We start from the raw sequence: 55,140 nt of genomic DNA, 5'->3' as shown, positions 1-55,140 counted from the left end.
GGCGACTCCCGAACTTCCGGCTCTCGGAGCTGGGCCACCGGATGGCCCGCGCGGCGGCCGACGACCTGCTCGAGCGGCGCCGCCACGTGACGACGCTCGTCGCCTCCCCGCTCCAGCGCACGCAGGAGTCGGCGCAGCCGATCTCGCAGGCGTTCGAGCTCGAGATCACGAGCGATCCGCGCGTGATCGAGCCGAGCAACCGCTTCGAGGGCAAGTCCCTCGCCGCCCGCAGCTCCGCGCTGAAGAACCCGAAGCACTGGCCGTGGCTGCGCAATCCGTTCGAGCCCAGCTGGGGCGAGCCCTACCTCTCCATCTCGGCGCGGATGTACGCGGCGATCGAGGCGGCGTGGGAGGGCACCGTCGAGGGCGACGCGGTCATCGTCAGCCACCAGCTCCCGATCTGGACCGTGCACCGCGCCCTCGCGGGGGAGCGGCTCTTCCACGACCCGCGCAAGCGCCGCTGCGCGCTCTCGAGCATCACCACGATCGAGCGCCGGGGCGACGGCTTCGCGGAGGTCGGCTACACCGATCCGGCGGCGGGGCTCCAAGGCCTCGCGACCGACGTGGGCGCCGTCTGATGCGCCGTCGAGCCGTCACCGCCACGGCCCTCGCGCTCGTGGCCGGAGCGGTCCTCGCGGGCTGCACCGAGGATCCGCTCGCCGACCAGTACCGCAGCGGCAGCAACAAGGGCTACATCTCGGGCGACGGCACGATCACCGAGATCGCCGCGGCCGACCGGACCGACCCGATCGTGTTCGAGGGCACCGACGAGAACGGCGAGGAGATCGACTCCGCCGACCTCGCCGGCCGGGTCGTCGTCGTCAACTTCTGGTACGCCAGCTGCGCCCCGTGCCGCGCCGAGGCCGCCGATCTGGAGTCGGTCAACGCCGAGTACGCCGATCAGGACGTCTCGTTCGTCGGCGTGAACGTCCGCGATCAGGCGCCCCAGGCGGCCGCCTTCGCGAAGACCTACGGCATCACCTACCCCTCGATCGTCGACGTCGACGGATCCGCGCAGCTCGCGTTCAGCGGCAAGGTCCCGCCGAACGCGGTGCCCACCACGCTCGTGCTCGACCGCGAGGGCCGCGTGGCCTCGCGGATCCTCGGGCAGCTGCAGGAGGCGTCGATCCTGTCGACCCTCGTCGGCGACACGCTCGCGGAAGAGGAGTAGCGCGGTGGGCGAGATCGTCGTCAGCGGCCAGCTGCTCCTCGCGGTCCCGATCGCACTGCTCGCCGGACTGGTGTCGTTCGCGTCCCCCTGCGTGCTGCCGCTCGTGCCGGGCTACATCGCCTACGTCGGCGGATTCACCGACGCCGACGAGCGCCGCGCTCGCGGCCGCAGCCGGGTGCTGCTGGGCGTGCTGCTGTTCGTGCTCGGCTTCTCGCTCGTCTTCGTGCTGTACGGGGCGGCGGCCGGGTCGATCGGGTTCTGGATGAGCCGATACAGCGACGTGATCACCCGCGTCCTCGGAGTGGTCGTGATCGCGATGGGCCTCGTCTTCGTCGGGCAGTTCACGTTCCTGCAGCGCACGCTGCGCCCGAGCGTGCGCCCCGCGACGGGGCTCATCGGCGCGCCGCTGCTGGGCATCGTGTTCGGCATCGGCTGGACGCCGTGCCTGGGCCCCACGCTCAGCTCGATCCTCGCGCTGGGCCTCGGCGCGGGCTCGCCCTGGCGCGGCGCCCTGCTCGCCCTGATGTACTGCCTGGGCCTCGGCCTCCCCTTCCTCCTCGTCGCCTTCGGCTTCAGCTGGGTGAGACGACCCTCGCGTTCGTGAAGCGCCACATCCGCACCGTCAACATCGTCGGCGGCGTCGCCCTGATCGTCATCGGCCTCCTGATGGTGACCGGCGTCTGGAACACCCTCGTCTACGGAGCCCTCGGCGAGGTGATCTATGACTTCCGGCCCGCGATCTGATCGCAGCGACGTCGACGAGCAGAAGCGCGCCGACGCGAACTTCCGCCCGTCCGACCACTACGACTCGGACGCCGAGACGATCACGCAGCCCAGGCTCGGCCTCGTCGGCTGGCTGCGCTGGATGTGGCGCCAGCTCACGAGCATGCGCACCGCGCTCTTCCTCCTCCTGCTGCTGGCGATCGCGGCGGTGCCGGGCTCGCTCGTGCCGCAGCGCTCCTCCGACCCCAACGGCGTCACCCAGTACTTCATCGACAACCCCGATCTGGCACCGCTGCTCGACAACGTGCAGGCCTTCGACACGTACACGTCGGCGTGGTTCTCGAGCATCTACCTGCTGCTGTTCGTCTCCCTCATCGGCTGCATCATCCCGCGCACGAAGCACCACTTCGAGGCCATGCGGTCGCGTCCGCCGAAGACCCCGGTGCGCCTGCAGCGCCTGGCGGGCTACACGGTGCGCGACGTCGAGGGAGCGAGCACGGAGGAGGCGATCGCCTCCGGGCACGCCGTGCTGCGCCGCGCGGGCTACCGCGTCGAGCGCTACGACGACCCCCGCGGTCGCTGGAGCAGCGTGTCGGCCGAGCGCGGGTACCTCCGCGAGACCGGCAACCTGGTCTTCCACTCCGCGCTCGTCGGGATCCTGGTCGCCGTGGGCATCGGCGGCGGCTTCGGCTACAGCGGCCAGCGCGTGCTCGTCGAGGGCGGTCAGGGCTTCGCGAACAACCTGGCGGCCTACGACTCGTTCAACCCGGGGCGCTTCTTCGACAGCTCGCAGCTCGACCCGTACCAGCTGACGCTCGACGGGCTCGACGTGGAGTACGTGACCGAGCGGGGCGACGCCTTCGGGCAGCCGATCGACTTCACCGCGAACGTCACGACGACGCAGCGCGGCGGCGGCACCGAGGAGCGGACCGTGAAGGTCAACGAGCCGCTCGCGGTCGGCGGCACCAACGTCTACCTGCTCGGCAACGGCTACGCGCCGACGATCACGGTTCGGGATCCCTCCGGCACCCCGATCTTCACCGACTCGGTGCCGTTCCTGCCGCAGGACGCGAACCTCACCTCGGTCGGCGTGGTCAAGGTCCCCGACGGCCTCGCCGAGCAGATCGGCATGACCGGCTTCTTCTATCCCACGCAGGACGAGCTGCAGACCGGCGCCTCGACGTCGATCTTCCCCGACCTGCAGTACCCGGTGCTCTCGCTCAACGTCTTCTCGGGCGACCTGGGTCTGGACGCCGGCGTGCCCACCTCGGTCTACGTGCTGAACACCGACTCGCTCACCCGGCTCACCGGCGGCGACACCGGGGTCGCTCCGCTGACGCTCCAGCCGGGTGAGACCGCCGAGCTGCCGAACGGCCTCGGCTCCGTGTCCTTCGACAACGTCGGGGCCGACCCGGAGGTCGTCGGCACGGACAGCGTGCGCCGGTTCGCCTCGTTCGACATCCACCACGACGCGACGCAGGGCTGGGTCCTCCTGTTCGCGATCCTCGTGCTCGCCGGGCTGCTGACCTCCCTGTTCGTGCCCCGACGACGGGTCTGGATCAAGGCGACGCCGGCCGAGGACGGGTCGCTGCGCCTCGAGTACGCGGGGCTCGCCCGCGGTGAGGACCCGCAGCTCGTGCGGGCGGTCCGCACCGTCGCCGACCGGCACGCGCCGCTCGACTGAACCCCGCGGATCCGCCGAACCTGTGCATCCGTGCAGGGGTGGTTCCGAGCAGCGTCGCCTATCCTTGACCGGTGATCGAGACCCTCTCCCAGTACTCGGTGCTGACCCTGTCCTCCGCGATGGGCGTCTACGCCCTCGCCTTCATCTTCTTCGCGATCGACCTGGCTCGCCGGTCCTCGCTGGCCGACGGTGAGGCGCTCGGAGTCGTGCAGGAGGCCGAGCGGGTCGCCTCCGCCGCCGCCGCCGACAAGGCGCCAGCGGCAGGGCCACCGTCGCCGCCGGCACGGGTCGCCCGACCGCGACGCTCTCGCGGCTCGGCAGCCGCGTCGAGGACGAGGTCTACAACGCCCCCGCGCGCTCGAAGACGATGCGCATCGGGTTCTCGCTCACGCTCCTGGCCTTCGTTCTGCACGCCGCCGCCGCGGTCCTGCGCGGAGTGGCCGCGGGCCGTGTGCCGTGGGCCAACATGTACGAGTTCTCGCTCACGGGCACGCTCATCATCATCGGCGTGTTCCTCGTCGTGCAGCTGCGCTGGGACCTCCGCTTCCTCGGCGCCTTCATCACCGGTCTCGTGCTGGTGCTCCTGGGCATCGCGACGGTCAACTACTACGTCGCCGTCGTGCCGCTCCCGCCGGCGCTGCAGTCGTACTGGCTCGTGATCCACGTGCTCGTGGCGATCCTCGGCACCGCGTTCTTCGCGCTCGGCTTCGCGCTGTCGGTCACGCAGCTGCTGCAGGCCCGCCGCGAGGGGGCGGAGGAGAACCCGCGCTCCGTCCTGCGGTTCCTGAAGACCCTGCCCAGTGCACTCACGCTCGAGAACCTGGCCTACCGCGTCACGATCATCGGCTTCATCCTCTGGACCTTCACCCTGATCGCCGGTGCCGTCTGGGCCGAGAAGGCGTGGGGCCGCTACTGGGGCTGGGACACCAAGGAGGTCTGGACCTTCATCATCTGGACCATCTACGCCGGCTACATCCACGCCCGTGCGACCCGCGGCTGGCGGGGCACCCCGTCGGCCTGGCTCGCGATCATCGGCTTCGCCGCCGTGATGTTCAACTTCGGCGTCGTGAACGTGTTCTTCAAGGGGCTCCACGCGTACTCGGGACTCGACACCGGCATGTAGTCGGCGGGCACCGGCGGGGCCGCTCGCGGCGTTGTCGTCGGGGCTCGCAGCGCCGTTGCGCGCCCCTCCTCCGCCTTGCGATCGACCCCACCGGCGCCCGCGACGGCTGTGCGGCAGAACGAAGGCCGAGAGCCCCGGATCCGCAGAAGTGCGGCTGTCCGGGGCTCTCGGCCTTCGTCGTGCGGGCGTCAGGCGTTCGAGACGATCACGTCGACGAGGTGCGGGGCGAACGGCTCGTCGAGGGCGAGCACGAAGCGGGTGCGGGAGCCCTCGGGGTGCACGTCGCGGTAGATGCCGCGGAGGTCCGGCAGAGTCTGCCCGCGACCCGGGCCCCAGGTGGCGTCGACCTCGACCGGGACGGTCGGAGCGGAGGCGACTCCGACCGCGTCCAGCGCGACGGCGGCGGCCATCGGGTCGTGCATGGCGGCGGTGCGCTCGCCGAAGTGGCCCACGTAGAAGTCGAAGTAGTAGTCCAGCGCCTGCCCGATCGCCTCCGAGAGCGGATCGCCCGACTCGAGCAGGATCGCGCGGTGCTCCTGGGTCATCAGATGCCGCATGGTGACGTCGAGCGGCACGAGGGTCAGGTCCCAGTCGGCGGCGACCACCTCGGCGGCCGCGGCGGGGTCGTGCCAGATGTTCGCCTCGGCCACGGCGGTCACGTTGCCGGGGACGAGGGCGGCGCCGCCCATCACGGTCACGGAGTGCAGCAGCGCGGGGAGCTCCGGGTGCTTGCGCAGCGCGAGGGCGATGTTGGTGAGCGGGCCGACGGCGATCAGGCGCAGCTCGCCCTCGTGCTCGCGGGCGAGGCGGAGGAGGAGGTCGGCCGGGTCCTCGTCGACGGGACGGCCGCCGTCGGGCAGCTGCACTCCTCCGATGCCGTTGTCGCCGTGCACGTGGGGGGAGCCGCCGGCGTAGGGCTCCTCGAGGAAGTCGTGCGCGCCGACGGCGACGGGGACGTCGGTGCGCCCGGCGAGCGCGAGCAGGCCGAGGCTGTTGACGGCCGCCTGACGGGCGTCGGTGTTGCCGCTGACGGTGCTGATGCCGACGAGGTCGGCGCGGGGGGAGCGCAGCAGGTAGGCGAGGGCGAGGGAGTCGTCGATGCCGGTGTCGCAGTCGAAGAAGACGGGAACGGTCACGGGGCTCCGATGCTCGAGGGGGAGGGATGCGCCGCGGGCATCGGCGACCGGGCGGGGTCCATCATGCCGCAGTGCACCACTCGGTTCACGCCGGAGGCGCCGCGGCCCGCTCGCGCGCGAGGTCCAGAGCGCGGACGGCGTGCGGAGACCAGCGCCGGAGCGAGGCGGCGTCCTCGGCGAGCGGAGGCACGGAGACCCACTCCTTCAGCGTCCGCCGCCCCATCACGACGGGCTCGGCGGCGCCCTCCTCGATCCGCTCGAGCGTCTCCTGCCGGGTCAGCTTGACGATCAGGTGCTCGTCGTGGCCGAGGAAGCAGACGATCGTGCCCTGGAAGCGGATCGCCGGGGCGCCGAACATCGTCGCGATGTCGACGCCGTCGATCCCGCTCGCCTCGATCAGGTCCTCGAGGAGCGCGCGTCGGCGCGCGATGCCGCTGTCCGTGCCCATGCGGTGAGGGTAGCGCCGGGCTTGCGCCCGGCCCAGGCCTCAGAGCAGGGCGTGCGCCGAGCGGAGGCGATCGCGCCACCAGGCGAGGCGCTCGGGGGAGACGGCATGGCGCTCGAGGAGGGCCTCCGACACCTCGACGCGCTCGACCGGGATCGAGCCGTCGATCGGCCGCAGCGGCCGCTCGGTGACGTCGGCGGCGAGGAGGGAGGCGGTGCCGAGGCCGCAGTCGTACGGCAGCTCGGGCAGCGCGGCGGCCAGAGCGGCGCCCATCGCGAGGCCGACGGAGCTGTCGAGAGCGCTCGAGACGACGGCCGGCAGCCCCGCCTCGGCGGTGATCGCCAGGGCCCGGTGCACCCCGCCCAGCGGCTGCGCCTTCACGACCAGCAGGTCCGCGGCGCCGGCCCGCGCGACGGCGAGCGGATCCGCGGCCTTGCGCACGCTCTCGTCGGCCGCGACCGGGATGCCCATGTACTTCACGCGCTTCCGCAGCTGCGCCAGCTCGTCGACGCTCGCGCACGGCTGCTCCACGTACTCGAGGTCGTACTCGGCGAGGGCGTGCACCGCGTGCTCGGCCTCGTCCACGTTCCAGCCGCCGTTCGCGTCCACGCGGATCCGCCCCTCCGGCCCGAGGACCCGGCGCACCTCGCGACGCGCGCGACGTCGTCGGCGAGCGTCTGCCCGCGCTCGGCGACCTTCACCTTGGCCGTGCGGCAGCCGTGGTAGCTCGCGAGGATCGCCGCGACCTCGTCGACGCGGACGGCCGGCACGGTCGCGTTCACCGGGATGCGGTCGCGCAGCGGCGCGGGCAGCGCGTTCCAGCCGTAGTCGAGCGCGGCGCGGAGCCACGAGGCCGACTCCTCCGGTCCGTACTCGAGGAACGGCGAGAACTCGGTCCAGCCCTCCGGACCGCGCACCAGCGCGATCTCGCGGTGGTCGACCCCCCGGAACCGTGTCAGCAGCGGGAGCGCGACGACGCGCAGGCCCGCGTCGACCTCGTCGAGGGAGGGGTGAGCGGAGGTGGGCACGACGTCGTCCATCCCGCCATCATCCTCCGGAGCGGCTGCGCGGACGCCCGGACCGGGCGGCTCCCGCGTGATCTGCAGTGCGTGCAAAACTGGCGGGGTCTGCCGCTCGACACCCGGAGGAACGCGATGAGCCAGGTCCCGATGAGCCCGCCGCCGCCGGCTCCCGCCGCACCTCCGCAGCGCCGGCCGCTGGGCGCCGGCGCCTGGACCGCGCTCGCGGTCAGCGCGGTGGTCGGCCTGGTCTACACGGGCGTGCTCGGCACGCTGCTCGCGGTCGGCATCGGCACGGCCTTCGAGGCCGCGGAGTCGGCGTCCACGAGCGCTCCGGCCCCGGACGGCGCCGAGGATCCGTTCGGCGAGGACCCGTTCGGCGGGGACCCGTTCGGCGAGGACCCGGGCGACGCCGCCGATCCGCTCCGCGACTACCCCGGCTACGAGGACGGCGACGCCGCCGACGTGCTCGCCCGGCCGTCCGCGGAGGAGGCCGTCGCACTCTCGGAGGGAGCCGTCGCCGCGGTCGAGGCCGCGGTGATCGGCGAGTGGGAGTCGGCCGACGACGAGTACTACGAGCGCGCCGAGAACGTGTACGGCGGTCCCTCCCTCCTCTACGACTACCTCTCGGCCACCGGCTACGCCGCCGCCGACCTCTCGACCGACGCCGACAAGCAGGCCGTCGTCGACCGCTTCACCGCGGCGCTCGCGCCGCTCGGCTTCGACACGGTCGAGATCGCCGACTCCCCGTCGGAGTGGTCGCGGGCCGGCTACGAGCTCGACGGCGCCCTCGGCGACGCGGAGGCGAGGGCGAGCCTCTGGGTCGTCACGGCCTCCTCGACGCAGCGCGACGCGCCGGCCGTCGAGCTCGGCCTCGTGGACCTCGACGCCGACCCCTCCGGCGCCGTGGAGCGGATGCTCGACGACGTCGGGCTCGTGCCGCCGGCGCAGGGAGCGTTCCTCGCCGGCTACGCGAACAGCCTCCTCGAGGCGGGCGACCGCGACGAGTTCACCGCCCGCATGGAGGAGTTCGGCGGCATCGCGACGGCCTGACCGGCCGCGCCGGTATCCGCATCCGCCCGCCCCCGCAAGCCCAGGTCCGCCGCAGGCGTGCCGCCTAGCGTGAGGGCATGGCGGAACCCCGAGCGACCAGGCCCCTGCGCGACTACGCGGCGATCGGCGACGGGAGGACGGTCGCCCTGATCGCGCGGGACGGCAGCGTCGACTGGATGCCGGTGCCCGATCTCGGCTCGACCCCCGCGTTCGCCGCGCTGATCGACCCGGAGTCCGGCGGCTGCGTCGAGCTGCGGCCGGAGGATCCCGCGGAGGTCACCCGCCGCTACCTGCAGGACACGAACGTCCTCGAGACCACCTTCACGACCGAGAACGGCTCGGTCACCGTCACCGACGCCTCGTGACCGGCATAGCGGGCCGCCTCCCGTGGGCCGAGCTCGCCCGCCGGGTCGACGGGGTGACGGGCGAGGTGCGGATGCGCTGGGCCGTCCGTCCCGGGACCGGCCTCGGCACGGTCTCGCCGTGGATCCAGAACGCCGACGGCCGCTCGCTGATCCGCGCGGGCGACATCACGATCGGCGTCACCGGCCAGGAGCACGGGCCCGAGGGCGACAACGCCCCCTCCGGCGCAGGCGACGAGCTCACCGGGGTCTTCACCGTCTCGGGCGGCAAGAAGCCCAGCCGCCACGTCGTCGTGGTCTCGGCCACGCACGACGAGCCGCTGCACTTCCCGGACGCGCACAACGTCGACCGGGGCATCGACCGCACGATCCGCAGCTGGCGCGCCTGGTCGGAGGAGTTCTCCTACGACGGTCCGTGGGCCGACGCCGTGCAGCGCAGCGCACTCGCGCTGAAGCTCCTGATCTACTCGCCCACCGGCGCCATCGCCGCGGCGGCGACGACCTCGCTCCCGGAGTCGCCCAACGGCGGCAAGAACTGGGACTACCGCTTCGCCTGGGTGCGCGACGCGGCCTACACGGCGCACGCGCTCGTCCGCTTCGGACTGCGGGAGGAGACGCACGCGGCGCTGTCGTGGCTCCTGCGCACCATCAAGGAGCACGGCCCCGACCTGCACATCTTCTACGGCCTCGACGGTTCCCTGCCGTCCGGGGTGACGGAGTACGACGTGCCCGGCTGGGCCGGCATCGGGCCGGTCGTGTCGGGCAACGGCGCGCAGAACCAGCTGCAGCTCGGCGTCTTCGGCGACCTCTTCGACATCTGCCGCATCTACGTCGACTCGGGCAACGTGCTCGACATCCAGACCGGGCGGCTGCTCTCGCGCGTCGCCGACACCACCTGCGACCTCTGGCGCAACCGCGACGCGGGCATGTGGGAGCTCAAGGAGGAGCAGCACTACACGTCCTCCAAGATGGGCTGCTGGCAGGCGCTCGACGCCGCCGTGCACCTCGCCGAGCTCGGCCAGATCCCGGGCAGCCCCGACCGCTGGCGGTTCGAGCGCGACCGCCTGCGCGAGTGGATCGAGGAGCACTGCTGGTCCGACGAGCTCGGCTCGTACGTGATGTACCCGGGCTCCTCGGAGCTCGACGCCTCGGTGCTGCTGCACGCTCCGAGCGGGTACGAGCGCGGCGAGCGGATGATCTCGTCGATCGACGCCCTGGTGGGCGAGCTCGGCCGCGGCGCGCTGATGTTCCGCTACTCCGGGATGGAGGGCGAGGAGCATCCGTTCGTCGCCTGCTCGTTCTGGCTGGCCTCGGCGCTCGCCTGCGTCGGGCGCCACGACGAGGCGATCGCGTTGATGGACGAGCTGGTCGCGACGATGCCCAACGACGTCGGCATCATGTCCGAGATGGTCGCGACCGACGATCTGGCCTTCTGGGGCAACCTGCCGCAGGGCCTCAGCCACCTCGCGCTGGTCAACGCGGCGATCACCATCGAAGAGCTCGCGCCCGAGAAGGTCGGGTCGAGGAAGCCCGGGTCGAGGAAGCCCGGCAGCGGCAAGAGGAGGAGTTCATGAGCGAGCCGAGTGCACGTCTGTTCCGCGACACGAAGGCGATCCTGGTCGAGAGCCCGTTCTGGCTCGACGGCCGGCTGCTGTGGTGCGACATCTCGACCGGCACGATCCACGCGAGCGCGCCCGACGGAGCGGTCGACGGCTCCGACGACCTGGTCGTGCCCGTCGAGGCGCCGCTGGGATCCTTCCAGCCGGCGCGCGGGGGCGGCTTCGTCGCGGCCCTGGGCGACCGGATCGTGCTGCTCGACGACGCCTTCGCGATCGAGCGCGAGCTCGCGCCGATCGAGCACGTGCACGCCGGTCTCCGGATGAACGAGGGCAAGTGCGACCCCTCCGGCCGGTTCGTCGCGGGATCGATGAACCTCACCACCGAGGAGCAGGACGGCGCGCTCTACCGCGTCGACGCCTCCGGGCGCCTGGAGACGCTGCTCGGCGGCTTCGGGGTGGCGAACGGATTCGAGTGGTCCGACGACGGCGCGACCTTCTACTTCACCGACACGAGCGTCTCGACCGTCTTCCGCTGCTCCTACGGCGACGAGCTCGGCGAGCCCGAGCCCTTCCTCGTCGGCCGCTCGTTCGACGGACTCGCCCTCGACGTCGACGGCTGCTTCTGGACCGGCGCGAACGGCGAGAGCGCCGTGCTGCGCTGGAGCCCCGAGGGGGAGCTGCTCGACGAGATCGCGATCCCGGCGCCGAACGTGACCGGACTGGGCTTCGGCGGCGCGGACCTCTCGACGCTGTTCGTCGGCACCGCGCGCGAGAAGCTCGAGGAGCAGCAGCTCGTCGACTCCCCGCTCTCGGGCGGCGTCTTCGCGATCGACACCCCCACGCGCGGTAGACCCGTTCAGGTGTTCGGCGCAAGTCGTTGAGCGGCTCGGGCGGGGGAGCGTAGACCGGAGTCATGGACCTAGGAATCACCGGACGCACCGCCCTCGTCACCGGAGCCGACTCGGGCATCGGGCTCGCGACCGCGAGGCTGCTCCTCGCCGAGGGCGCGACCGTCGTCGTGTCGGACCGCGATCAGGAGAAGCTCGATGCGGCGGCCGCGGAGCTCGACGCGCCGGAGGGACGCCTGCACGCCTTCGCCGCCGACGTCACGAGCGTCGAGGAGCTCGCCGCCCTGCACGCGCAGGTAGCCGAGGCCGTCGGGGAGATCGACATCCTCGTGCAGAGCGCGGGCATCACCGGCGCCCAGGGCCTCTTCCACGAGATCGACGACGAGGGCTGGACCAGCACGCTCGAGACCGACCTGCTCGGCCCGGTCCGGCTCGTGCGCGAGTTCCTCCCCGACCTGCGGAGCGGCGGATGGGGGCGGCTCGTGCTCGTCGCCTCCGAGGACGCGGTGCAGCCCTACGACGACGAGCTTCCGTACTGCGCCGCGAAGGCCGGGGTCCTCGCTCTGGCCAAGGGCCTCTCGCGCTCGTACGCGCTCGAGGGCCTCCTCGTGAACGCGGTCTCGCCCGCGTTCATCCGGAGCCCCATGACCGACGCATGATGCAGAAGCGCGCCGACCAGAGGGGAACGTCGACGGACGAGGCGATCGCGTCGTTCCTCGACGAGGAGCGGCCCTACATGGAGCTCAAGCGCCGCGGTGAGACCGACGAGGTCGCGGCCGTGATCGCGTTCCTCTGCTCCGACCGCGCCTCGTTCGTGAACGGGTCGAACTACCGCGTCGACTCTGGATCCGTCGCCACGATCTGAGCCGGGCGTCCCGCGCCCGGAGTCAACCCCCCTTCGCTCACGGCCCCCGTCCGGGCGCCGTCCAGGCGGAGCGGCCACACTCGATGGAGGGGATCACCCCGACACCGTCAAGAGAAAGGATCGGTCCATGACCACCACCCTCGAACGCCACGTCGAAGCCCCCGCCGGCTCCGGAGCCAAGACCAGCCGTCGTCAGAACGCCGAGAAGGGCTTCAAGGCCTCGAAGGAGCTGCTCGACAGCCTCCAGATCGTCCTCGTCGACCTGATCGAGCTCCACGTGCAGGGCAAGCAGGCGCACTGGAACGTCGTCGGCAAGAACTTCCGCGACCTGCACCTGCAGCTCGACGAGATCATCGAGGCCGCGCGCGAGTTCAGCGACGACATCGCCGAGCGCATGCGCGCGCTGCACGGGATCCCGGACGGCCGCAGCGACACCGTCGCGGCGACCACCACGCTGCCCGAGTACCCGCACGGCGAGATCGACACCGCCGAGACGGTCGACCTCGTCACCATCCGCCTCGAGAACACCGCCGCCACCATGCGCGAGGTGCACGACCAGGTGGACGAGGAGGACCCGACCAGCGCGGACCTCCTGCACGCGATCATCCAGAGCCTGGAGCAGTTCGCCTGGATGGTGTCGGCCGAGAACCGCCGCACCTCCACCGCGAAGTAGCACTCCGCAGCACCGACGACAGAGGGACCCCGCATGACGCGGGGTCCCTCTTCGCGTGCACGGGCGTAGGCGGGTCTCGATACGCCCCTGCGGGGCTGCTCGACCAGCGGGAGGCGGCGATCCCTCTGCTGATCGAGCAGCGCGCGCAGCGCGGGTCTCGAGATCCACGTCCTCCGGGCCCCGGGGCGTCCGCTCGGCCCGCGACAGTAGGGTCGAGGGCATGAGCACGCAGGTTTCCGAGCTGTTCGACGCGAGCCGGTGGGAGCCGGTGCGCGGCTTCGACGCTCTCGAGGACATCACCTACCACCACGACCGCACCGGGCGCATCGCCCGCGTCGCCTTCGACCGGCCGGAGGTGCGCAACGCGTTCCGCCCGCGCACCGTCGACGAGCTCTACAACGCCCTCGAGGACGCCCGGACGAATCCGCGCATCGGAGTCGTGATCCTCACCGGCAACGGCCCGAGCCCGAAGGACGGCGGCTGGGCCTTCTGCTCCGGCGGCGATCAGCGCATCCGCGGTCGCGACGGCTACCGCTACTCCGACGGCGAGACGGCCGAGGGGATCGACGCCGCGCGCTCGGGCCGGCTGCACATCCTCGAGGTGCAGCGCCTCATCCGCTTCATGCCCAAGGTCGTGCTCGCCGCGGTGCCCGGCTGGGCGGCCGGCGGCGGCCACTCGCTGCACGTGGTCTGCGACCTCACGATCGCCTCGGCCGAGCACGGCCGCTTCAAGCAGACCGACGCCGACGTCGGCTCGTTCGACGCGGGCTACGGGTCGGCGTACTTCGCCCGTCAGATCGGGCAGAAGGCGGCCCGCGAGGTCTTCTTCCTCGCCCGCGAGTACTCCGCCCAGCGCGCCTACGAGATGGGCGCGGTGAACGCGGTGGTGCCGCACGCCGAGCTCGAGACGACGGCGCTGGAGTGGGCCGAGACGATCCTGACCAAGTCGCCGACCGCGATCCGCATGCTCAAGTACGCGTTCAACGCGGTCGACGACGGACTCGTCGGCCAGCAGCTGTTCGCCGGCGAGACGACGCGCCTCGCCTACGGCACCGACGAGGCCGTCGAGGGCCGCGACTCCTTCCTCGAGAAGCGCGACCCCGACTGGTCGCCGTTCCCGTGGCAGTACTGAGCGCATGACCCGGGAGCTGATCGCGGTCGACCCCGCTCCGGAGCAGGTGCTGATCGCCCTGCGCGCGGCGCTCGACGGCAGCGGCCCGGCGATCCGCGTCGCCGCACCCGGAGCGCCCGGGTCCGCCGCCGCGGTGGTGCCGCAGCGCGTGGCCGTCGTGGTCGAGACCTCGGGCTCCTCCGGTCCGCCCAAGCGGGTCGCTCTCGCGACCGGGGCGCTGCTGACCAGCGCCGCCGCCACCCTCACCGAGCTCGGCGGACCGGGCCGCTGGCTGCTGTGCCTCCCGACCCACTACATCGCGGGGGTGCAGGTGCTCGTGCGCTCGATCACCGCCGACGCCGATCCGGTCGTCCTGCCCGAGGGGCACTTCGATCCGCTCGCGTTCCTGGAGCTCGCCCGGACGATGCCCGCGGGCGAGCGCCGCTACTCCTCCCTCGTGCCGGTGCAGCTCGCGCGCCTGCTCGACGCGGCGGAGGCGGACCCGGCCCGGGCCGCGACGCTCCGCTCGTTCGACGCGCTGCTGATCGGCGGCCAGGCGGCGCCGCGACCGCTGCGCGAGCGCGCCGCCGCGCTGGGCGTGCCGGTGCGCCTGACCTACGGGTCGAGCGAGACCGCGGGCGGCTGCGTCTACGACGGGTCGCCGCTGCGCGACGTGCGCGTCCGGATCGACGACGGCCAGGTGCTGCTCGGCGGGCCGACCCTCGCCGAGGGCTACCTCGACGCGGACGGCGGGATCGACGTGGATCGCACGGCCGCCGCCTTCACGAGCATCGCGGGGGAGCGCTGGTACCGCACGGGCGACGCGGGCGAGCTCGTCGACGGCCGACTCCGGGTGACCGGCCGCCTCGACCGGGTGATCGTCTCGGGCGGCGAGAAGGTCTCGCTCGACGCGGTCGAGAAGGTGCTGCGCGACGGCCCCGTCCCCGATGCGGTCGTCGTGCGCCGGGCCGACGCCGAGTGGGGCGAGGTGCCGGTCGTGGTGACGGCGGCGGCCGCCGCACCCGCACTCGCCGACGTGAGGACGGCTGTGCAGGACGCTCTCGGCCGGGTCGCCCGGCCCGTCGCGGTCGTGCGCGTGGACGCCGTGCCGCTGCTCGCCTCCGGCAAGCCGGACCGCCGTGCGCTGGAGGGCCTCGCCGCGACCGCGGACTGAGGCGTCTCGGTAGGATTCCCTCCGTGTCGAGTACGAGTCGCAAGAAGAAGCCGCAGGCGAAGCCCCGGAGCGGCCGTCCGGGCGGCAACCCGCAGAAGGTGCAGGTGGCGCCGGCCGGCGCACGCGAGTGGATCGCCGGAGCGCGCCTGCGCACCCTTCCGCTCGCGATCGCTCCCGTCCTCATCGGCACCGGAGCCACGCAGGTCACCGACGAGGGCTGGCACTGGGTGCGCGCCCTGCTCTGCCTCGCCGTCTCGCTCGCCCTGCAGATCGGCGTGAACTACGCCAACGACTACTCCGACGGCGTGCGCGGCACGGACGCGAACCGCGTCGGCCCCTCGCGCCTCACCGGCTCCGGAGCGGCGAAGCCGAAGCAGGTGCTCACGGTCGCCCTGGTCTTCTTCGGCCTCGCCGCCGTCGCCGGACTCGTGCTCACCGTGCTGTCCGGCCACTGGTGGTTCCTGCTCGTGGGCGCCGCCGCCATCGCCGCCGGCTGGTTCTACACGGGCGGACGCCGCCCCTACGGCTACCTCGGACTCGGCGACGTGTTCGTCTTCGTCTTCTTCGGCCTCGTGGCCACCGTCGGCACCACCTTCGTGCAGATCGGCCGCACCAACCAGGAGTCGTGGCTCGGCGCGGTCGCCGCCGGCCTCTTCGCCTGCGCGGTCCTGATGGTCAACAACATCCGCGACATCCCCACCGATCGCGCCTCGGGCAAGCGCACGCTCGCCGTGATCGTCGGCCCGACCGTCGCCCGCGCGCTGTACAGCGCGTTCGTGCTGGTGCCCTTCGGCATCTCGGTGATCCTGGCGCTGTTCTACCCGCTCGCCTGGCTGACGCTCTTCGTGCTGCTCGCGATCCTGCCGGCGATCCTCATCACGCTGACGGCACGGACGGCGAAGGAGCTGATCCTGGCTCTGCAGCTGACGAGCCTGGGCGGGCTCGCCTACGCGGCGATCCTGGCGGCGGCGCTCGCGTTCTGAGGCGCGGCGGGGTGCCTGCGGACCGCCCCGAGCCCTCAGTCGTTCAGGACGCGACAATAGGTTAGGCTACCCTTGCCTACGAGTGATCCTCATCTCTACTCTGGCGGTACCGATCGGGGTGCTCGAAGAGGGCGTCCCCGCTGTGTCCTCTGAGGAGATCCATGCGCGCTCGTCGCTCCGTCCTGCCCCTCCTGCTCGTGCCGGTCCTGCTGCTCTGCGGGTGTGCCTCTCCCGGAGGCGTCGATGTCGGCGTCGATGACGGGTCGAGCGGCGATCCCGCCGTCCGAACGGTCGAGACGGTGTTCGGAGCGGTCGAGGTGCCCGCCGTTCCGGAGCGCGTCGTGGTCGTCCAGTCACGGGCCCTCGACCTCGCGCTCGCCCTCGGCGTCCCCGCTGTCGGCTCGACCTACTGGTCGAAGGTGAACTCGGTCCCCGCGTACCTCGAGGACGAGGTGCCGACCGACTTCGTCCTGGTGGGGAACGACGACGAGCCCGACTTCGAGGCCATCGCGGCGCTGCAGCCCGACCTCATCATCGGCGACGAGGGCGTCGAGCCGAACCTCGCGACGTTCCAGGACATCGCGCCCGTCGCCGCCTACGCGTCCGTGGGCGCGGAGGGCGACTTCGACTGGCGCACCCAGCTGGAGTCCGTCGCGGAGTTCACCGGGACCCGGGACAGAGCGGAGGAGGTGCTGTCGGAGTTCGAGGCGATGGTCGCCGAGCTGGACGCGGACGTCGAGATCCCCGGCCAGACCGTCGCGCCCCTGCGGGTCCGCGCAGACCAGGTGCGATGGCACCTCCCCGGGACCTTCGCCGGCGCGCACGTGCTGTCCTCGATGCGGAACGTCACGCTGCCCTCGCCGGTGGTGCCGAGCGAGAACGGGAACTGGTCGGTCATCCCGGCGGAGCGGCTGGACACGATCGACACGGATCGCGTCATCGCGTTCCTCGACAGCGACGAGGCCTACCGGGTGCTCGAAGGACAGTCGCTCTGGCAGCAGACCCCCGCCGTCCGGAACGGCGGGGTCTGCACGACCGACGAGCTCGACGCCTGGATCCTCGGGGGCCCCTTCGCCGCCGAGGTCGTGGCGGCGGACGTCCGTGCCTGCCTCGCCTCCTGACACGGAGGCGGTCGTCGCGGGGACGACGCGGGCGCAGGCGGGGAGCCCGCGGCCGTCCCAGGTCGACCGGCGCGCGCGCCCCGGTCGCTCGGTCGTCCTCTGCGTCCTCCTCCTCGTGCTCGCCGTCGGCGCGAGCTTCTCCGTGGGAGCGGCGGCCGTCCCGCTGGAGGACGTCTGGGCTGCGCTCGGCGGGGGAGGTTCGGAGGACGCCCGCATCGTGATGCAGGAGCTCCGTCTCCCGCGCACGGTCGCGGCGGTCGTCGTCGGCTCCGCACTGGCGGTCGCAGGAGCGATCATGCAGGCACTGGTGCGGAACCCGCTGGCCGATCCCGGAGTGCTCGGCGTCAACGCGGGCGCCGCTGTGGCCGTCGCGATCGCCGTCTCCCTGCTGGGTGTCCGGTCGGTCCACGCGTACGCCGGCTTCGCCTTCGCGGGCGCCCTGATCGTCACCGTGCTCGTCCAGCTCGCGGCGACGTCGGGGGTCGGCCCGGTCACCGGCAGCCGATTGCTGATGGGTGGGGTCGCCGTCGCCGCTGCGCTGGGAGGCGTCACGTCCGCGCTGTCCGTGCTCCACGCCGACGCGTTCGATCAGATGCGCTTCTGGAGCGCGGGATCGCTCGTCGGCCGGTCGTTCGACATCGTGCTCCCAGTGGTGCCGTTCCTCGGCGCCGGACTGCTCCTCGCCCTGCTCGCGGCGTCGTCCCTGAACGCCTTCGCGCTCGGCGAGGACTCCGCGCGGGCGCTCGGCGCGACGGTCTCGAGCACGCGCATCCTGGCGGTCGGGGCGGTCACCCTCCTCGCCGGCGGCGCGACCGCGATCGCCGGTCCCCTCGCCTTCGTCGGGTTGATGGTGCCCCACCTCGCCCGTCGGATGGTCGGGGTCGACCACCGGTGGATCGTCGTCTGCAGTGCGCTGCTCGGCCCGGTGCTGGTCCTGCTGGCGGATGTCGTCGGACGTGCGGCCACACCGGGTGAGCTGCCGGTCGGAGTGGTGACCGCCTTCCTCGGCGCTCCCGTGCTGATCGCCGTCGCGCGTCACCGGGGGAGTCGCGCGTGATCTCCGTCGTCCGGTCGCGCCGGATCTCGTTCCGCGTCCCCACCCGCCTCGTAGCGGTGTGCCTCGCCCTGGCAGCGGCGACGGTCCCCGTGGTGATCGCCTCCCTCTGCCTCGGACGGTTCTGGGTCCCCGCCGACGAGGTGCTGAGCTCCCTGCTCGGGCGAGCCGACGGCATGGCGGCGACGGTGGTCGTGGAGTGGCGGCTCCCACGGGTTCTGGCAGCTCTCGGGTTCGGGGCGGCGCTCGGCGCTGCAGGAGCGGTGTTCCAGTCGCTCACGCGGAATCCGCTGGGCTCGCCCGACGTCATCGGCTTCACCACAGGAGCGCACACCGGCGCGATGATCGCGATCGTGTTCCTCGGGGGAGCCTTCGGCGTCACCTCGGTCTCCGCGGTCCTCGGAGGAGCCCTCACCGCTGCCGCCGTCTTCCTGATCGCGCGCGGGACGAGCGGTGCGGGAGCCGGCATCGTCGTCGTCGGGATCGCGATCACCGCCGTCCTCTCGTCCGTCAACGTCTGGCTCCTGCTGACGGCCGACCTCCGCGCCGCTCTGAGTGCTGCGTTCTGGGGGATGGGCTCGCTGAACGGGCTGCAGTGGGAGCGGGTCGCCCCGGCCCTCCTGCTCCTCCTCCCGCCGCTGGTCCTCGTCGTCCTGCTCTGGCGCCGTGCCGAGCTGCTCGAGATGGGGGAGGACGCCGCTGGGGCTCTCGGAGTCCGCCCGGATCCGACGCGTCTCGCTCTGATCGCCTGCGGTGTCCTCCTCACCGCGGTCGTGACCGCGGTGGCGGGTCCGGTGGCCTTCATCGCGCTGGTCGCGCCGCAAGTGGCGCGGAGGACGGCGAGGACGTCGTCGGTCGAACCGGTCACCGCCGCCGCGACGGGAGCACTGCTCCTCGCCGCCTCGGATCTCGCGGCGCAGCACGCGTTCGGAGGGGCGCTCATCCTTCCGGTGGGAGTGGTGACCGCGGGCCTGGGAGGCTGCTACCTCCTCTGCGCGATCGTCCTCGCAGCACGACGGGAGGGGCGGGCGTGAACGACTCCGACAGGTCGAGCAGTCCGGAGTCCAGCAGGCTCGTCGCCGACCGCCTCACGCTCGCCTACGAAGGGAGGGTCGTGGTCGAGGAGGTCGACGTCCGCGTACCGACCTCCGGGTTCACGGCGATCATCGGTCCCAACGGCTGCGGGAAATCGACGCTCCTGCGCAGTCTGGCCCGCGTCGTCGCTCCGCACCGCGGCGTCGTCCGCCTCGACAGCAGGGATCTCGCCGGCTACCGCTCCAAAGAGCTGGCGCGTCTGGTGAGCCTGCTCCCTCAGTCGCCGACGGCACCGGAGGGCATCGAGGCCGGTGAGCTCGTCGCCCGAGGCCGCTTCCCTCACCAGACACCTTTCCAGCGCTGGTCGGACCAGGACGAGCGGGCCGTCGCCCGGGCGATGGCGGCGACCGACGTGGAGCCGCTCGCGGGGCGACCGGTCGGTGCGCTCTCGGGAGGCCAGCGCCAGCGCGTGTGGGTGGCTCTGACTCTGGCCCAGGAGACCGACATCCTCCTGCTCGACGAGCCGACCACGTACCTCGACGTCGCCCATCAGATCGAGGTCCTGGACCTCCTGGCCGATCTCCACGACGAGGGACGCTCCGTCGTGGCGGTCCTGCACGACCTCAACCACGCCGCCCGGTACGCGACCCACCTCGTCGTGATGCACGAGGGGAGGATCCTCGCCGAGGGGGACCCGAAGGAGGTGCTCACGGCCGAGCTGATCGCCCGGGCGTTCGGACTGCAGGCGGTGGTGATCGAGGATCCGGAGACGCACACGCCCCTCATCGTCCCTCGCGCACGCCGTGCCCGGCGACGATGACCGGGTGGCTCGCGCCGGACGATCACGACCCCTCGAGCCGTGCGGCTTCGGCTACCGCTCCTACCGCTCCTCGCGCGAGCGGTCGACGGCGGCGTCCTCGATGTCGTCGTCGGTCGGAGCGCGCGGCACGTCCTTGCGGCGCTCGTAGATCGCCTGCGCGATGGTCTCGCGGGGCTTGCGCAGCACGATGTACGACAGCGACATGCTCGCGACGGCGGCGATCACTCCCGCGGTCACCGCGGCGGTGAGGTCGGAGTCGAGGAACGTGCGCGCCGGCAGGTACACCAGCACGAAGACACCGGCGAACATCGCCAGACGCAGGAGCGAGTAGACGACGACGGCGCGGCTGAGTTTCACCGGGACAGTGTACGTCGGGCCCCTGCGCGGGAGCGGCTGCACACCCGTCCGTGAGCACCCCGGGAGCCTCCTGTCCAGCCTCCGAGCGCCCGGTCGGCGAACAGCGGGCGGACGTAGACTGAATTCCGTGATCCGCCTCTTCATCGGCCTGCTCGTGGCCCTCGCCGTCTTCACGGTCTACACCGTGATCGACGTCGCGATGAGCAACCGGCACGCGGTGCGCGCGATCCCCAAGTGGTCCTGGATCCTGGTCGTCCTCCTGCTGCCGCTGATCGGCGCGGGCCTGTGGTTCTGGATCGGCCGCCCGCGGAAGGACCGCTCGGCGGGCCGGCGCTTCACGGCCCCGGACGACGACCCCGACTTCCTCGGCACGATCCGCCAGGAGCGCGATCCCGAGAAGGAGCGCGAGCAGGCCGAGCGCATCGCGCAGCTCGAGCGCGACCTGGCCGACCTCGACGACCCCGACAAGTCCGACGGCCCCGGCCGACTGGATGCCTGAGCACCCTCCGGTCGCGCCCTCCACCCGTTCCGCGGTCGACCTCCTCACCCGCTTCGTCGCGCTCGGCGTCCGCGACGTCGTCGTGGCTCCGGGCTCGCGGTCCCAGGCGCTCGCCCTCGTGGCGGCCGAGCTCGAGACCCGCGGTGCGATCCGCCTGCACGTGCGCGTCGACGAGCGCTCCGCCGGATTCCTCGCCCTGGGGCTCGCGCTCGAGACCGGGCTCCCCGCCCTGGTGATCACCACCTCCGGGACCGCGACCGCGAACCTGCACCCCGCCGTGCTCGAGGCCGACGCCTCGGACGTGCCGCTGATCGTGCTCACCGCCGATCGCCCGGACGAGCTGCGCGGCATCCGCTCGAACCAGACGACGGAGCAGCGCGAGCTCTACGGCCGCGCCGTGCGGCTGTTCGAGGACGTCGCCGCCCCTGGTCCCTCGTCGCTGCCTGAGGAGGCCGCCGCGCTCGCCGACCGCGCCTTCTCGGCGGCCCTGCATCCGAGCGGGCCCGTGCACCTCAACCTCGCGTTCCGCGATCCCCTGTCCTCGCGCCTGCCGGAGTTCGAGGTCCCGCCGGCGGCCGAGCCGCTCGCCGCAGGGCCGTCGGAGGAGGTCGAGCGCGTCGCCGCCGGTCCCGACGAGCCGCTGACGGTCGTCATCGCCGGAGACAAGGCGGGGGACGTCGCGGAGGCCGTCGCGCGCGCGGGCGACTGGCCGCTGCTCGCCGAGGTCTCCTCCGGGGCGCGCTTCGGACCGCAGCTCGTCGTCGCGTGGCGCCGGCTGCTCGGCGAGGCCGATTTCGGCGGACGCGTGCGCCGCGCGATCGTGTTCGGCCACCCGACGCTCTCGCGCGAGGTGCCGGAGCTCCTGCGCCGGAACGACGTCGAGGTGATCGTCGTCGACCGCGGCCGCCCGCAGTTCTACAACCCGGGCCGCCGCGCGCGCCGGGTCGCCGGGATCGAGGTGGTGCGCCCCTCCGACTCGCCGCGCCCCGACCGCGCCGAGCGCGCCTGGGCCGGGTCGTGGGTGTTCCGCAGCCGCGCGCTCGTCGTCGACCCCGACGCCCTGCCCGAGGTCGCCGACGGCGGCACCATGTCGCTGGAGGACCGCCGCGGCTTCGCCCGCAACGCCCTCGCGGCCGTGCGTGCGCCGCTGACCCGCGAGTTCGCGGTGTCGGCCGTCTGGCGCGTCACCTGGCCGCACGACCGCCTGCTCTTCGGGGCCTCGCGCCTCATCCGCGTGGCCGACGGGTCGCTGCCGGGCAAGAAGATCACCGTGCACGCCAACCGCGGCCTCGCGGGGATCGACGGCACGGTCTCGACCGCGCTCGGCATCGCGGTCGCCTCGCAGGCGGGCGAGCGGGGGGCCGCCGGAGTGACGCGCGTCGTCCTCGGCGATCTCACGCTGCTGCACGAGGCGGGCGGACTGATGCTCGCTCCCGGCGAGCGGCGTCCGCGGGTGCAGCTCGTCTCGTGAACGACGGGGGAGGCACGATCTTCGACGGCCTGGAGGTCGCGGCGAGCTCGGCGCCGGACGCGTTCGACCGGGTGCAGTTCACTCCGCAGTCGGTGGATCTGGAGTCGCTGGCGCGGGCGTACGGATGGGCGTACTCGCGGGTCTCGACCCGCGGCGAGCTGGAGCAGGCGCTGACGGCGCCGGGCGACGGGCCGGGGATCGTGGAGATCCCGCTGGGGCGCTGAGAGCGCGGTCGATCGGGACGATCAGGCACGCGTCGACGGCGCCCGCTCCCGAGCGCGCGCGGCGTCAGACGTCGACGGTGAGAGCGTCACCGGCTGCGCGCGAGACGCACGGGTACATCACGTCGGTCTCGGAGCCGCTCGTCAACGAGTCCCGGTGCTCCACAGCACCGTCGAGCACCCGCACCGCGCACGAGCCGCACACTCCGCGCAGGCACGAGCCCTCGACCTGGATGTTCTGCGCGCGGAGTGCCTGCAGCATGCTCCGATCGGCGGGGACCTCGACCGACACGTCGGAACCGAGGCAGTGCACGGTGAACGGCCGGTTCGAGCGCGGAGGGACGCGTCGCGGCTCGAATCGCTCGAGTCGCAGCGAGCCCGCGGGCCAGGCCGTCATCGCGGCCGTGACGCCGGTGAGGAAGCGGGCGGGTCCGCAGGCCGAGACGACGGCGCCCGGGCGGGGCTCGGCGAGCAGGGCGTCCAGGTCGAGGCGGCCGCCGTGATCGGGCGAGTGGATCCTGGCGCCGAGTCGCGCCAGTTCGTGGCGGAAGGGGACGGACGCCTCGCCGCGCACCGCGAGGTCGAGCGACCACGTCGCTCCGGCGGCCTCGAGCGATCGCGCGTGCGGAAGCAGCGCGGTGATCCCGATGCCCGCGGCGAGCAGGACGTGCTCGCGCGCCTCGACGAGGGGGAACAGGTTCCGCGGCGGCCGCGCGTGCACGCGGCTCCCGACACGGAGGAACTCGTGGACGTACATCGATCCGCCGCGGGACAGCTCCTCGCGGAGCACCGCGATGCGGTACGTCGACGTGTCCGCCGGGTCGCCGCAGAGCGAGTACTGGCGCTCCTGGCGGGTGATCAGCTGCAGATCGAGGTGCGCGCCCGGCTCCCACGGCGGCAGCGGGGCGCCGACCGGGTCGGCCAGGGTGAGCGAGACGATGTCTCTCGCCTCCACCGTGATCGCGGTCACGACGAGGGGCGACCGGCCGTCACGGGCGCCCATGTCAGCAGGTTCTCATCAGTACAGCGTGCGGTAGTCGACCACGGAGGCCTCGTCGATCGCGCAGGCGAGGTCCGGTCCGAGCCCCGAGGCCTCCGCCCACATCGTGCCGGCGCTCGGGACCTCCCCGGCGAGGTCCTGCATCTCCGGATCCCAGAGCCGCGAGCGCAGCAGGGCGCGTCCGCAGTGCAGGTACACCTGCTCGATGTCGACGACGGTCGCGAGGTCCGGCACGACCTGGTCCTGCTCGAGCATCCGCAGCAGCGCCGGATCGTCGGTGACGTACGCCGAGCCGTTGATCCGGAGCGTCTCGGTCATGCCCGGCACGAAGCAGACGAGTCCGACGCGGCCGTTCTCGAGGATGTTCGAGAAGGAGTCGGCGAGGCGGTTGCCGAGGCGGTCGGGGATCACCGCGGTGCGGTCGTCGAGGGCCCGGATGAAGCCCGGGTGGTCCCCCCGCGGCGAGCAGTCGCAGCGGCCGGAGGCGTCGCTCGTCGAGAGGCAGGCGAACGGGGAGTGGGCCAGGAACACCCGGCTGCTGCGGTCGAGGCGGTCCAGGATCTTGGCGGTCGTCGGCGGCTCGATCTCGCCGAGGGTCTCGCGCAGCTGCGCCGCCGAGACGGAGCGGAAGCGGCTCACCGACCGTGCCGTTCCAGCGCGTCCCAGGCCGCCTCGGCGAGGGTCTCGGCGTGCAGACCGAGCAGGGAGTCGTCGAAGACGGCGGCCTCCGAGTGCATCGACGGCGCTCCCTCGGCGGCGACGCCGGGTGGGCGCACCCCGAGGAAGAGGAGGGTGCCGGGCACCTCGTCGAGCACGTAGGCGAAGTCCTCCGAGGCCATCGACGGCTCGGGCAGGCGGAGCACGCGGTCCTCGCCGTGCCGGGTCGCGAGCGCGGCGAGGACGTGCTGCGTCTCCTCCGGATCGTTGTACGTGACCGGGTAGGAGTCGATGAACTCGGTCTCGACGCGGCAGCCGTGCGCTCCGCTCACGCCCGTGACCAGCTCCTCGAGCGAGGACCGGACCAGCGCGAAGGTCTCGCGCGAGAGGGTGCGGATGTTGAGCAGCAGGTCGACCCGTGCGGCCAGCACGTTCGGCGCGGTGGAGTCGCTGACGATGCTGACGACCGAGACCACTGCGGGGTCGGTCGCGGGGACCCGGCGCGCCACGAACGTCTGCAGGGCCTGGACGATCGCGGCGGCCGCCGGGATCGGGTCGCGGGCGAGGTGCGGGAAGGCGGCGTGACCGCCGGAGCCCAGCACGGCGATGCGCATGCCGCTGGCGCTCGCCATCATCGGTCCGGGCCGCGACACGAACAGCCCGGAGTCGGTGGAGCAGTCGACGTGCATCGCGAAGGCCGCGACCGGCCGCTCGCCCGCTGCGTCGAGCACGCCCTCCTCGATCATCAGCCGGCCGCCGGCGAAGCCTCCTCGCCGGGCTGGAGCATGAGCACGACGGTGCCGGGCAGCTCGTCGCGGTGCTCGACGAGCAGGCGCGCGGCTCCGAGGAGGCCGGCCATGTGCAGGTCGTGGCCGCAGGCGTGCATGGCGCCGTTCGTCGCGGCGAAGGGCAGTCCGCTCGCCTCCACGACCGGCAGCGCGTCCATGTCGGCGCGCAGCAGCACGACGGGACCCGGGAGCCCGCCGCGGAGCACGGCGGTCACGGAGGAGAGGCCCTCGCCGGTCGAGATCTCGAGGCCGAGCGGGGCGAGCTCGGCGAGGAGGGCGGCCTGCGTGCGGGGGAGGTCGAGGCCGACCTCGGGGGAGGCGTGCAGCGCTCGCCGCAGTCGCACGAGGTCGTCGTGCACGCCCGCGGCGTCGAAGCGTCTCACGAGAGAGACCTGACGCGCCGCATCCGCTCGGCGAGAGCCGGGTGCCGGTAGGGCCCCGGCGCCTCGAGCGCGGTGGTGACGCGGTCGACGACCTCGTCGGGCTTGTCCTGGCTCATCTTCTCCTTGGCCTCGAAGCGCGTGACGCGCAGCCGGAACCCGACCGTGCCGTGCACGATGCGCTCGGCGTACGCCGTGTTCTCGGGAGTGATGCGCAGGCGGAACGGCTCGGGCAGCGGGTCCTCGAAGCGGTCGACGAGGCGCTCGAGCACCGCGAGGTTCTCGTCGTCGGACAGGATCTCCGGCACGCCCCACACGTGGACGGCGGCGAAGTTCCAGGTCGGCACGGCCTGGCGCACGCCGTACCAGCTGGGCGAGACGTAGCCGTGCGGGCCCTGGAAGACGACGGCCAGCTCGGACTCGCCGAGCCGGTGCAGGCGCTCGTCGGGGCGTCCGACGTGGCTGACGAGGACGACGCCGTCGCCGCCCTTCTCCTCGAGCAGGAACGGGTAGTGCGAGACGACGACGCCGTCGGGGGTGGCGCTCGCCATGGTCGCCCACGGGTGCTCGCGGATCAGCGCGCGGACCTCGGCGGGATCGGTCATGGCGTAGTCGGGGTTCTCACGCATCGGGGGTCCTCTCGGCGCGCAGCGCCGTCCGGGTCAGGGCGGCGGCGAACTCGGGCCAGAGCTGCTCGGGGATGTCGTGCCCCATCTCCTCGTAGAGGTGCAGCTCGGCCTGCGGCAGGATCCGCGCGGTCTCGAGAGCGGCGCTCCAGTGCAGGCTCTGGTCGCCGCGTCCGTGGATCACGGCGACGGGCACCGTGACGCGCGCCATCTCCTCCCGCCGCTCGAGCGGGCCGCGCAGCAGGGCGTTCCACTGGCGCACGAGTCCGGTGGGCGTGTAGGCGCGGTCGTAGTAGCGCGCAGCGAGGGCCGCGCTGGCCTGCTCGTCGAAGGGGAACCCGGGGGACTGGAAGTGCCGCTGCCCGCCGATGAACATCGCGATGTAGGCGTCGCGATCGAGTACCGGCGGGACCTCGGTCACGGGCTCGCCCGAGTGCTCGCCGACCAGGAACTCCGGGGCCGAGCTCAGCGAGGTCGACATCAGTCCGAGCGAGGCGACGCGCGACGGGTGCCGCATCGCGAGCAGCTGCGCGAGGAAGCCGCCCATCGACATGCCCGTGATGTGCGCGCGCTCGATGCCCAGGTGATCGAGCACCGCGACGACGTCGAGCGCCATGTCGGCGAGGTCGTAGCCGGCCCCTGTGTCATCGGGGCCGCCGGTGGCCTGGCTCAGCCCGATGTCGCGGTTGTCGGTGCGGACGACGAAGAAGCCGTGCTCGACGAGCAGCGCGCAGAAGCGCTCGTCCCAGCCGATCAGCTGCGCGCCTCCGCCGTGGAGCAGCACGAGCGGACGGCCGGAGGGGTCGCCCGTCGTCTCGTAGTGCACGTCGATGCCGACGGGCGTGGTGATCAGGGGCACGGGAGGTCCTGTCTCGGGAGGGGGTGCTCAGAGGGCGGTGAAGGTCGTGCGTCCGGCGAGGAGCGTCGCTGCGACCGGCATGGTGCGCAGCTGGTCGGCGTCGACTCCGGCCGGATCCGCGTCGACGAGGACGAGGTCGGCGCGCTCGCCGACGGCGACCGTCGCTCCGCGCGTGCTCGAGGCGAGCGCGACGTCCAGCGGCAGGCGCTCGGCGGGGTGCCAGGAGTCGCGGCCGTCGCGGCTGCGGCTGACCGCGGCGGCCAGCGAGATCCACGGGTCCAGCGGAGCGACGGGGGCGTCGGAGCCGAGGGCGAGCACCGCACCCGCCGCGTGCAGCGAGGCGAAGGCGAAGGAGCGATCGGTCCGTCCCTCCCAGTACCGGTCGGCCACGTCCCGGTCGTCCATCGCGTGCTCGGGCTGCACGCTGGCGACGAGTCCGAGGCGGCCGAAGCGCGCGAAGTCCTCACGGGCGACGAGCTGGGCGTGCTCGATGGTGCCGGCGAGGCCGAGCCGCTCGAAGACGTCGAGCACCTCGGCGTTCGCTCGGTCGCCGATGGCGTGCACGGCGGGCAGGATCCCGGCGTCGCGGGCGCGCACGAGCAGGCCCTCGACCTCCTCCGGTGCCACGCTCAGCACGCCGCAGGGGTGCGGATGGCCGGCAGCGATGCCGGGGTAGGGGTCGAAGCAGTAGGCGGTGCGGGTGTTGAGCGACCCGTCGACCACGATCTTGAGGCGCCCCATGGTGATCAGCCCGGCGTCGTCGAGCACGTCGCCCGTGCGGTGGCCGTCGGCGATCACGGCGTCGAGGCGGTCGGGCCACACCGAGGTCTCGACGCGGAGGGACGTGACCCCGGCCGCCGCGCGGGCCGGCCAGTCGTGCGTGTTGTCGCTGTTCTCGAACTCGACGACGCCGACCACCCCGCGGGCCGCGGCGGCGTCGGCGGTCTCCCGGTAGGCCGCCGCTCCGGGGCGGCCTCCCGCGTCGATGACGTCGAGGGTGCCGATCCACTCCGTCTCGCGCAGCATCCCGTCCTCGGGGACAGCGCGCCCGAAGCGGCGGGCGGCCGCGGAGTTCAACCAGCCGCAGTGCAGGTCGCCGCTGATCAGGACGACGGGGCGGTCCGGAGCGATCGCGCGAGAGCCGCGCGGGAGGGGGCGTCGGGCCAGAGCCCGTCGCGGAACCCGTAGCCCAGGAGCACGTCGTCGTCGCGTCGCGCGAGGGCCTCCCGCATGATCGCGACGGCCTCGGCGGCGCTCGTCGCGGGTGCGAGGTCGACCCGCTGCCGGCGGACGACCCACTGGGTGAAGTGCACGTGCGCGTCCCAGAAGCCGGGGAGCAGCCATCGGCTGTCGGCGTCGAGCACCTCGCCGGCCGGCGTCCCCGACCCGATCGCGGCGATCACTCCGTCGCGCAGCAGCACGTCGACGGGTCCGTCGTGCCCCGTGACGCGGGCTCGGCGGATCAGGGTCTCGGTCATGCGTCCTCCAGGTCGAGCGGGCGGCCCATGACGGGGACCGCGCGCAGCAGCTGCCGGGTGTAGGGATCGGCCGGGTCCGAGAGCACGGCGTCGGTCGACCCGTGCTCGACGACTCGGCCCCCGCGCATGACGGAGACCTCGTCGCTCACGTAGCGCACGACCGCGAGGTTGTGCGAGATGAAGAGCATGGTGAGCTGCAGTCGCTCCTGCAGCTCGCGCAGCAGATTGAGCACGACGCCCTGCACCGAGACGTCCAGGGCCGAGGTGATCTCGTCGGCGATCAGCACCTCCGGCTCGGCGGCGAGGGCGCGGGCGATCGTGATGCGCTGGCGCTGGCCCCCCGAGAACGCCGCGGGGCGGTCGTCGGCGCGCGCGGGGTCGATGTCGACCAGGTCGAGCAGCTCGCGCACGCGGTCGGCGCGGGCGGAGGCGGAGAACCGGCGGTCGGTCGCGAGCAGGCCCTCGGCGATCGACGCGCCCACCGGCATCCGCGGGTCGAGTGCCGACAGCGGGTCCTGGAACACCATCTGCACCCGCCGCCGGGCGGCACGGGCGGAGGGCGCGCGATCGGTGATGTCGACGCCGTCGAGCAGGATCCGCCCCGAGTGCAGCGGAGTGAGCCCGACCGCCACACGGGCGACGGTCGACTTGCCCGATCCGGACTCGCCGACGAGCCCGTGCGTGGTGCCGGGACGCACGGTCAGGTCGACGGAGTCGACGGCCGTCGTCGCCGCGCGGCCGTGGCCGAAGCGCACGGTGACCGCCTCGAAGCGCAGCTCGCTCATACCCGGGTCTCCTCGTCGATCGCCGCGATGACCGGCAGGGCGGTCGTGCGGTCGGTGGCCATGTCGGGCACGCAGGCGATGAGGCCGCGCGTGTAGGGGTGCTGCGCCTCGTCGAGTCGGGAGGCGTCGAGCTGCTCGACGACGCGTCCGTCGCGCATGACGACGATCCGGTCGCAGAAGCCGCTGACCAGTGCGATGTCGTGCGAGATGAAGAGGATCGCGGCGCCGGTCGCCTCCTGCGCCTCGCGCAGCGCCTGCATGACCTGGCGCTGCACGGTGACGTCGAGCGCGGTCGTCGGCTCGTCGGCGATGAGCAGCCGCGGCGTGCCCATGAGGCCCATCGCGATCATGGCGCGCTGGCGCATGCCGCCCGAGAACTCGTGCGGCAGCTGCCCGAGCCGCTTCTCGGGGTCGGGGATGCGGACGAGGTTGAGCACGTCGACCGCGCGGCGCAGCGACTCCGCTCGGCTCGTGCGGGCGTGCACCTCGCTCGCCTCGCGCAGCTGGCGGCCGATGGTGAGCGCGGGGTTCAGCGAGGTGAGCGGATCCTGGAACACCATCGCCTGCTCCAGCCCGAGCCGGCGCCGCTCGGCCGCGTTGGGCACCGCGGTCATGTCGATGCCGCGGAAGGCCAGCCGCTCGCTGGTGACGAGCGCGTCGGGGCCGAGCAGTCCCGCGACGGCGCTCGCCGTGACCGACTTGCCCGAGCCGCTCTCGCCGACGATGCCGACGGTCTCGCCGGGCCGGACGACCAGGTCGACGCCGTGGACGCGCTCGACGAGCCCGCCGTCGCGGTCGGGGAAGGAGACGCGCAGGCCCGACATCTCGACGACCGGCATGTCGTCGGTCGCCTCGGCCACCTGCTCGTCCGAGCGCCGGCGGCGCACGGCTTTCGGCGGCCGGCGCCGGGAGGTCTCGCTCGAGACCTCGCCGATCAGAGCGAAGACGACGCCGACGAGCACGATGGCGATGCCGGGTCCGATCGCGGCCATCGGATCGACGTAGATGCGCTTCGCCCCCTCGTTCAGCAGGCGGCCCCAGTCGTACTCGGGCGCCTGGACGCCGAGGCCGAGGAAGGACAGCGCCGCGAACGAGAGCAGGGTGACGGAGGCGTGCGCGGCCGAGTTAACGAGCAGCGGCGGCAGGATGTTCGGCACCACGTGCCGGACGGTCGTGCGGAGGGATCCGCTGCCGAGCATCCCGGCGGCGCGCACGTAGTCGCTCGACGCGACCGAGGCGGCCAGCGTCGAGGTGAGGCGGGCGAACACCGGCACGCCCGCGAAGCCGACGGCGAGCATCGCGCCGACCGCCGTCGTGCCCCAGATCACCGAGAAGAACAGGGCGAGCAGCAGCCACGGGAAGGACAGCAGGATGTCGATGAGCCCCGCGACCAGGCGCTGCAGCACCCGGGGGAGCAGCACGGCGACGACGCCCAGGAGGATCCCGCCGACGACCGAGATCGCGGTGGCCCCCAGGGTCAGCAGGACCGAGACGCGGGTCGCGACGACCACGCGGGCGAAGAGGTCGCGGCCGAGGTCGTCCGTGCCGAACGGGTGCGCGAGGCTCGCGCCGAGCTGGCGGTCGGGGATCGAGCGCTCGGTCGCCGCGTCGCCGAGCAGGATGGGCCCGAGGATCGTGGCGAGCACGACGAGCAGGAGGCCGACGGAGGCGGCGAGGCCCTGGGGCGTGCGCAGGGTGCGCGGCAGTCGCATGGTCACGGCTCAGCCCTCCGCGATGGCCGACCGCGGGTCCAGCGCGGCGAGCAGCAGGTCGATGACGAGGTTGGCGGCGAGCACCAGCACGGCGTAGGCGAGGACCACGCCCTGGATCAGCGGGTAGTCCTTGGTGGTGATGGACGAGACGATCGTCGATCCGATGCCCGGGATCACGAACACCGTCTCGATCAGCACGGTGCCGGCGACCAGACCGGTGAGCACCACTCCGCCCGCGGTGAGCGTCGCGGTGACGATGTTGGGCAGTGCGTGGCGGAGGTAGAGGAGGTGCGCGGGCAGGCGCTTCGAGCGCGCGGTCGTGAGGTAGGGCGCCTCGAGGACCCGCACCATCTCGACGTGCACGATGCGCGCCAGGTAGGCGAGCGGGCCGATCGCGAGGGCGAGCACCGGCAGCACCGCGTACTCGGGACCGCCCCAGCCCGCCGACGGGGCCAGCGGAACGACGATGCTGAACAGCCAGATCAGCACGACGGCCAGCAGGAAGTTGGGGATCGCGATGATCACGCCGAGCAGGCTCGAGACGCCGAGGTCGAGGGCGCGGTGCCGGCCGGCGCGGGCCGAGACGGCGGTGGCGACCCCGATCGGGAAGGAGAGGAGAGCGGCGACGACGAACGAGACGACCGACAGCATCAGCGTGGCGGGCAGGCGCTCGGCGAGCGTCGCTCCGACCGGCCGCTGCGTGCTGATGGAGGTGCCCAGGTCGCCCCGGAGCAGGCCGCCGAGGTAGTCCGCGAACTGCTGCCCGATCGGCAGGTCGAGGCCGAGGGAGCGGCGCAGCACCTCGACGGTCTCGGCCGGCGCGGTGGGCCCGAGGGCCGCGCGCACCGGGTCGCCGGGCACGAAGTGCACCATGAAGAAGGACGCGATCAGAACGATCAGCAGCGAGACGGCCGCCCGCGCGAACCGCTTCAGGAGGAACGCGAGGCGGGGGGAGCCGACGACCGCGAGCAGACGATCCCCCCGACGCGCAGGCGCGCGGGGGACGCTCGCCGCTGTCGTCAGAGTGGCGGTCGGGGGGATCGTCATCATCAGCCCTGCATCCGGATGGTGGTCGGAGCGACCGTGCCCGGGCGCTCGAGGGTCGCGCCGTCGAGGTACATCGGCGACTCGGTCTCGGCGAGCGGGAACACGTCGACCCGCTCGATCAGCTCGGCCTCGGCCTGCTTCCAGAGACCGCAGGCCTCGTCGGCGGAGCCGGCGGTGAACGCCTGCTGCGCGAGGGCCTCGTACTCGGGGTTGTCGACGGCCATGAAGTTGTAGCCGCCGTTCTCGCTGGTCTCGCCGAGCATGAACAGGCTCAGCACCACGGGGCTCGAGGGGGCGAGCTGGATGAAGCCGGTGTCCCAGTCGTAGCTCTGGTACAGGTCGGTCGACCAGCCGGCCGAGTCCTCCGCGACCAGGTCGGTCGTGATGCCCAGCTCGTTCCACTCCTGCTGGACCTCCTCGGCCGCGGCGCCGTGCGAGGGCGTCCCGGCGTCGTAGAGGAAGCGGATGGTGAGCGGATCGCCGTCCTTCGCGCGCAGCCCGTCCGAGCCGAGCTCCCAGCCGGCCTCGTCGAGCAGCTCGCCGGCCGCGTCGACGTCGGTGTCCGGCAGTGTCCACTCCGGCCCGCCCGCGACGCAGGTGAGCGGGATCTGGTTGACCAGCGAGACCGAGTCGAGCGCGTTGCCGTCGGTGACGAGCTCGCCCACCGCGTCGCGGTCGAGGGAGAGGGTCAGCGCCTGGCGGACGCGGACGTCGGCGGTCGGGCGGTCGGCGCGCTCGTTGAAGAGCATCTCGCCGATGGGGTTGAGCACGCCCTCGGTCTCGAGGCCCGCGGCGTCGAGGCGCTGGCGGTCGGCTCCGATGACGGAGGCGGCGTTCAGCTCGCCCGAGAGGAGCAGGTTCGCCGCCGTGGCCTCGTCGGTGATGACGCGCGCCTCGAGCGCGTCGGGCAGGCCCTCGGTGTCGCTGGTGACGTCGTCGGGGCCCCAGGTGTAGCCGTCGCGCTTCGTGTACGTGTAGTCGGAGCCGGGGTTCGACTCGGTCAGCGCGTACAGCGAGGTGCCGTTCGTCGTGTCGGTCAGCGACTCCGGGTCGTCCAGGCCCGCCTGGCAGACCATCTCGATGCTGCCCGTGCCCTGCAGGAGGAACGGGTTGTTGGTCGCGGACGTGACGGTGACGACGTTCCCCTCGGCCGTCGCGGTCATGTCGGCGGTGACGCTCGAGCCGAACCAGAACGTTCCGTTGTCGGGGTTCGCCTGGTAGGCGAAGTTCGCGGCGGCCGTCTCGGCCGTGAACTCGCTGCCGTCGGCGCAGGTGATGCCGTCCTTCAGCGTGTACGCGATCGAGGTGGGCGTCGTCTCCCAGCTCTCGGCGAGGAACGGCACGACCTCGCCCTCGGGCGTCGTGTAGGCGAGGGAGTCGTAGCCGAACGTGACGAGCGCGCGCTGCACGAGCGAGACGCCGGTGAAGGGGTTCAGGCTGCCCGGGTCGTCGTTCACCGCGAGCGAGAAGGTGCCGCCCGAGACGGGCTCGGCGCTGGGGTCCGAGCCGCCGGCCGGGGCCGAGCAGGCGCTGAGCGCGAGCAGCGCGACGAGGGATCCGCCGGCGAGCGCCGGGGCGTGGTGCAGTGTTCTCATGATGCGTCCTTCGGGGAGTGCAGGGCGAATGGTGCAGGACTCCCGATCAGGGCCAGCGGGCCCGCGGCCTTCACGGAGACTTTGAGGGTGGCGTTCGTCGAATACGAGAGCGGGGTCTCGAGCACGTCGACGATCTCGACCAGCCGGGGGTCGGCTCCGGCCTGGATCGCGCGCTCGATCGCGATGCGCCCGGCGGCCTCGATGGCTGCGGCCCGGTCGACGTGGTCGCACATCTGGTCGGCGCGGCCGCCGGCCAGCGCGATCGCGGCGCCGACGGCGTTGGCCACCGTGCCGCGCTCGGGGCGGAGCACCTCGCTGGCGCCCTGCACCCGGTCGGGCACGAGGAACCCGCCACCGCCGACGACGACCAGCGGCAGTCCGACGCGGCCGAGGGACATCCGCTCGACCGCCGACTCGATGCGGTCCTGCGCGACGGCGAGGGCGTTGCCGAGACCGGAGCGGGTGGCGCGGTCGAGCGGAGGCAGGCTGCGGCCGGGGATCATCCCGGGCGCGACCAGCGCCGCGGCGTCGGTGAGGGTGGGCACGGAGCCGCCGAACAGCAGGCCCTCGCGGGCGATGCGGTAGCCGACGGAGTCGGTGGTCGGCGCTCCGAGCCCGAGGTCGACGATCGTGCCGCCTCCGATGCCGACGCTGAGGATGTCGGGCATGCGGAAGTTGGTGCGCACCCCGCCGATCTCGCGAGGCAGTGTCGACTCCCGGGGGAAGCGGTCGACGAGCACGCCGAGGTCGCTCGTGGTGCCGCCGATGTCGATGATGATCGCGTCGTCGGCGCCCGAGAGGAACGCGGCGCCGCGGATGGAGTTGGCGGGCCCGGACCCGATCGTCAGCACCGGGTAGCGGGCCGCGTACTCGACGGCCATCAGCGTGCCGTCGTTCTGGGCGAAGAAGGTGGCCGCGTCGACGCGCTCCTCGTCGACGGCGGTGAGCAGGCCCTGCGTGACGTCGCGGGCGACTCCGTGCAGCGCCGCGTTCAGCACCGTCGCGTTCTCGCGCTCGAGCAGGCCCAGCGCGCCGATCTCGTGGCTGAGCGAGACGGGCAGGTCCACGCCCGCGTGGTCGGCGACGAGCGCGGCGACCTCGAGCTCCTGCTCCGGGAACGAGGGGCTGAAGACGCCGCAGACCGCGACGGCGTCGAAGCGGCCCTCGAGAGCGTCGAGGAAGCGGCGGATCCCGTCGACGTCCAGCGGCGAGATCGGGTAGCCGTCGACCAGGTGCCCGCCGCCCGCGAGCAGCGCGCCCGCCAGCACCGTGTCGCGGAGGTCCGCCGGCCAGCCGGAGAGGGAGGGGAACTCGGTTGTGGCGGGGGCGCCCAGCCGGATGACCGCCACGCGTCCCAGGTCGCGGCGGCGGACGATCGCGTTGGTGGCGTGGGTCGTGCCGAGCATGACGCGCGACACGCGGTCGCGGTCGTCGCCGAGCTCGCCGAGCACCGCCGAGAGCGCGGCGCGGATGCCGCCGGTCACGTCCTCCGTGGTGGCCTGCTTGGTCCAGGCGATCACGGCGCCGTCGGCGTCGAGCACGACCGCGTCGGTGTTGGTGCCTCCGACGTCGATGCCGACCGACAGGTCGCGCGCCGCGCTCATCGGGCCGCCTCCGCCGCCGCGCCGTCGAACGGCACGTACTCGAAGTCGAAGTCGAACGCGGCCGGGCCCGCCAGCTCGATCCCGCGCGGTGTCCGCCAGAGCGGGTCGCAGGCCCAGGCGAGCACGCTCACCCGCTGCCCGAAGCGGAGCATCTCGGTCGAGATCGCCTCGCCCGTCTCGGAGTCGAGGATCGAGACGAGGTCCGGCACGCTCACGACCACTCCGCCGTCCTCGATCACGACGAGGTTCTCGTTCTGGATCTCGACGCGCACCATGCGGCTCCGGTCGGCCCCGACGCCGTCGATCGTGACGGAGCCGCGGGTGAAGCCGCCCTCGGTGCTGCGGTCGATGTCGATGACCTTGCCGCCCAGCAGGATCGCCGCGCCGAGCTCCTCGGCGATGTCCGCCACCGGGTCGACGGAGTCGAGGAGGCGGCGGCCGACCTGGATCGCGCGGCTCACCGTGCCCTCGATCACCGCGCCCGGCGCCGTCTCGTGAGTGAGGAGGTAGTGCGCGCCCAGCGCGATGCCGCCCGCGGCGACGGTGAAGGCGCGGGCGTGGCGCTCGAGCCAGGCGATGTCGATGGTGCGCAGCACGGTCACGTTGCCGATCACGTCGCTCATCACCGCGAACTCGCTCGGCAGCCCGGCGACGTTCATCGAGATCATCGTCGCCTTGGGGAATGCGCGGCCCATGCCGTCGGCGTCCAGGACGGCCAGGCCGAGCTCGGCGGCCCAGCCGACCGGCGCGACTCCGTTGCTGCCGCCGATCTCGGCCGCCATCACGGCGGTGATCGGCAGACCGACCAGGCGCTCGACCTCGCGCAGCAGGGTGTGCGCCTGGCTGCTCGAGCCGAGCATCTCGATGCCGACCGAGGGCGCGCCCATGCCCGACATGATGATCACCGCGTCGTCCGGACCGAGGTCGCCGACGCCGACGACCCGCACGGGCCCCTTCGCATCGATCGCGTTCTCGACCGAGAGCTGCGTGCCGTGGACCGAGCCGCCGCCTCCGGTGCCGAAGACGGCGCAGCCGGCGGCCAGGGCGGCGACGTCGTCGCGGGTGATCAGTCGGACGGCGGGCGCGGCCGTCGAAGGCGTGAAGCTCATGCACCGAGGCTAATTCGGCGGCGGCACCGGAGGAATGTGCCAGCACCATGAAGAAATGCGGCAGATTGGTCTCATGGCACAGACCTCCCTCGCTCACGTCCTCGAGCACGGTGAGCAGTTCGGCATGCTCTGCCGCGCGGGCGACGTCGCCGGAGTGGCGCTGAGCGGAGTCGAGATGCTCGCGATCGACGAGGTCGGCCGCGCCCTCCCCGGCCACCTCGTGATCGTCCTGCCCAGCGGCGCGGAGCCGCCGCGGGCGTACCAGATCGACATCGTCATCCGCCGCGCCATCGCCGCCGAGGTCGCGGCCCTGCTCTTCGTCGGCGACCTGGCGCTCGCCGAGACCTCGCGCTCCCTCGCCGACCGCGGCGCGCTGCCCGTCCTCACCGCGAGCGCGCCTCCCTCCGATCTCGCCGTCTCGATCGACCGGCTGCTGCGCGGGGGAGCGGCCGAGGCGCTCGCACGCGCCGAGCACGCTGTCGTCGCTGTGCGCGCGGTGTGCGCGGGCGAGCCGCTCGACGCGCGCTCGGCGGTGCTCGAGGCCGCCGGTGCCGCCCTGGGCGCGGAGCTGAGGATGGTGGACGACCCCTCCGTCACGTGGACCGACTCCGACGCGGTCTGCATCGGCGAGGTCGCCGTCGGCCGCCTCGTCGCCGACGAGCCCGAGGCCGCCGTGCAGATCGCCCTGCCCGTGGTCGCCGCGATGCTCTCGCGCGCGCTGCAGCGCGAGTCGCAGGTGCGCTTCGGCCCGGCCCGCTCGCGCGCCGACCTCGTCGTCGAGCTGCTGCTCGCCGAGTCGTCCCGGATCGACGCCCTCGCTGTCGACGCCGCGCGCGCCGGCCTGCCGGTGCAGTTCGCGCACGCCGCCGCCTGGATCACCCCGCGCCACCGCGACGACCCCGAGCGCCGCCTGCCCGCCGCGCTCGTCGCCGCGATCGAGCTGACCGCGTTCCAGCTCACCGACGGCCGCGACGAGACCTGGCACCTCGCCGTGTTCCACGACGACCTCGTGGTCGTGGCGTCGGAGGAGTCGGGCGCCCCGGACCATCAGCGCCGCGTCCGCGATCTGGTCGAGCGCCTCGTCGCGCACGGCTCGGCGATCGCGAGCGAGGGCTGGACCTTCACCGTCGCCTCGGCACCCCGCAGTCCGGCGCGTCGGGCCTGCGGCAGTCGGCGACGGAGGCGCGCATCACCGCCGGGTCCGCCGTCGCCGCCGGCCGCCTGGGCTCCGTCGAGGTCACCGACGTCACGGGCCTGCGCCGGGTGCTCCTCGACTTCTACGCATCCCCGCTCAGCCGCGCGCTGCTCGACGACGTGCTCGCACCGCTGGACGCCCTGGGTGCCGAGCGCTCGGCGATCTCGGTGCGCACCCTGCTGGCCTACCTCAGCAACCGCAACTCCCTGGCCCGCGCCGGCGAGGTGCTCCTGCTGCACCCGAACGCGGTGAACTACCGCGTGCGCCGCATCGAGCAGTCCCTCGAGCTCGACCTCGAGGACCCCGACACGCGCTTCGCCCTCGAGCTGGCGTGCCGGCTGCGGATCATGGAGACGACGCGGTGAGTCACCGCAGCACCGCCGACACCGCCTCCGCCAGCTCCACCGCCGCCCGCTCCAGCTCGCGCGAGCGCGCCGTCACGTCGTCCGTCGTCCCCACCAGGCACGCCGCTGCCACCACGGCGCCGCTCGCGTCGCGGATCGGCGCCGAGATCGAGACCATGCCCGCGTCGTCGTAGGCCTGCATCGACAGCACGCCGTCGCGGCGCACCCGCTGCATCCGGCGGAGGAACCGCGACAGCTCGCGGGGCGTGTGCCGCGCGGGGAACAGCTGCGTCAACTCGTCGGGCTCCAGGTCCATCAGCATGGTCGGCCCGCCGTCCGAGCCGACGATCGGATGCGCGCGGCCCAGCCACGGGATCATCGCGAGCCCCTCGCCCGCCAGCTCCAGCTCCTCGACCAGGGTCAGGCTGCGCATCCCGGCGAGCACCGTGACGAACGCGCAGGCGCGCAACCGCCGGGCGGCGTCGGCGACCAGCGGCCCCCCGCGCGACACGATCAGCGGAGCCGCGCTCGCCCGGAACCAGCCGTGCACGACCCAGGCGAGCCGGAACTCCCCGTCGGCGCCGCGCACGACGAGGCCCGCCGCCGCGCACGAGTCGAGGAGCCGGGCGGCGCGGTCGCGACGCAGCCCCGCCCCGGCGGCGGCCCCGGCCACGGTGTCCGGTCCGTCGGCGAGGTGCTGCAGGAGGAGGAGCGCCGCGGGCAGAGCAGGGCCGGTGAACGGCGCGGCGGCCGTCCGCTCCGGCACCGCGTCGAGGGCGGCCTCGATGCTCCTGCGCGCCGTGGCGAGCGCCCGGCGGATCCGCGGTCCGTTCTCGCGCAGCCGGTTCGCGGGCAGACGGACGGCCAGCACCGCGACGACGTCGCCCGAGGGGGCGAGCAGCGGCGTCGCGATCTCGACCCGCATGCCCTCGGCCGACTCGACCGACGCGTCCTCGGTCTCCGAGCGCGCGCGATCGCACCGCTCACGATCCGCTCACCGACCGTCGCGGGGGAGTGCAGCGTCCACGACGAGAGCACGCTGCCGATCACCCGCAGCTGCCCGGGCGCTCCGGCGGCGAGCACGACGGTCTCGCCCGTCTGCTGCGCCGCGAGCGTCAGCGCGAAGCGGAGCGACCGCGCCACCGGAGCCGCCGCCCGCCCCGAGAGCCGCACGGCGGACGCCCCGAGACGGTAGCTGCCGTAGGCCTCGCCGCGCGCGATCAGTCCCGTGCCCTCCAGCTCCGAGCACAGCCGCGACACCGAGCTCAGCGGCGCCCCGAGCGCGGCCGCGACGGCCCCCACCCCCAGCGGTGCCGTGGGATCCGGGCGCTCCCCGAGCAGCCGCACCACCCGCAGTGCCGTCGTCACGTGCGCGCTCACGCGCAGCCTCCCGTCGCAGAACCGTCAATCCCCGAGCCGTGCTGTTGCGCTCCGCACGCACTGTAACAGCGGCGGAATCCCGCGTTCCTACAGTGATCGCACTCGCTCGGCCGGGGCCCGCACGGCCCTCCGAACGCGACGGCGGTGTGCCGTCACCCGCTCCACGAACGCTTCCCGCAGCCCCTAGGAGTCCCATGGACACGACCGTCCCCCGCACGACCGTCCCTCGCACCGCTCTCCGCCGCACCGCCGTCCTCGGCGTCGTGCTCGCCTCCGCCGCCCTGCTCAGCGGGTGCGCAGCCGAGGCGACCGCCGGAACCGCCGCCGAGCCGAGTCCGCTCTTCGAGCAGAGCGTCGCCGATCTCGTTCCCGACGACATCGCCGAGGCGGGCGAGATCCGCATCGCGAGCGGCCCCGGCTACCCGCCGCTGCTCGACCTCGCCGAGGACGGCACGACCCTCTCGGGCTCGCAGCCCGAGGAGATGCGCCTCATCGGCGAGGTACTCGGGCTCGACATCGTGTTCGAGGACATCAAGTTCGACGCCCTCTTCCCCTCGCTCGCCTCGAAGAAGGTCGACGCCGCCGCGGCCGCGCTCGGAGTGACCGCCGAGCGGCTGGAGACGGTCGACTTCGTCAGCGACTTCCTCGGCGGTACGACCCTCCTCGTCGAGGGCGGGAATCCGCTCGACCTCACCCTCGACACCCTCTGCGGTCAGTCGGTCGGAGTGCTGAAGGGCTCCACCGAGAACGACATCACGCTGCCGAAGTGGGACGCCGGCTGCACCGACGCCGGAGATCCGGCCATCGAGATCTCGACCTTCCCGACCGCCGCCGACGCCGTGCTGGCACTGAGCTCGGGCCGCGTCGACGCGACGGTCAGCGCGGTGCCGCCCGCGGTCTTCCAGGCCGAGCAGTCGGACGGCGCGCTCGAGGCGCTCGACGTCAACTTCGAGCCGAGCCCGTGGGGCATCGCGTTCCCTGACGGCTCCGAGCTCGCCCCCGCGTTCCAGGCAGCCCTGGACCACCTGATGTCGACCGGCGACTACCAGGAGAACCTCGCGCGCTTCGGCGTGGAGGTCGGCGCGGTCGAGAAGGCCGAGCTCTACACCGAGCCCGCGCAGATCACCGGATGACCGCCGTACTCGAGCGCCCGACCGCCGCTCCCGAGGCGGTGGTCCCCGTCCGCCGCTGGGGGCAGCGGATCGCGACGCTCGCGATCCTCCTGCTGGCGGCGCTCGCGGCGCACTCCGTCGCGACGAACCCGAACTTCGAATGGGGCAGTGTCTTCGGCTACTTCCTCGACGGGCGGATCCTGCGCGGACTGGGCACGACCCTCCTCCTGACCGTCATCGCGATGGTCGTCGGGATCGCGATCGGCGTCGTGATGGCCGTCGGCCGTCAGTCGCGCAACGTCGTGGTCGGCGGGGCGGCGGGCGCGTTCGTCGCGTTCTTCCGCGGCACGCCCCTCCTGGTGCAGCTGATCTTCTGGTTCAACCTCGCCGCGCTGTACCCCGAGCTGAGCCTCGGGATCCCCTTCGGCCCCACGTTCGCCTCGGCCGACACGAACGTGCTGATCAGCCCGTTCCTCGCCGCGGTGCTCGGCCTCGGGCTCAACGAGGGCGCCTACATGTCCGAGATCGTGCGCGCGGGCCTGCTCTCGGTCGATCCGGGTCAGGTCGACGCCGCCGAGGCCCTCGGGCTGCGCAAGGCGCAGGTCTTCCGCCGCATCGTGCTGCCGCAGGCGATGCGCGTCATCATCCCGCCGACCGGCAACCAGACGATCTCGATGCTCAAGACGACCTCGCTCGTGAGCGTCATCGCCATCCCCGACATCCTCTTCGCCGCCCAGACCATCTACTCCCGGAACTTCGAGGTGATCCCTCTGCTCATCACCGTCAGCCTCTGGTACCTGCTGGTCACCACCGTGCTCAGCGCCGGCCAGCGCGTGATCGAGCGGCGCTTCGCCCGCGGCGACCGCCCGAGCCTCGAGCCCTCGCCCGTCGCGGCGATGCTCGCGAGCGCGATGCCGTGGCGCGGCGCACGAGGGGAGCGGCAGCGATGACGGGCGCGGTCATGGTCGAGGCGACCGGCGTGCACAAGCGCTACGGCGGCAACCTGGTCATCCGCGGCATCGACCTGACGGTGGCGCAGGGCGAGGTGACCTGCCTGCTGGGCCCCTCCGGTTCCGGCAAGAGCACGTTCCTGCGCTGCATCAACCACCTCGAGAAGATCGACGCCGGCACCATCAGCGTCGCGGGCGAGCTGGTCGGCTACCGCCGGCACAACGGACGCCTGCACGAGCTCCGCGACGCAGAGATCGCGCACCGGCGCAGCGAGATCGGCATGGTGTTCCAGCAGTTCAACCTCTTCCCGCACCTCACCGTTCTCGAGAACCTGATCGAGGCGCCCGTGCTGGTGCGGCGCGAGAAGACGTCGGAGGCGACCGCCCGCGCCCGCGTGCTGCTCGACCGGGTGGGCCTCGCCGACAAGGCGGACGCTACCCGCGATCCCTCTCGGGCGGGCAGCAGCAGCGGGTCGCGATCGCCCGCGCTCTCGCGATGCGCCCGCGCCTCATGCTCTTCGACGAGCCGACCTCGGCGCTCGATCCCGAGCTCGTCGGCGAGGTGCTCGACGTCATGCGCGACCTCGCCGCCGAGGGGATGACGATGATCGTCGTCACCCACGAGATCGGCTTCGCCCGCGAGGTCGCCGACACCGTGACCTTCATGGACGGCGGAGTCGTTGTCGAGTCCGGCCCGCCCGAGCGGATCCTCGCGGACCCGCAGCACGAGCGCACCCGCTCGTTCCTGTCCAAGGTCCTCTGAATCCAGCACCCGGCCGCCGGACCCGGCGGCCCCCTTTCATCACCGGGAGAAGCATCACCATGGAGAAGTTCGACGTCGCCGTCGTAGGACTGGGCGCGCTCGGCAGCGCCGCCGCCTACCACCTGGCCCGCCGGGGAGCGCGCACCGTGGCGTTCGAGCAGTTCGAGCTCGGCCACGTGCGCGGAGCCTCGCACGACACCTCGCGCATCATCCGGACGTCCTACGGGGCCCCGAGTACGTGCGGCTGGCGCAGGCCGCCTACCGCGACTGGGCCGACTTCGAGGCGGTGTCGGGCGAGAGGCTCGTGACCGTGACCGGCGGTCTCGTCTTCTTCCCCGAGGGCAGCCCGTACTCGGCCGAGGCCTTCCGCTCGAGCCTCACCGAGAGCGGGGTCCCGTTCGAGCTGCTGCGCCCGCGGAGGTGTCCGCGCGCTGGCCCCAGTTCACGCTGCCCGCCGGCGCCACGGCCGTCTACACCGCCGATTCCGGCATCGTGCACGCCTCACGCTCGGTCGCAGCGCTGCAGATGCAGGCCCGGCAGCACGGCGCGGTGCTCCGCGACCGCACCGCGGTCGACGCGCTGATCCCCACCGAGGGCGGCGTGATCGTCCGCACCGCCGCCGGCGACGTGCTCGCCGGCAAGGTCGTCGTGGCGGCGGACGCGTGGACGAACGCGCTCCTCGCCCCGCTCGGCGCCGAGATCCCGCTCGTGACGATGCAGGAGCAGGTGAGCTACTTCAAGCCGGCCGATCCCGCCGCCTTCGAGCGCGACGTGTTCCCCGTCTGGATCTGGGAGGACGAGCACTGCTTCTACGGCTTCCCCGGCTACGGCGAGCCCACGATCAAGGCGCCCGCGACGTCTCGGACAACCTCATGGCGCCGGAGGAGCGCACCTTCGTGCCCTCACCCGAGCTGCTGGAGGAGCTCACCGGCTTCATGGCCCGCACGATCCCCGCGAGCGGCGAGGTGCTGCGCACGGTGACCTGCCAGTACGCGCTCACCCCCGACCGCCGGTTCGTCCTGAGCCCCCTCGAGGAGCACCCGGACATCATCGTGGGCCTCGGCGCCGGACACGCCTTCAAGTTCACCCCCACCATCGGCCGCGTCCTCGCCGAGCTCGCCCTCGACGGGTCGAGCACCGAGGACGTCGCGGCGTTCGGCGTGCGGCCCCCGGTCGCCGTGCCGGTCCTGGGCTGAGCGTGCTCGTCCAGCGCCTCGGCGACGACGCACGCACGAGGACCCTCTACGGCGGATCGGGGACCCTCGACCTCGAGTACTACTTCCGCGCGACCACCGCGCTGGCCACCACCGTGATGCGCCTGCACCTCGAGCCCGGCGCCTCCGAGGGCGAGCACCTGCACCTCGGCGACGACCCCGGGAGCTGCTCGCCCGAGAGCTCCGACGAGCTCTACGTCGTCGCGACGGGCGAGGTGGTGGCGACCGTCGACGGCGAGAGCACGGTGCTGCGGTCGGGCGACGCCCTCTACGCGCCGGCCGGCAGCAGGCACGGCGTCGCGAACGAGTCCTCCGAGCCCGCCGACCTGATCTTGGTCTTCGGCCCGCCGGATCCGCCCTCGGGCCCGCCCGGGCTCAGCTCAGCGCGTCCTGCACCGGGCGGAACTTGATGCGGGTCTCCGCGAGCTCGGCCTCGGGGTCGCTGTCGGCGACGATCCCGGCGCCCGCCCACGCGGTGACATCGCCGTCCGGAGTGATCTGGGCGCTGCGGAGACCGACGGCCCACTCTCCGTCGCCGCGGCCGTCGATCCAGCCGACGGGGCCGGCGTAGCGGCCGCGGTCGAACGGCTCGAGTGCGTCGATCAGGTCGAGCGCGGTGCCGGTGGGGGTGCCGGCGACGGCCGCGGTGGGGTGCAGGGCGTCGACCAGGTCGAGTGCGGTCGAGGCGTCGGCGAGGACTCCTCGGACGTCGGTGGCGAGGTGCCAGAGGTTGGGCAGCTCCAGGGTGAACGGCTCACCGCTCGTGGTGAGCGACGAGGTGTGCGGGCGCAGCTCCCTGAGCAGGCTCGCGATCGCGAAGGCGTGCTCGGAGCGGTCCTTCGTGCTCTCCAGGAGCGCCTGCGCGATCGCCGCGTCGGCTTCCGCATCTGTTCCGCGCTCACTGGTGCCGGCGAGGACCCGCGCGGTGATCGCGCCGTGATCGACCCCCACGAGGGTCTCCGGGCTCGCGCCGACGAACCCGTCGACGGCGAAGGTCCAGCAGTCGGGGTAGGTGCTCGCGAACTCCACCAGGATCCGCCGCAGGTCGGCACCGCCGGGCAGGCGCCCGAGAAGGTCGCGCGCGAGCACGACCTTCTCGAGCGCCCCGGCGCGGATGCTGCCGACCGCCGAGGCCACCGCCGAGCGGTAGCCGTCGGGAGTCATCGCGCCCGGCACGAGCGAGACGCGGTACTCGTCCCCGAACGGCCGCGCGGCAGTCGGCTCCGAACCGGTAGCGCCGTCCGAGGAGATCGTGGTGATCCAGGAGCGCCCCCCGCGCGATCCGACGACCGTCCGCGGCACGATCAGCACGCTGGTCGCCGACGACCGGTCCGAGAACGCGAACGCCCCGAAGGCCACGAGCCCCGTCCCCGGCAGTCCGATCGGGTCGTCGACGTCGGCGGAGGCGGACAGCGCCCGCCACGCGTCGGCCGCCTCGCGGAGGCGGTCCGGCCCGGAGAACTCGAGACGCAGCGCTTCGCCGAGTCCCACCAGTCCGGAGCCGTTGCGCTGCCAGAGGAGGGGACGCCGCGGATCCGCGAGAGAGGGGAGCGCCGCGGGGGAGTCCAGCGGGGTCGTCCCCACGTGGAGAGGGGGAGCCCCGGCGCCGATGAGCGTCACGTCCCCAGGGTACGCCCGCGGCAGGACGGGGCCGCTCGGAGCGGGAGGGTGTGCAGACAGCGCGGGGAGCGCCAGAGGAGCGGACGTCCCACGCCCCGCCCCCGCCCGCCGGATCGGCGCCGGTACTGTGATCCGCGCCGGAGCCGCCCGCTAGGCGGAGCTGGGCGGTTCCGGTGTCCCGCACGTCCTCCCGGAAGGGTCTCCCGGGGGCGGATGCACAGCCGCCGCCCCGCCGCCCGCTCTAGACTCGATCATCGTGACTAAGGCAGACCTCACCAAGCGCCCCGACGAGGTCGCCGCCATGTTCGACACGGTGGCACCCGCCTACGACCTGACCAACACGGTCCTCTCGGCGGGCAACGACCACCTCTGGCGCATCGCCACGACCCGGGCCGTGAACCCCGCGCCGGGCGAGCGGATCCTCGACGTCGCCGCGGGCACGGGCACCTCCTCCGCCTCGCTCGCCCGCTCGGGCGCGCACGTCGTCGCGGCCGACTTCTCGCCGGGGATGATCGCCGTCGGCCGCACCCGCCAGGCCGGCAACGACCGCATCGAGTTCGTGCAGGCCGACGCCATGGACCTCCCCTTCGAGGACGAGTCGTTCGACGCCGTCACCGTCTCCTTCGGCCTGCGGAACGTCGCCGAGCCGCGCACGGCGCTCGCCGAGTTCTTCCGTGTCGTGAAGCCAGGCGGCCGCGTCGTGATCTGCGAGTTCTCGACTCCGCCGCAGAAGCTCCTCGCCGCGGCGTACGACCTGTACCTCGCGAAGGTCATGCCCGCCATCGTGGGGCTCGCGTCCTCGAACGACCCGGCCTACGACTACCTCGGCGACTCCATCCGCGCGTGGCCCGAGCAGAAGGTCGTGGCGTCCTGGCTCCGCGCCGCCGGCTTCGAGCGGGTCGCGTACAAGGACCTCACCTTCGGCATCGTCGCGCTGCACCGCGGGATCAAGCCGATCGTCGCCACCTCATGACACCCGGGGGCCTCGAAGGCCGAGACGTTAGGGTTTCAGTGTGAACGCCACTGCGCCCGTCGCCCGCCGCAGCCCATCCCTGACGGCGCAGCTCGGCCTCTCCGAGCGCATCTTCTCGACCGCGTCGGACCGCTCGCTCGCGCGCGCGATCGACGAGGGGCTCGAGCAGGTCGAGACGGGGCTGGTCCACCAGCTGTCCTTCGCCGACCAGGTCGCCGACGTCTCGACGCGCTACCTCCTCGAGGCGGGGGGCAAGCGCGTGCGCCCCATGCTGACGCTCCTCGCCGCGCAGCTGGGCCGGGGCAACACCCCGCACGTGCTGCTCGGCGCGCAGGCCATCGAGATCACGCACCTCGCGTCGCTGTACCACGACGACGTCATGGACGAGGCGGAGAAGCGCCGGGGCGTCCCCTCCGCTCAGACCGTCTGGGGCAACAACGTCGCGATCCTCACCGGCGATCTGCTCTTCGCCCGCGCCAACCAGCTCATGATCGAGCTCGGCGACCGCGCGATCCGCCTCCAGGCCGACACGTTCGAGCGCCTCGTCCTGGGCCAGCTGCACGAGACCGTCGGGCCGACCGAGGGCGAGGATCCGGTCGAGCACTACCTCTCGGTGCTCGCCGACAAGACCGGCTCGCTGATCGCCGCGGCCGGGCGCACGGGAGTCGTCTTCGCCGAGGGACCCGCCGAGTACGAAGAGGCCATGCGCGTCTTCGGCGAGAAGATCGGCGTCGCGTTCCAGATCGTCGACGACGTGATCGACCTGTCCCCGCAGCCCGAGGAGACCGGCAAGAACCCGGGAACCGACATCCGCGCCGGCGTCTCGACCCTGCCGATCCTCCGCCTGCGCGAGCGCGCCGCCTCCGACCGCGGTGCCGCCGAGCTGCTCGCCCGGATCGAGAGCTACGTCAGCCGCTCGAACGACGAGATCGCGCACACCGACGAGCAGCACGCCGACATCTCCGACGCCATCGCGCAGCTGCGCGACCACGACGTGACGGCGCAGACCCTCGCCGAGGCCCACCGCTGGGCCGACGAGGCCGTCGCCGCCCTCGCCCCGCTGCCCGACGGCTCGGTCCGCAAGGCGCTCACGCGCTTCGCGGACACGGTCGTCGACCGCAACGGCTGACCCCGATCGTCGCGGCGCGCCCTGCGCCGCAGGAAATGAGACCGGACGTGCGCCGCGGCGCCCCGGCAGGAGGAACGCAATGACCAAGCTCAGGCTGGCCATCGTCGGCGCGGGGCCCGCGGGCATCTACGCCGCCGACCTCATGATCAAGGCCGAGAAGAAGTACGACGTCTCGATCGACCTGTTCGAGCAGCTGCCCGCTCCCTACGGCCTCGTCCGCTACGGGGTCGCGCCCGATCACCCGCGCATCAAGGGCATCATCACGGCCCTGCGCGAGGTCCTCGACCGCGGCGACATCCGGATCTTCGGCAACGTGCACTTCGGCACCGACCTCACCCTCGAGGACCTCAAGCGGCACTACCACGCCGTGATCTTCTCGACGGGAGCGATCCGCGACGCCCCGCTCGACGTCCCCGGCGTCGAGCTCGAGGGCTCGTACGGAGCGGCCGACTTCGTCAGCTGGTTCGACGGCCACCCCGACGTGCCGCGCACCTGGCCGCTGGAGGCCTCCTCCGTCGCGGTCATCGGCAACGGCAACGTCGCGCTCGACGTGTCGCGGATGCTCGCCAAGCACGCCGACGACCTGCTGCCCACCGAGGTGCCGCCGAACGTCTACGAGGGCCTGAAGGCGTCGCCCGTCACCGACGTGCACGTCTTCGGCCGCCGCGGACCCGCGCAGGTCAAGTTCACTCCGCTCGAGCTCCGCGAGCTGGGCGAGCTGCGCGACGTCGACATGATCGTCCACGACGAGGACTTCGTGCTCGACCCCGCCTCGCAGGCCGCGATCGAGACCAACAAGCAGGTCATGGTCATCAACCGAGTGCTGAACCAGTGGCGCACGCGCGAGACCGGCACCGCCTCGCGGCGCCTCCACCTGCATTTCTGGGCGAAGCCGCTCGAGTTCGTCGACGACGGGCAGGGCCGCGTCGCCGCGATCCGCTACGAGCGCACCGAGCCAGACGGCGAGGGCGGCGTGCGCGGCACCGGCGAGATCCGCGAGGTCGCGGTGCAGGCCGTGTACCGCGCGGTCGGCTACTTCGGCTCCCCGCTCGACGGCCTGCCGTTCGACGAGATGCGCGGAGTGATCCCGAACCGCGAGGGCCAGGTCCTGGACGACGAGGACCAGCAGGTCCACGGCGTGTACGCGACCGGCTGGATCAAGCGCGGCCCGGTCGGCCTGATCGGCCACACCAAGTCCGACGCGATGGAGACCGTGGCGCACGTGCTGCGCGATCAGGCGTCGTGGTGGACCCCCGCGCACCCGGAGGAGTCGGCGATCGTCGGGCTGCTCGACGAGCGCGGCATCGCGTACACCGATCTCGAGGGCTGGCACCGTCTCGACGAGCACGAGCAGGCGCTCGGGGCTCCGGAGGGACGCGCCCGCGTCAAGGTCGTCCCCCGCGAGGACATGATCGCGATCTCGCGGGCCGAGCTCGTCTCGGACTGAGTCCCGTCGCGGGCCGCTCCGCCCGCCGCTGCGAAGACCCCTCGGTGCACGCCGGGGGGTCTTCGTGCATGTCGGAGGGCTCCCGTACACTGCGGGCAGCCACGAGGGCGCGACGGACGGGGACGCGATGACGAGCACGACGCAGCCGGGGCCCCACGACGTGATCCGGGTGCGGGGCGCCCGGCAGAACAACCTGCGCGGCGTCGACGTCGACATCCCCAAGCGCCGCATCACGGTCTTCACGGGCGTCTCCGGTTCGGGCAAGTCCTCGCTCGTCTTCGGGACGATCGCCGCGGAGTCGCAGCGGCTGATCAACGAGACGTACTCCGCCTTCCTGCAGCAGTTCATGGGCTCGCCCGCCCGGCCCGACGTCGAATCGCTCGACGGGCTCTCGGCCACGATCGTGGTCGACCAGGAGCGGATGGGGGCGAACGGGCGCTCGACGGTCGGCACCGCGACCGACGCCTACACGATGCTCCGCATCCTCTTCAGCCGGATCGGCGACCCGCACGTCGGCACCAGCGGCGCGTTCTCGTTCAACCTGCCCGAGGGGATGTGCCCGCGCTGCGAGGGCACGGGCCGCGCCTCCGACATCGACCTGGACGCGCTCTTCGACCGCTCGAAGTCGCTCGAGGACGGTGCGCTCGACGCGATCCCGAACTTCGTCGTCGGCGGCTGGTACTGGAAGGGGCTCGCCGAGTCGGGCCTGTACCCGGCCGACGTCCCGATCGCCGAGTTCACGCCTGAGCAGCTCGACGCGTTCCTCTACCGCCCCGCCACCAAGATGGCGATCGCGGGCATGAACATGACCTACGAGGGCCTGGTCGTGAAGGTCACCCGGCTCTACCTCGCGAAGGAGTCGCCGCAGGCGCACATCCGCGCGTTCGCCGAGCGGGTGGCCACCTTCGCCGCCTGCCCCGAGTGCGGGGGAGCGCGGCTCACCCGCGCCGCCCTCTCCTCCCGCATCGGCGGCCGGAACATCGCCGAGTGCTCGTCGATGCAGGCGACCGATCTGGCCGAGTGGCTGCGCGGGGTCGACGACCCCTCCGTCGCCCCGATCGTCGAGACCCTGCTCGGCACGCTCGACTCGCTCGTGCAGGTGGGGCTCGGGTACCTCTCGCTCGACCGCGAGTCGGGCACGCTCTCGGGCGGCGAGGCGCAGCGCGTCAAGATGGTCCGGCATCTGGGCTCCAGCCTCACCGACATCACCTACGTCTTCGACGAGCCGACCGCGGGCCTGCACCCGCACGACGTCTCGCGCATGATCGAGCTGCTCCGGCGCCTGCGCGACAAGGGCAACACCGTGCTGGTCGTCGAGCACAAGCCCGAGATCATCCTGATCGCCGATCACGTGGTCGATCTCGGGCCGCGCGCCGGTGCGCACGGCGGCGAGATCCGCTTCGAGGGCTCCGTCGAGGGGCTGCGCGCGTCCGACACCCTCACGGGGAAGCACCTCGACCACCGCGTCCCGCTCAAGGACACGGTGCGCCGCCCGACGGCGTTCGCCGAGATCCGCGGTGCCGCCACCCACAACCTCCGCGGCGTCGACGTCGACGTGCCGCTCGGGGTGCTCACCGTCGTGACCGGAGTCGCGGGCTCCGGCAAGTCGTCCCTCCTGCACGGCAGCCTCGCGAAGCGCGCCGGAGTGGTGGTCGCCGACCAGTCGCCGATCCGCGGCTCGCGCAGGAGCAACCCCGCCACCTACACGGGCGTGCTCGACGCCATCCGCACCGCGTTCGCGAAGGAGAACGGCGTGAAGCCCGCGCTGTTCAGCGCCAACTCGGCGGGAGCCTGCCCGGTCTGCAAGGGAGCCGGACTGATCTTCACCGAGCTGGGCCCGGCCGCCACGGTCTCGTCGGTCTGCGAGGAGTGCGAGGGCAGGCGGTTCACCGCCGAGGTGCTCGAGTACCGGCTGCGGGGCCTGAACATCCACGAGGTGCTGTCGCTGCCGATCGTCGAGGCGGCCGAGTTCTTCGGCTCCGGTCCGGCGCACACGATCCTCGCTCGTCTCGTCGACGTGGGCCTGGGCTACCTCACCCTCGGCCAGCCCCTCAACACCCTGTCGGGCGGCGAGCGTCAGCGGCTGAAGCTCGCCATCAACATGGCGTCGAAGGGCGCGGTCTACCTCCTCGACGAGCCGACCACCGGGCTCCACCTCGCCGACGTGGACAACCTGCTGGGGCTGCTCGACCGGCTGGTCGACTCCGGGAGCTCCGTGATCGTGATCGAGCACCACCAGGCGGTGATGGCCCACGCCGACTGGATCATCGACGTCGGCCCGGGAGCCGGGCACGAGGGCGGCTCGATCGTCTTCGAGGGCCCGCCGAGCGCTCTCGTCGCCGACGGCTCCACCCTGACCGCCCGCGCTCTGAAGGCGTACGCGTCCTGAGCGGCGAGTGGCGGCCGGACGTCCTCGGTGCCGGCTTCGAGCAGCGGACGCTCCCGCTGGGGGAGGACGACGAGGGCGAGGTCGTCGCGACGCTCGTGCGCCATCGTCCGGCCGCGCCGCGCTGGCGGGGCCGGCCTCCGGCGTCGACGTGCTCTACGTCCACGGCTGGAGCGACTACTTCTTCCAGACGGGGCTGGCCGAGTTCTGGCACGGGCTCGGGGCCCGCTTCTTCGCACTCGATCTGCGCAAGTACGGCCGCAGCCTGCGCCCGCATCAGACCCCCGGGTTCGCCGACGATCTCGCCGTCTACGACGAGGACATCGCGGCAGCGCGGTCGGTGATGGCCGAGCACGGGCACGGCGGCCGGAGGCTCGTGCTGATGGGGCACTCCACGGGAGGGCTGACCCTCAGCCTCTGGGCCGCACGGCACCCCGAGGAGCTCGCCGCGCTCGTCCTCAACAGCCCCTGGCTCGAGTTCCAGGCGCGGGCGGTCGGCCGGCAGATGCTCGCGCCCTGGATGATGCTGCGCGCGCGCGTCGCTCCGCACGGCACGCTGCCGGCGATCGACCAGGGCTTCTACTCGCGGACCGTGTCGGCGACGCTCGAGGGCGAGTGGGAGTACGACCCGGCCTGGCGTCCGGAGCGCGGCTTCCCCGTCAGCCCGGCCTGGCTGACGGCCGTGCTCGCGGGGCACCGCCGCGTCGAGCGGGGTCTGAACCTGCGGATGCCGGTGCTCACCCTGCTCTCCTCCCGCAGCGTGCTGCTGCCGTGGTGGAGCGACGAGATGCGCTCGGCCGACGTGGCGCTCGACGTCCGATCGATCGGCGAGCGGGCCGCGACCCTCGGTACCACGGTGGCGATCGCCCGGATCGACGGGGCCGTGCACGACGTGGTGCTGTCGGCCCCGCGCATCCGAGCGCGGGCCTACGCCGAGATCGAGCGGTGGGCGCGGGGCTACCTCCCGGCCGACCGCCCGATCAGCGGGCGAACGGGCCGCGCAGCGCCGCCCACTGGAGCAGCATGATCGTCTTCGCGTCGACGATCTGCACGCCGATCTGCGCCAGCGCCTCGTCGAACGACAGCTCGACGACCTCGGTGTCCTCGCCCTCGTCGGCGAGGCCCGCGAAGGCGCCCTCGCGGGAGCCGGCGCGGTAGCGGCCCGCGTAGAGGTGCAGCATCTCGGTGATCGAGCCGGGGCTCATGTAGGAGTCGAAGACGTGCTCGAGGCGGCCGACCTCCAGTCCGGTCTCCTCCGACGCCTCGCGGCGCGCGCCCTCCTCCGGCCCGTCCTCGTCGAGCAGGCCGGCGGGCACCTCGAGGAGCATGCCGTCGAGGTTGCCGTTGACGTAGGTCGGGTAGCGGAACTGCCGCACGAGCACGACCGTCCGCGCCTCGAGGTCGTAGAGCAGCACAGCCGCCCCGTTGCCGCGGTCGTAGGTCTCGCGGTGCTCGGTGGTCACCCGGCCGTCGCGGTGGCGGTACTCGAACTCGGTCGTGCGCAGCACGTACCAGTGGCTCGAGAGGAGGGTGACCCGTCTGACGGTCACGTCCGGGTTCCCGGTGAGGTCGTAGCCCTCCTGATCGAGGCCGGTGCGGCCCCGGCGGTCGGGCTCGTCGATGCCGACGCTCATGCGCGTGCTCCTGTGCTCAGCACGCCTCAGCGGAAGTTGACGAACTGGAGGTCGAGATCGAGGTCGGCGCCCCGGAGCAGCGACATCGTCGCCTGCAGGTCGTCACGGCTCTTGGACGAGACGCGCAGCTCGTCGCCCTGGATCTGCGACTTGACCGACTTGGGGGCCTCGTCGCGGATCAGCTTGTTGATCTTCTTCGCGTGCTCCTGGTCGATGCCGTCCTTGAGCGTCGACTCGATCCGGTACTCCTTGCCCGAGGGGAAGGGCTCGCCGGAGTCGAGGCTCTTCAGACTGATGCCGCGCTTGATCAGCTTCGACTGGAAGACGTCGAGGATCGCGTTCGCGCGCTCCTCCGTGTTGGCCTTGATCAGGATCTTCTCGCCGCTCCAGGCGATCGAGGCGCCGACGTTCTTGAAGTCGTAGCGCTGCTCGACCTCCTTGTGGGCCTGGTTCAGGGCGTTGTCCGCCTCCATCTTGTCGACCTTGCTGACGACGTCGAACGTTGAATCTGCCATGGCTCCGAGTTTAGCTTCCGGGCGTCGCGGACTCCCGGGCGGTGCCGGGCGTCCGCGGAGGCTGCCCTGGTACCACTGGAGGATGCGCCGTCCTCCCGCCCTGCTCCTGCTGCCGCTCGTCGGCGGGCTGCTCGCGGGCTGCAGCGCCGCCACCACCTCGACGATCGAGTACGAGGGGGGAGTGGTGACGGTCCCGCCCACGGCGCCGGCGCCCGCGGCGGTCGATCCAGCCCTGCTCGAGGACTCGGACGCGACGGCCGCGACTCCGGTGCGCTTCCTGACCAGCCCGGAGTGGGTGTCCGGCACCGCCGAGGGCAGCGGGATCCCGGAGCGCGCGCTGACCGCCTACGCGGGAGCCGCGCTCCTCACGTCCTCCGTCGATCCGGACTGCCGGCTCGACTGGGCGACGCTCGCCGGCATCGGCTACGTCGAGAGCCGGCACGGCACCATCTTCGGCAGTGCGCTCGGCGAGGACGGGCGCGCGGCCGAGCCGATCTACGGCCCGCGCCTGGACGGCACCGAGTTCGACCGGGTCGAGGACAACGACGGAGGGGCGCTGGACGGCGACCCGGAGGTCGACCGCGCGATGGGCCCGCTCCAGATCATCCCGGCGACGTGGATGCGGTGGGCCTCCAGCGGCTGGGATCCGCAGAACGTCGATCAGCAGGCGGTGACCGCGGCCCGCTACCTCTGCGAGGCGGGCGGGGACCTGTCGACGGAGTCGGGCTGGCGCGCGGCGATCGCGGCGTACAACCCGGCGACGAGCTACGCGGGCAAGGTGGCCGAGGCCGCGTCCCGCTACGCCGCGGCCGTGGAGTGAGGCGCCGATTTCCGATCCTCCGGCCCCGCGGGTATCCTTTACCAGCGCCTTCGGTCGAGAGCTTGCCTCCCGGTCGGGTGCGCCACGGCGAGTTACCCTAGCGGCCAAAGGGATCTGACTGTAAATCAGACGGCGTAGCCTTCGGGGGTTCGAATCCCTCACTCGCCACACTCATCGCAGAACGCCCCGGCACCCTCAGGTGCGCGGGGCGTTCCGCTGTCCGGCTCCTAGGCTGAGGGCATGAGCGCCCACGCCTCCCTCCTCGCCATCGCCCGCTCGATCGCCGTCGAGGCGGCGCACCTCGCCCGACAGCGGCGGGAGGACGGCGTCGAGATCGCGGCGTCGAAGTCGTCGCCCGAGGACGTGGTCACGGCCGCCGACCGCGAGGTCGAGCAGCTGATCCGGCGCCGCCTCGAGGAGGCGCGTCCCGACGACGGCTTCCTGGGGGAGGAGTCGGGCGGCGGAGGCGGCACGAGCGGACTCACCTGGGTCGTCGATCCGATCGACGGCACCGTCAACTACCTCTACGGCATCCCGTCCTACGCCGTCAGCATCGCGGTCGTCGAGGGCGAGCCGGATCCGCGGTCGTGGACGGCGCTCGCCGGCGCGTGGTGAACGGGTCGACCGGCGAGGTGTACACGGCCTCGCAGGGCGGCGGCGCCGCGCGCGACGGTGCCGAGCTGCGGGCCGTCGCACCGGCCTCGCTCTCGCTGGCCCTGGTCGGCACGGGCTTCGGCTACGACTCCGCCCGCCGGATGCGCCAGGGTGCGGTCGTCCAGGAGCTGCTGGGCTCCGTGCGCGACATCCGCCGCATCGGCTCGGCGGCACTCGATCTGTGCGCCGTCGCGTCGGGGCAGCTGAACGCGTACTTCGAGCGCGGGTTGAACCCGTGGGACCAGGCCGCCGGCGTGCTGATCGCCCAGGAGGCGGGCGTGCGCGTCGAGGGCTTCGACGGCCGTCCGGCGAGCTCCGACCTGCTGATCGCGGCTCCGGACCCGCTGTTCGGCGAGCTCGAGCCGCTCCTGCGCCGGTTGCGCGCCGACGAGGTGTGAGCGCTCTCCGGGAGGGGTCCCGGCGCGGAGTCGGTGCATGCGTGCGAATGAGTACGCACAGGATCAGTGCTCGATGCGCGTCCGGACGCTCGGATCGTGCCTGCGCACCCGGTGCTCTGGCCGGATTCTGCGGTCCGTGGGTATCCTTTATGAATTCGTGACATTCGCACAGGATGCGGTCGCGAGCACCGAGACGCCGCCCGGCCCCTGACGGAGAGCGCCTCGTCCGCCTGTCCCCGACGGAAGATCCCGATTTCGTGAGCCCCGATTCGCCCTCCCCCGCTGCGTCCGCATCGACCCTCGGCGAATCGACCCCACCGCTCTCCCGACGCGAGCTGCGCGAGCGCGAGCGGGCTCAGGCCCTCGCGGCCGAGGTGGCCGCCGAGACCGGCACCCCCGCTCCGGTCGCCACCGACCTGCTCGAGGCCGAGCGCCGTGTCGCCCAGGCGCGCGTCGCCG

At 72.8% G+C, this 55,140-nt stretch carries 53 protein-coding genes, 1 tRNA gene and 9 pseudogenes (1 of these 63 only partly in view); 41 read left to right on the top strand and 22 right to left on the bottom strand.

Annotation, left to right across the window (positions count from 1 at the left end; translation table 11 throughout):
• From B0T42_RS22255 to ccsB, 5 genes and pseudogenes are all read left to right on the top strand, one after another.
• Positions 1-578, top strand: the end of a protein-coding gene (locus B0T42_RS22255; RefSeq protein WP_342418208.1) for an SDR family NAD(P)-dependent oxidoreductase. It extends 919 nt beyond the left edge of the window; the window shows 578 of its 1,497 coding nt (coding positions 920-1,497); its start codon lies off the left edge, out of view; its stop codon occupies positions 576-578.
• Positions 578-1,171 carry a TlpA family protein disulfide reductase gene (locus tag B0T42_RS05385; protein WP_077222242.1) on the top strand — a complete coding sequence of 198 codons (594 nt, stop codon included), beginning with the start codon at positions 578-580 and terminating at the stop codon, positions 1,169-1,171. Before B0T42_RS22255 ends, B0T42_RS05385 begins: the two co-directional genes overlap by 1 nt.
• 4 nt (positions 1,172-1,175) lie before the next feature.
• Positions 1,176-1,915 (top strand): annotated as a pseudogene (locus B0T42_RS05380) (cytochrome c biogenesis CcdA family protein).
• Positions 1,893-3,578 (top strand): cytochrome c biogenesis protein ResB, encoded by a 1,686-nt coding sequence (gene resB / locus B0T42_RS05375; RefSeq protein ID WP_077222241.1) that lies wholly within the window; start codon positions 1,893-1,895, stop codon positions 3,576-3,578. Before B0T42_RS05380 ends, resB begins: the two are co-directional and overlap by 23 nt.
• Positions 3,579-3,697: 119 nt before the next feature.
• A pseudogene (gene ccsB, locus B0T42_RS05370) lies at positions 3,698-4,701 on the top strand (c-type cytochrome biogenesis protein CcsB).
• A 188-nt stretch (positions 4,702-4,889) separates the two neighbouring features.
• Here ccsB and B0T42_RS05365 read toward each other — a convergent pair.
• From B0T42_RS05365 to B0T42_RS05355, 3 genes and pseudogenes are all read right to left on the bottom strand, one after another.
• The gene (locus tag B0T42_RS05365) at positions 4,890-5,837 is read right to left on the bottom strand and encodes a nucleoside hydrolase (protein WP_077222239.1); all 948 of its coding nucleotides are present in this window, start codon (positions 5,835-5,837) and stop codon (positions 4,890-4,892) included.
• An 85-nt stretch (positions 5,838-5,922) separates the two neighbouring features.
• Positions 5,923-6,285, bottom strand: coding sequence for a TfoX/Sxy family protein (locus B0T42_RS05360; protein WP_077222238.1), 363 nt, complete (start codon positions 6,283-6,285; stop codon positions 5,923-5,925).
• A 39-nt stretch (positions 6,286-6,324) separates the two neighbouring features.
• Positions 6,325-7,322: pseudogene (locus tag B0T42_RS05355) on the bottom strand (o-succinylbenzoate synthase).
• Between the two features lie 114 nt (positions 7,323-7,436).
• Here B0T42_RS05355 and B0T42_RS05350 point away from each other — a divergent pair.
• From B0T42_RS05350 to B0T42_RS05295, 13 genes and pseudogenes are all read left to right on the top strand, one after another.
• Positions 7,437-8,354, top strand: coding sequence for a hypothetical protein (locus B0T42_RS05350; protein WP_077222237.1), 918 nt, complete (start codon positions 7,437-7,439; stop codon positions 8,352-8,354).
• Positions 8,355-8,431: 77 nt separating this feature from the next.
• Positions 8,432-10,290: pseudogene (locus B0T42_RS05345) on the top strand (glycoside hydrolase family 15 protein).
• Complete coding sequence (locus tag B0T42_RS05340) at positions 10,287-11,156, top strand: SMP-30/gluconolactonase/LRE family protein (protein WP_077222236.1); 870 nt, start codon at positions 10,287-10,289, stop codon at positions 11,154-11,156. Before B0T42_RS05345 ends, B0T42_RS05340 begins: the two are co-directional and overlap by 4 nt.
• A gap of 32 nt (positions 11,157-11,188) precedes the next feature.
• Positions 11,189-11,782, top strand: a complete 594-nt coding sequence (locus B0T42_RS05335; RefSeq protein ID WP_269087501.1) for an SDR family NAD(P)-dependent oxidoreductase — start codon at positions 11,189-11,191, stop codon at positions 11,780-11,782.
• A complete protein-coding gene (locus B0T42_RS21900; protein ID WP_269087500.1) occupies positions 11,779-11,988 on the top strand; it encodes an SDR family oxidoreductase in 210 nt (69 codons plus the stop codon). Before B0T42_RS05335 ends, B0T42_RS21900 begins: the two co-directional genes overlap by 4 nt.
• 127 nt (positions 11,989-12,115) lie before the next feature.
• The gene (locus B0T42_RS05330) at positions 12,116-12,661 is read left to right on the top strand and encodes a Dps family protein (protein WP_055790487.1); all 546 of its coding nucleotides are present in this window, start codon (positions 12,116-12,118) and stop codon (positions 12,659-12,661) included.
• 220 nt (positions 12,662-12,881) lie between these two features.
• The gene (locus B0T42_RS05325) at positions 12,882-13,793 is read left to right on the top strand and encodes a 1,4-dihydroxy-2-naphthoyl-CoA synthase (protein ID WP_077222235.1); all 912 of its coding nucleotides are present in this window, start codon (positions 12,882-12,884) and stop codon (positions 13,791-13,793) included.
• 4 nt (positions 13,794-13,797) lie between these two features.
• Positions 13,798-14,946: an AMP-binding protein gene (locus B0T42_RS05320; RefSeq protein ID WP_077222234.1), complete on the top strand. Its 1,149-nt coding sequence runs from the start codon at positions 13,798-13,800 to the stop codon at positions 14,944-14,946.
• Between the two features lie 23 nt (positions 14,947-14,969).
• Entirely contained in the window at positions 14,970-15,929 is a 960-nt protein-coding gene (locus B0T42_RS05315; protein ID WP_094742683.1) for a 1,4-dihydroxy-2-naphthoate polyprenyltransferase, read from the top strand.
• 161 nt (positions 15,930-16,090) lie between these two features.
• On the top strand, positions 16,091-17,050 hold the full coding sequence (locus tag B0T42_RS05310; RefSeq protein ID WP_077222233.1) for an ABC transporter substrate-binding protein: 960 nt from the start codon (positions 16,091-16,093) through the stop codon (positions 17,048-17,050).
• Positions 17,031-18,107 carry a FecCD family ABC transporter permease gene (locus tag B0T42_RS05305; protein WP_077222232.1) on the top strand — a complete coding sequence of 359 codons (1,077 nt, stop codon included), beginning with the start codon at positions 17,031-17,033 and terminating at the stop codon, positions 18,105-18,107. Before B0T42_RS05310 ends, B0T42_RS05305 begins: the two co-directional genes overlap by 20 nt.
• The gene (locus B0T42_RS05300; protein WP_077222231.1) at positions 18,104-19,138 is read left to right on the top strand and encodes a FecCD family ABC transporter permease; all 1,035 of its coding nucleotides are present in this window, start codon (positions 18,104-18,106) and stop codon (positions 19,136-19,138) included. The genes B0T42_RS05305 and B0T42_RS05300 overlap by 4 nt, the downstream gene beginning before the upstream one ends.
• Positions 19,135-19,959 carry an ABC transporter ATP-binding protein gene (locus tag B0T42_RS05295; protein ID WP_077222230.1) on the top strand — a complete coding sequence of 275 codons (825 nt, stop codon included), beginning with the start codon at positions 19,135-19,137 and terminating at the stop codon, positions 19,957-19,959. Before B0T42_RS05300 ends, B0T42_RS05295 begins: the two co-directional genes overlap by 4 nt.
• A gap of 60 nt (positions 19,960-20,019) precedes the next feature.
• Here the strand turns inward: B0T42_RS05295 and B0T42_RS05290 are convergent, their stop codons facing one another.
• Positions 20,020-20,316 carry a DUF4229 domain-containing protein gene (locus tag B0T42_RS05290; protein WP_055790499.1) on the bottom strand — a complete coding sequence of 99 codons (297 nt, stop codon included), beginning with the start codon at positions 20,314-20,316 and terminating at the stop codon, positions 20,020-20,022.
• Positions 20,317-20,443: 127 nt separating this feature from the next.
• Here B0T42_RS05290 and B0T42_RS05285 point away from each other — a divergent pair, with 127 nt between their 5' ends.
• From B0T42_RS05285 to B0T42_RS22250, 3 genes are read left to right on the top strand one after another with little or no spacing between them, the layout of a single operon-like run.
• Positions 20,444-20,815 (top strand): PLDc N-terminal domain-containing protein, encoded by a 372-nt coding sequence (locus B0T42_RS05285; RefSeq protein WP_077222228.1) that lies wholly within the window; start codon positions 20,444-20,446, stop codon positions 20,813-20,815.
• The gene (gene menD, locus B0T42_RS05280; RefSeq protein WP_342418207.1) at positions 20,808-22,286 is read left to right on the top strand and encodes a 2-succinyl-5-enolpyruvyl-6-hydroxy-3-cyclohexene-1-carboxylic-acid synthase; all 1,479 of its coding nucleotides are present in this window, start codon (positions 20,808-20,810) and stop codon (positions 22,284-22,286) included. The genes B0T42_RS05285 and menD overlap by 8 nt, the downstream gene beginning before the upstream one ends.
• On the top strand, positions 22,283-22,510 hold the full coding sequence (locus B0T42_RS22250) for a thiamine pyrophosphate-dependent enzyme (protein WP_342418206.1): 228 nt from the start codon (positions 22,283-22,285) through the stop codon (positions 22,508-22,510). The genes menD and B0T42_RS22250 overlap by 4 nt, the downstream gene beginning before the upstream one ends.
• A 64-nt stretch (positions 22,511-22,574) precedes the next feature.
• Here B0T42_RS22250 and B0T42_RS05275 read toward each other — a convergent pair whose 3' ends face one another.
• The 13 genes and pseudogenes from B0T42_RS05275 to B0T42_RS05220 all read right to left on the bottom strand — a co-directional run bounded on the left by B0T42_RS05275 (position 22,575) and on the right by B0T42_RS05220 (position 36,147).
• Complete coding sequence (locus B0T42_RS05275; protein ID WP_077222227.1) at positions 22,575-23,510, bottom strand: PDR/VanB family oxidoreductase; 936 nt, start codon at positions 23,508-23,510, stop codon at positions 22,575-22,577.
• 15 nt (positions 23,511-23,525) lie between these two features.
• Positions 23,526-24,146 (bottom strand): MSMEG_1061 family FMN-dependent PPOX-type flavoprotein, encoded by a 621-nt coding sequence (locus B0T42_RS05270; protein ID WP_201788488.1) that lies wholly within the window; start codon positions 24,144-24,146, stop codon positions 23,526-23,528.
• Positions 24,143-25,110 (bottom strand): annotated as a pseudogene (locus B0T42_RS05265) (M20 metallopeptidase family protein). Before B0T42_RS05265 ends, B0T42_RS05270 begins: the two are co-directional and overlap by 4 nt.
• Positions 25,111-25,331: 221 nt before the next feature.
• On the bottom strand, positions 25,332-25,961 hold the full coding sequence (locus B0T42_RS05260; protein ID WP_077222226.1) for an FMN-binding negative transcriptional regulator: 630 nt from the start codon (positions 25,959-25,961) through the stop codon (positions 25,332-25,334).
• On the bottom strand, positions 25,954-26,817 hold the full coding sequence (locus B0T42_RS05255) for an alpha/beta fold hydrolase (RefSeq protein WP_077222225.1): 864 nt from the start codon (positions 26,815-26,817) through the stop codon (positions 25,954-25,956). Before B0T42_RS05255 ends, B0T42_RS05260 begins: the two co-directional genes overlap by 8 nt.
• Positions 26,818-26,844: 27 nt before the next feature.
• Positions 26,845-27,894, bottom strand: coding sequence for an amidohydrolase family protein (locus B0T42_RS05250; protein WP_342418205.1), 1,050 nt, complete (start codon positions 27,892-27,894; stop codon positions 26,845-26,847).
• A 26-nt stretch (positions 27,895-27,920) separates the two neighbouring features.
• Positions 27,921-28,295, bottom strand: a complete 375-nt coding sequence (locus B0T42_RS22245; RefSeq protein WP_342418204.1) for an amidohydrolase family protein — start codon at positions 28,293-28,295, stop codon at positions 27,921-27,923.
• Positions 28,292-29,080, bottom strand: a complete 789-nt coding sequence (locus B0T42_RS05245; protein ID WP_077222224.1) for an ABC transporter ATP-binding protein — start codon at positions 29,078-29,080, stop codon at positions 28,292-28,294. The genes B0T42_RS22245 and B0T42_RS05245 overlap by 4 nt, the downstream gene beginning before the upstream one ends.
• A complete protein-coding gene (locus B0T42_RS05240; protein ID WP_236720137.1) occupies positions 29,077-30,792 on the bottom strand; it encodes a dipeptide/oligopeptide/nickel ABC transporter permease/ATP-binding protein in 1,716 nt (571 codons plus the stop codon). The genes B0T42_RS05245 and B0T42_RS05240 overlap by 4 nt, the downstream gene beginning before the upstream one ends.
• Before the next feature lie 9 nt (positions 30,793-30,801).
• On the bottom strand, positions 30,802-31,842 hold the full coding sequence (locus B0T42_RS05235) for an ABC transporter permease (RefSeq protein ID WP_201788487.1): 1,041 nt from the start codon (positions 31,840-31,842) through the stop codon (positions 30,802-30,804).
• Positions 31,842-33,434 (bottom strand): ABC transporter substrate-binding protein, encoded by a 1,593-nt coding sequence (locus tag B0T42_RS05230; RefSeq protein WP_077222222.1) that lies wholly within the window; start codon positions 33,432-33,434, stop codon positions 31,842-31,844. Before B0T42_RS05230 ends, B0T42_RS05235 begins: the two co-directional genes overlap by 1 nt.
• A complete protein-coding gene (locus tag B0T42_RS05225) occupies positions 33,431-35,038 on the bottom strand; it encodes a hydantoinase/oxoprolinase N-terminal domain-containing protein (RefSeq protein ID WP_077222221.1) in 1,608 nt (535 codons plus the stop codon). The genes B0T42_RS05230 and B0T42_RS05225 overlap by 4 nt, the downstream gene beginning before the upstream one ends.
• Positions 35,035-36,147, bottom strand: a complete 1,113-nt coding sequence (locus B0T42_RS05220; protein WP_201788486.1) for a DUF917 domain-containing protein — start codon at positions 36,145-36,147, stop codon at positions 35,035-35,037. Before B0T42_RS05220 ends, B0T42_RS05225 begins: the two co-directional genes overlap by 4 nt.
• A 73-nt stretch (positions 36,148-36,220) precedes the next feature.
• On the opposite strand from B0T42_RS05220, the gene B0T42_RS05215 reads away from it, so the two are divergent.
• Both B0T42_RS05215 and B0T42_RS20605 read left to right on the top strand, forming a co-directional pair.
• Complete coding sequence (locus tag B0T42_RS05215; protein WP_201788485.1) at positions 36,221-37,594, top strand: hypothetical protein; 1,374 nt, start codon at positions 36,221-36,223, stop codon at positions 37,592-37,594.
• The gene (locus B0T42_RS20605; RefSeq protein ID WP_201788484.1) at positions 37,510-37,707 is read left to right on the top strand and encodes a helix-turn-helix domain-containing protein; all 198 of its coding nucleotides are present in this window, start codon (positions 37,510-37,512) and stop codon (positions 37,705-37,707) included. Before B0T42_RS05215 ends, B0T42_RS20605 begins: the two co-directional genes overlap by 85 nt.
• 1 nt (position 37,708) lies before the next feature.
• Here the strand turns inward: B0T42_RS20605 and B0T42_RS21055 are convergent, their stop codons facing one another.
• Both B0T42_RS21055 and B0T42_RS22630 read right to left on the bottom strand, forming a co-directional pair.
• Positions 37,709-38,611: an IclR family transcriptional regulator domain-containing protein gene (locus tag B0T42_RS21055; protein ID WP_094742682.1), complete on the bottom strand. Its 903-nt coding sequence runs from the start codon at positions 38,609-38,611 to the stop codon at positions 37,709-37,711.
• 299 nt (positions 38,612-38,910) lie between these two features.
• A pseudogene (locus tag B0T42_RS22630) lies at positions 38,911-39,033 on the bottom strand (helix-turn-helix domain-containing protein); the annotation flags it as partial.
• Positions 39,034-39,260: 227 nt separating this feature from the next.
• Between B0T42_RS22630 and B0T42_RS05200 the strand changes: the two are divergent.
• The 9 genes and pseudogenes from B0T42_RS05200 to B0T42_RS05170 all read left to right on the top strand — a co-directional run bounded on the left by B0T42_RS05200 (position 39,261) and on the right by B0T42_RS05170 (position 43,515).
• Positions 39,261-40,199 (top strand): ABC transporter substrate-binding protein, encoded by a 939-nt coding sequence (locus tag B0T42_RS05200; protein WP_077222218.1) that lies wholly within the window; start codon positions 39,261-39,263, stop codon positions 40,197-40,199.
• Positions 40,196-41,128, top strand: coding sequence for an amino acid ABC transporter permease (locus tag B0T42_RS05195; protein ID WP_077222217.1), 933 nt, complete (start codon positions 40,196-40,198; stop codon positions 41,126-41,128). Before B0T42_RS05200 ends, B0T42_RS05195 begins: the two co-directional genes overlap by 4 nt.
• Positions 41,125-41,603: pseudogene (locus B0T42_RS22625) on the top strand (ATP-binding cassette domain-containing protein); the annotation flags it as partial. The gene B0T42_RS05195 and the pseudogene B0T42_RS22625, both read left to right, overlap by 4 nt.
• 3 nt (positions 41,604-41,606) lie before the next feature.
• A pseudogene (locus B0T42_RS22620) lies at positions 41,607-41,696 on the top strand (ectoine/hydroxyectoine ABC transporter ATP-binding protein EhuA); the annotation flags it as partial.
• 6 nt (positions 41,697-41,702) lie between these two features.
• Positions 41,703-41,891, top strand: coding sequence for an ATP-binding cassette domain-containing protein (locus tag B0T42_RS22615; RefSeq protein ID WP_446737357.1), 189 nt, complete (start codon positions 41,703-41,705; stop codon positions 41,889-41,891).
• A 59-nt stretch (positions 41,892-41,950) separates the two neighbouring features.
• Positions 41,951-42,199, top strand: coding sequence for an FAD-dependent oxidoreductase (locus B0T42_RS19425; protein ID WP_077222216.1), 249 nt, complete (start codon positions 41,951-41,953; stop codon positions 42,197-42,199).
• The gene (locus B0T42_RS05180) at positions 42,159-42,872 is read left to right on the top strand and encodes an FAD-dependent oxidoreductase (protein WP_077222215.1); all 714 of its coding nucleotides are present in this window, start codon (positions 42,159-42,161) and stop codon (positions 42,870-42,872) included. The genes B0T42_RS19425 and B0T42_RS05180 overlap by 41 nt, the downstream gene beginning before the upstream one ends.
• Positions 42,827-43,087, top strand: coding sequence for an N-methyl-L-tryptophan oxidase family protein (locus tag B0T42_RS05175; protein ID WP_077222214.1), 261 nt, complete (start codon positions 42,827-42,829; stop codon positions 43,085-43,087). Before B0T42_RS05180 ends, B0T42_RS05175 begins: the two co-directional genes overlap by 46 nt.
• 2 nt (positions 43,088-43,089) lie before the next feature.
• Positions 43,090-43,515 carry a cupin domain-containing protein gene (locus B0T42_RS05170; protein ID WP_077222213.1) on the top strand — a complete coding sequence of 142 codons (426 nt, stop codon included), beginning with the start codon at positions 43,090-43,092 and terminating at the stop codon, positions 43,513-43,515.
• Here the strand turns inward: B0T42_RS05170 and B0T42_RS05165 are convergent.
• Positions 43,481-44,725, bottom strand: coding sequence for an isochorismate synthase (locus B0T42_RS05165; protein WP_446737356.1), 1,245 nt, complete (start codon positions 44,723-44,725; stop codon positions 43,481-43,483). The genes B0T42_RS05170 and B0T42_RS05165 overlap by 35 nt on opposite strands.
• 256 nt (positions 44,726-44,981) lie before the next feature.
• Here B0T42_RS05165 and ubiE point away from each other — a divergent pair, with 256 nt between their 5' ends.
• The 5 genes from ubiE (at position 44,982) to B0T42_RS05135 (ending at position 51,687) form a co-directional block, all read left to right on the top strand.
• Complete coding sequence (gene ubiE, locus B0T42_RS05155) at positions 44,982-45,698, top strand: bifunctional demethylmenaquinone methyltransferase/2-methoxy-6-polyprenyl-1,4-benzoquinol methylase UbiE (protein WP_077222211.1); 717 nt, start codon at positions 44,982-44,984, stop codon at positions 45,696-45,698.
• Positions 45,699-45,738: 40 nt separating this feature from the next.
• The gene (locus B0T42_RS05150; RefSeq protein WP_077222210.1) at positions 45,739-46,827 is read left to right on the top strand and encodes a polyprenyl synthetase family protein; all 1,089 of its coding nucleotides are present in this window, start codon (positions 45,739-45,741) and stop codon (positions 46,825-46,827) included.
• A 79-nt stretch (positions 46,828-46,906) separates the two neighbouring features.
• Positions 46,907-48,274, top strand: a complete 1,368-nt coding sequence (locus B0T42_RS05145; RefSeq protein ID WP_077222209.1) for an FAD-dependent oxidoreductase — start codon at positions 46,907-46,909, stop codon at positions 48,272-48,274.
• Between the two features lie 127 nt (positions 48,275-48,401).
• Positions 48,402-50,663 carry an ATP-binding cassette domain-containing protein gene (locus B0T42_RS05140; RefSeq protein WP_077222208.1) on the top strand — a complete coding sequence of 754 codons (2,262 nt, stop codon included), beginning with the start codon at positions 48,402-48,404 and terminating at the stop codon, positions 50,661-50,663.
• A gap of 148 nt (positions 50,664-50,811) precedes the next feature.
• Positions 50,812-51,687 (top strand): alpha/beta hydrolase, encoded by an 876-nt coding sequence (locus B0T42_RS05135; RefSeq protein WP_236720131.1) that lies wholly within the window; start codon positions 50,812-50,814, stop codon positions 51,685-51,687.
• On the opposite strand, the gene B0T42_RS05130 is transcribed toward B0T42_RS05135, so the two are convergent.
• Together B0T42_RS05130 and B0T42_RS05125 are read right to left on the bottom strand one after the other, a co-directional pair.
• Positions 51,641-52,294: an NUDIX domain-containing protein gene (locus tag B0T42_RS05130; RefSeq protein ID WP_077222207.1), complete on the bottom strand. Its 654-nt coding sequence runs from the start codon at positions 52,292-52,294 to the stop codon at positions 51,641-51,643. The two genes, B0T42_RS05135 and B0T42_RS05130, sit on opposite strands and share 47 nt — an antisense overlap.
• A 26-nt stretch (positions 52,295-52,320) precedes the next feature.
• The gene (locus B0T42_RS05125; protein ID WP_077222206.1) at positions 52,321-52,809 is read right to left on the bottom strand and encodes a YajQ family cyclic di-GMP-binding protein; all 489 of its coding nucleotides are present in this window, start codon (positions 52,807-52,809) and stop codon (positions 52,321-52,323) included.
• An 82-nt stretch (positions 52,810-52,891) separates the two neighbouring features.
• On the opposite strand from B0T42_RS05125, the gene B0T42_RS05120 reads away from it, so the two are divergent.
• From B0T42_RS05120 to B0T42_RS05105, 4 genes and pseudogenes are all read left to right on the top strand, one after another.
• Positions 52,892-53,629, top strand: coding sequence for a lysozyme family protein (locus tag B0T42_RS05120; protein ID WP_077222205.1), 738 nt, complete (start codon positions 52,892-52,894; stop codon positions 53,627-53,629).
• Positions 53,630-53,715: 86 nt separating this feature from the next.
• Positions 53,716-53,797, top strand: a tRNA-Tyr gene (locus tag B0T42_RS05115).
• 72 nt (positions 53,798-53,869) lie between these two features.
• Positions 53,870-54,681 (top strand): annotated as a pseudogene (locus tag B0T42_RS22610) (inositol monophosphatase family protein).
• 257 nt (positions 54,682-54,938) lie between these two features.
• Positions 54,939-55,140 (top strand): hypothetical protein (locus B0T42_RS05105; protein WP_139344422.1); only part of this gene is annotated, 202 nt, incomplete at its 3' end.

It is taken from the genome of Rathayibacter rhapontici (assembly GCF_001995175.1).
Taxonomy (GTDB): Bacteria; Actinomycetota; Actinomycetes; order Actinomycetales; family Microbacteriaceae; genus Rathayibacter.
This window is presented reverse-complemented; position numbering and strand designations above follow the sequence as displayed.

Excerpts from the sequence above, each read along its gene's own strand:
- B0T42_RS05275 (WP_077222227.1), bottom strand. The coding sequence starts at position 23,510 with ATGGGCGCCCGTGACGGCCGGTCGCCCCTCGTCGTGACCGCGATCACG.
- B0T42_RS05200 (WP_077222218.1), top strand. The coding sequence starts at position 39,261 with ATGGACACGACCGTCCCCCGCACGACCGTCCCTCGCACCGCTCTCCGC.
- B0T42_RS05120 (WP_077222205.1), top strand. The coding sequence starts at position 52,892 with ATGCGCCGTCCTCCCGCCCTGCTCCTGCTGCCGCTCGTCGGCGGGCTG.
- B0T42_RS05235 (WP_201788487.1), bottom strand. The coding sequence starts at position 31,842 with ATGATGACGATCCCCCCGACCGCCACTCTGACGACAGCGGCGAGCGTC.
- B0T42_RS05325 (WP_077222235.1), top strand. The coding sequence starts at position 12,882 with ATGAGCACGCAGGTTTCCGAGCTGTTCGACGCGAGCCGGTGGGAGCCG.
- B0T42_RS05125 (WP_077222206.1), bottom strand. The coding sequence starts at position 52,809 with ATGGCAGATTCAACGTTCGACGTCGTCAGCAAGGTCGACAAGATGGAG.
- B0T42_RS05140 (WP_077222208.1), top strand. The coding sequence starts at position 48,402 with ATGACGAGCACGACGCAGCCGGGGCCCCACGACGTGATCCGGGTGCGG.
- B0T42_RS05330 (WP_055790487.1), top strand. The coding sequence starts at position 12,116 with ATGACCACCACCCTCGAACGCCACGTCGAAGCCCCCGCCGGCTCCGGA.
- B0T42_RS05340 (WP_077222236.1), top strand. The coding sequence starts at position 10,287 with ATGAGCGAGCCGAGTGCACGTCTGTTCCGCGACACGAAGGCGATCCTG.
- B0T42_RS05215 (WP_201788485.1), top strand. The coding sequence starts at position 36,221 with ATGGCACAGACCTCCCTCGCTCACGTCCTCGAGCACGGTGAGCAGTTC.
- B0T42_RS05220 (WP_201788486.1), bottom strand. The coding sequence starts at position 36,147 with ATGAGCTTCACGCCTTCGACGGCCGCGCCCGCCGTCCGACTGATCACC.
- B0T42_RS05130 (WP_077222207.1), bottom strand. The coding sequence starts at position 52,294 with ATGAGCGTCGGCATCGACGAGCCCGACCGCCGGGGCCGCACCGGCCTC.
- B0T42_RS05245 (WP_077222224.1), bottom strand. The coding sequence starts at position 29,080 with ATGAGCGAGCTGCGCTTCGAGGCGGTCACCGTGCGCTTCGGCCACGGC.
- B0T42_RS05145 (WP_077222209.1), top strand. The coding sequence starts at position 46,907 with ATGACCAAGCTCAGGCTGGCCATCGTCGGCGCGGGGCCCGCGGGCATC.
- B0T42_RS05360 (WP_077222238.1), bottom strand. The coding sequence starts at position 6,285 with ATGGGCACGGACAGCGGCATCGCGCGCCGACGCGCGCTCCTCGAGGAC.
- B0T42_RS05175 (WP_077222214.1), top strand. The coding sequence starts at position 42,827 with ATGGCCCGCACGATCCCCGCGAGCGGCGAGGTGCTGCGCACGGTGACC.
- B0T42_RS05225 (WP_077222221.1), bottom strand. The coding sequence starts at position 35,038 with ATGAGCGCGGCGCGCGACCTGTCGGTCGGCATCGACGTCGGAGGCACC.
- B0T42_RS22245 (WP_342418204.1), bottom strand. The coding sequence starts at position 28,295 with ATGACCGAGACCCTGATCCGCCGAGCCCGCGTCACGGGGCACGACGGA.
- resB (WP_077222241.1), top strand. The coding sequence starts at position 1,893 with ATGACTTCCGGCCCGCGATCTGATCGCAGCGACGTCGACGAGCAGAAG.
- B0T42_RS05350 (WP_077222237.1), top strand. The coding sequence starts at position 7,437 with ATGAGCCAGGTCCCGATGAGCCCGCCGCCGCCGGCTCCCGCCGCACCT.
- B0T42_RS05310 (WP_077222233.1), top strand. The coding sequence starts at position 16,091 with ATGCGCGCTCGTCGCTCCGTCCTGCCCCTCCTGCTCGTGCCGGTCCTG.
- B0T42_RS19425 (WP_077222216.1), top strand. The coding sequence starts at position 41,951 with ATGGAGAAGTTCGACGTCGCCGTCGTAGGACTGGGCGCGCTCGGCAGC.
- B0T42_RS05230 (WP_077222222.1), bottom strand. The coding sequence starts at position 33,434 with ATGAGAACACTGCACCACGCCCCGGCGCTCGCCGGCGGATCCCTCGTC.
- B0T42_RS05260 (WP_077222226.1), bottom strand. The coding sequence starts at position 25,961 with ATGCGTGAGAACCCCGACTACGCCATGACCGATCCCGCCGAGGTCCGC.
- B0T42_RS21900 (WP_269087500.1), top strand. The coding sequence starts at position 11,779 with ATGATGCAGAAGCGCGCCGACCAGAGGGGAACGTCGACGGACGAGGCG.
- menD (WP_342418207.1), top strand. The coding sequence starts at position 20,808 with ATGCCTGAGCACCCTCCGGTCGCGCCCTCCACCCGTTCCGCGGTCGAC.
- B0T42_RS05385 (WP_077222242.1), top strand. The coding sequence starts at position 578 with ATGCGCCGTCGAGCCGTCACCGCCACGGCCCTCGCGCTCGTGGCCGGA.
- B0T42_RS05240 (WP_236720137.1), bottom strand. The coding sequence starts at position 30,792 with ATGCGACTGCCGCGCACCCTGCGCACGCCCCAGGGCCTCGCCGCCTCC.
- B0T42_RS05335 (WP_269087501.1), top strand. The coding sequence starts at position 11,189 with ATGGACCTAGGAATCACCGGACGCACCGCCCTCGTCACCGGAGCCGAC.
- B0T42_RS21055 (WP_094742682.1), bottom strand. The coding sequence starts at position 38,611 with ATGCGGGTCGAGATCGCGACGCCGCTGCTCGCCCCCTCGGGCGACGTC.
- B0T42_RS05320 (WP_077222234.1), top strand. The coding sequence starts at position 13,798 with ATGACCCGGGAGCTGATCGCGGTCGACCCCGCTCCGGAGCAGGTGCTG.
- B0T42_RS05195 (WP_077222217.1), top strand. The coding sequence starts at position 40,196 with ATGACCGCCGTACTCGAGCGCCCGACCGCCGCTCCCGAGGCGGTGGTC.
- B0T42_RS22615 (WP_446737357.1), top strand. The coding sequence starts at position 41,703 with ATGCGCGACCTCGCCGCCGAGGGGATGACGATGATCGTCGTCACCCAC.